Here is a 57,197-nt window from a genome sequence, read left to right as displayed (position 1 = left end):
CCCGGATCGGCATTGCTCTTCAGGCCGCTCAGACCCGCCGCGATGATGATCGCCTGAAGCAGGTAAGGATTGACCGCGCCGTCGGGCAGACGCAGCTCGAAACGACCGGGGCCGGGCACGCGCACCATATGGGTGCGGTTGTTGCCGGTCCAGGTCACCGTGTTCGGAGCCCAGGTCGCACCGGAAACCGTGCGCGGCGCGTTGATGCGCTTGTAGGAGTTGACCGTGGGATTGGTGATCGCGGCAAGCGCGGAGGCATGTTTCATGATGCCACCGAGGAAGGTCTTGCCTTTCGCCGAAAGGCCGAACGGCATGTCCTTGTCGGCAAAAGCGTTGACCCCGCCCTCGAGATCCCAGACCGAGATATGGGCATGGCAGCCATTGCCGGTCAGCCCCTTGAAGGGTTTCGGCATGAAGGTGGCGCGAAGGCCATGCTTCTCTGCAACAGACTTCACCATGAACTTGAAGAAGGAATGCTTGTCGGCGGTCTTCAGCGCGTCGTCATATTCCCAGTTCATCTCGAACTGGCCGTTCGCATCCTCGTGGTCGTTCTGATAGGGCTTCCAGCCGAGTTCCAGCATGTAATCGCAGATCTCGGCGATCACGTCGTAGCGGCGCATCAGTGCCTGCTGGTCGTAGCAGGGTTTCTCAGCCGTATCGAACCCATCCGAGATCTTTTCGCCATCGGCCGAAATCAGGAAGAATTCAGGTTCGACACCTGTCTTGACCCGCAGACCATGCGCGGCAGCCTCAGCAACAAGCGTCTTCAGGACCACGCGCGGCGCCTGAGCGACGGGCTGATCATCCATCATGCAGTCGGCGGCGACCCAGGCGACGTCCTTTTTCCAGGGCAGCTGGATGACCGAGGATGCATCGGGAATGGCAAAAAGGTCAGGATGGGCAGGCGTTAGATCGAGCCAGGTCGCAAAACCGGCGAAACCTGCACCATCCTTCTGCATATCGGCGATCGCTTCAGCCGGGACCAGCTTGGCGCGCTGGGCGCCGAAGAGATCGGTATAGCTGATCATGAAGTATTTCACGCCGCGCGCGGCAGCGAAGCTTGCAAGGTCCTGTGTCACGTCGTTCCCCTGTTTTTATGGATTGAGACACATTGGTTGAAAGGAAATGGCCGCATCCGTGGGAGTCGGATGCGGCCATCAGGTTTTAGAAGCCTCCTTTGCCGGGGTACCAGCTGGTGCCGGCGAGCGGCACTTGCGCCATGGCGGCCGCCTCCATCGTCAGCGCGCAGAGATCCTCCGGTTCAAGATTGGTGAGCTTGTTCTTGCCGCAGGCGCGGGCAATGGTCTGTGCCTCCAGCGTCATGACCTTGAGATAGTTGGCGAGACGGCGACCGGCGGCAACCGGATCGAGGCGGGCGGCAAGTTCCGGATCCTGTGTCGTGATGCCGGCCGGATCCTTGCCCTCATGCCAGTCGTCATAGGCCCCGGCCGTCGTACCAAGCTTCTGGTATTCCGCTTCCCACTTCGGGTCATTGTCGCCGATGGCAACGAGCGCTGCTGTGCCGATCGCCACGGCATCCGCACCGAGTGCCAAAGCCTTTGCAACATCGGCACCGGAGCGGATACCCCCCGAGATCACCAGCTGGACCTTTCGGTGCATGCCGAGGTCCTGCAACGCCTGGACGGCAGGTCTGATGCAGGCGAGTGTCGGCATGCCCACATGCTCGATGAAGACGTCCTGGGTCGCGGCCGTTCCGCCCTGCATGCCGTCGAGAACCACCACATCGGCGCCCGCTTTGACGGCAAGAGCTGTGTCGTAATAGGGGCGAGCACCGCCGACCTTCACATAGATCGGTTTCTCCCAGTCGGTGATCTCCCGCAGTTCGAGGATCTTGATTTCGAGATCATCGGGGCCTGTCCAGTCCGGGTGGCGGCAGGCGGAGCGCTGGTCGATGCCCATCGGCAGATTGCGCATCTGGGCGACACGATCGGAGATCTTCTGGCCGAGCAGCATGCCGCCGCCGCCGGGCTTTGCCCCCTGACCGACCACAACCTCGATCGCATCGGCGCGGCGCAGGTCTTTCGGGTTCATGCCGTAGCGCGAGGGAAGATACTGGTAGACCAGTGTCTGGCTGTGGCCGCGTTCCTCGTCAGTCATGCCACCGTCGCCCGTTGTGGTCGAGGTGCCGGCAAGCGTCGCGCCGCGCCCCAGCGCCTCCTTGGCGTTGCCGGAGAGCGCGCCAAAGCTCATGCCGGCGATGGTGATTGGGATCTTCAGCTCGATCGGCTTCTTGGCAAAGCGGGTGCCCAGAACGACGGATGTGTCGCACTTCTCGCGATAGCCTTCGAGCGGATAGCGGGAGATCGAGGCGCCGAGGAAGAGCAGGTCGTCGAAATGCGGAACCTTGCGTTTCGTGCCGCCACCGCGGATGTCGTAGATGCCGGTTGCCGCCGCGCGGCGGATCTCGGCCAGCGTATGATCATCAAAGGTTGCGGACTTGCGGGGCGGGGTAAACGGGTTGTGGTAGCTCATGGCTGTTCCTCGCCTCAATACGCGTCGGCATTGTCGATGTTGAAGTTGTAGAGCTTGCGAGCCGAACCATAGCGTTTGAACTCTTCCGGCTTGACGTCGCTGATCCCGGCCTTCCCCAACAGTTCCGTAAGCTTTTCGAGATGTTCGGGGCGCATTTCCTTTTCGATGCAATCGGCGCCGAGGCTCTTCACCGTACCGCGGACGAAGAGTTTGGCTTCGTAGATGCTGTCGCCGAGCGCTTCCCCCGCATCGCCGCAGACAACCAGATGGCCGGATTGCCCCATGAAGGCGGACATATGCCCGATCGAACCTTTGACGACGATATCGATGCCCTTCATCGAAATGCCGCAACGGGAGGCGGCATTGCCCTTGATGACAAGCAGCCCGCCTCGGCCCGTGGCCCCGGCATATTGCGAAGCATCGCCCTCGATGATGACTGTCCCGGACATCATGTTTTCTGCCACGCCCGGTCCAGCTGAGCCGTGAACCGTAACCGTGCCACCGTCATTCATGCCGGCGCAGTAGTAACCGACCGAGCCCCTCACCTCGACGGTGACAGGAGCATCGATACCAACGGCAACGGCATGGTGACCGCGCGGATTGACCACTTCGAACGCGGTATCGTTTGCGCCGGCGCCAAGCTTGTGCAGGGCGCTGTTCAGGTCCCGCAAGGGGGTTTGGGAGAGATCGAAGACAGGCATGCTGAGAGCTTTCGTGTCGTGAGGACCAGGCGTCGGGGAGCGGTCAGGCGGCTTTATCGTGGTCCCAGAAGTAGACGGTCGCCGGCTCCGGCTCCCAGACCCGAGCAGTTTCGATACCGGGCAGGTTGACGAGCGCCCGGTATTCCGAACCGAAAGCGACATACTGATCGGTCTCGGCCATGACGGCGGGCTTGCAGGCGATCGGATCGCGCACCACGCCGAAGCCGGACTTTGTCCCGACGACAAAGGTGAAGAAGCCGTCGAGATCATCCAGCGCGCCGGTCAGCGCCTGGCCGAGATCCTTGCCCTTGGCCATCTCGGCGGTGAGATAGGCAGCGGCCACTTCACTGTCGTTCTGGGTCTCGAAGACCATGCCCTCGCGGATCAGTTCTCGCCGCAGATTGTTGTGGTTCGACAGGGACCCGTTATGCACAAGGCACTGGTCCGCTCCCGTCGAGAACGGGTGTGCGCCGAGCGTGGTGACCGCGCTTTCGGTGGCCATGCGTGTGTGGCCGATGCCATGCGTGCCGCCCATCGAGCGCACGTCGAAGCGCAACACGACATCCTTCGGCAGGCCGATTTCCTTGAAGATCTCGACGCTTTCGCCCGACCCCATGATGCGAACATGCGGGCGGATTTGCGCAAGTACCGTCCTGACATCGCCAAGCCTGGAAGCTGCGATCTCCACCACCGCATGGGTGCTCTTGACCGTAACCAAAGCCTCAAGACCGGCTTTCGCGAGATCTGCATCGAGGCCCGCAAAACCGGTCACCGGATCGGACGACTGGATTGTAACCTTGGCCTTACCGGCAGCTGCGCCGCCATAGATCGCGATCCCGGCCGAATCCGGTCCGCGATCGGTCATGGTGATCAACATATCCGACAGCAGATCCCCGAGACGAGGTTCCAGCCTCTTGTCCTTGAGGAATAAGCCAACAATGCCGCACATGGCCGATATCTCCAGTTTTGCTGGAGACAGAGCTAACAGGCGCAGCGGCAAAAATCAATTTCAGGGAATAAATTTTTCTCCGAGAGCAACTATCGTTGTTGTGGGTAGGAGATGATGGAGAGATAGCGTGCCGGCAGCTTGACCAGTTCCTCGGGCCCATGCGGCGCATCCGCGTCGAAGAACAGACTATCGCCGGCTTCCATACGGTAGAGGCTGTCGCCATGGCGATAAACGACCTCGCCTTCCAGCATGTAGAGGAACTCCATGCCCTCGTGCTGGAAGGTCGGGAAGACATCCGAGGAGGCATTCAGCGTGATCAGATAGGGCTCGACGGTCACGCCTGAGGTGTTGTTCTCGATATGGCCGAGCAGACTGTAATGATGCCCGGCACGGGTACCGCGGCGTTCGAGATTGACGCCTTCGCCCGCCTTGACGAAGCTTGCACTGCGCGGCTCCTCGAAGCCCCGGAAGAAGGCGGTGATCGGCACGCCGAGCGCCTTGGAGAGCGCTTGCAGGGTGGTCAGCGACGGCGAGATGTTGCCGTTTTCGATCTTTGAGAGCATGCCGACGGACATGCCGGTGGCCGCTGCCATGTCGGCGACAGTGATGCCGAGCTTTTTGCGATAGGTCCTCACCTCATGGCCGATCGCCATTTCCAGGTTGTTGGCACGCGGCTCACGCACGGCATGGGGATCCTGGACCAGCGCCGGCTTGGCAGGGTTCGCCAGTTCTTTCCCACTTTTTGCCATGGTTTCCCGTCCTCCTCGTCTCATCGCGTCTCTAGCGCGCTCGTTTGCTTGCTCTAGCGGATTTTGGCGTCACGCCAAACTGCTCTTTGAACGCTCGGGAAAAATGCGATGCGCTGGAAAATCCCGTGGCGAAGGCAAGTTCAGAGAGCGAGAGCGGGCTTTGCTCCAGCAGGCGCCGGGCATGATCGAGCCGGATCTTGCGATAACAGGCAAGGAAACTGATGCCGAGATGCTCTGCGAACAGGCGATCGAGATGGCGGGGGCTCACACCTGCAAGACGCGCCATGCTCAGCCGATCAAGCGGCTGTTCGATCGATGTCTCCATCTTCTCGAGCACCGTGATCAGCGCGGGATGATGGGTTCCGTAGCGTTCGCTGGACGATCCTCGTTGCGGTGCGGTTGGCTCGGCAACAGCCGTGTGCAGATACCAGTCGCTGACGCGACGGGCAAAAGCCGAACCCATGCGGCTGGCGATCACGGCATGCATCAGGTCGAGCGGTGCCACCCCGCCACCGCAGGTCACCCGGTCGCCGTCGATAACGTAGCGCGCCTGGCGAGGGGAAAGATGCGGAAAGGCTTCCCTCAGAGCCGGAGCATGCTCCCAGTGAATGGTAAAGTCGCGGCCATCCAGCAAACCGGCAGCGGCCAGAATGAAGGAGCCGCTGGAGATACCGCCGATGCGCACCCCCTGCCGGGCTAGCCGGCGCAGCAGCGGCAAGAGGGCAGAGGTTTCGGACCAGTCCTCCGGATTGCCACCGGCCACCACGAAAACGGTATGGCAGAACACACCCTCACGGGCGAGATCGTCACACGGAACGGCAAATCCGGAAGACGATTGCACAGGCAGACCACCTGCTGACAGCGACCTGACCTCATAAAGCGGCGTCTGCGCAATCAGATTGGCCGCTCTCAGCGGTTCCGTCGCCGAGGCAAAGGACATCAACGCGAAATTCGGCATCAAAACGAAGCCATAGCGCTGGGTCGTAGGGGCGGAGACAATCATGTCTCCAATCTAAACGAAAATGGCCTGATTATGCAATTTGGCTCCGCAGCGGGCCGCGACGCGAAGGACTATACCGAGGCGCCACAACACGGTTCTGGCTTCCTTATGGCCCCTTCGGCGACAGCAGCTGTATCGATCGCGCTTGAACCAGAACCATCGCCAGTCAGGAATTCAAGCGGACTGATCGCGGAGATAGTTGATCAGAGACGAAAAGTCTTCGTTCCCACGCCCCAGCTTTTCGAACAGATCGTAAAGCGCGGTGGCCTGGGCGCCGAGCGCCGTCACCGTGCCGGTCGATTTGGCCGCGTCCTGCGACAGCCGCATGTCTTTGAGCATCAAGGCTGCGGCGAAACCCGGCTTGTAGTCCCGGTTTGCCGGCGATGTCGGAACGGGTCCGGGCACCGGGCAGTTCGTGCTGATCGCCCAGCACTGGCCCGATGATGTCGAGGCCACATCAAACAGGGCCTGATGCGACAGCCCGAGCTTCTCGCCAAGCACGAAGGCCTCGCAGACCCCTGCCATGGTGATCCCGAGGATCATATTGTTGCAGATCTTGGCAGCCTGACCGGCACCGGCCGAACCGCAATGCACGACCCGCCGTCCCATGGCTTCCAGGATGGCGCGGCCCCGGTGCAAAGCACTCGCCTCACCGCCGACCATGAAGGTCAGCGTGCCCGCACTTGCCCCGGCTGTTCCACCGGAGACCGGCGCATCGAGCGACAGGCAGCCGGCCCCATCGGCAAGCGCATGGCATTTTCGGGCGCTGTCCACATCGATCGTCGAGCAATCGATCATCAGTGTCCCCTGATCGACAACCGCGACCAGTTCGCTCCAGACCGACAGGACATGATGACCGGCAGGCAGCATGGTGATGATGATCGTAGCGCCTGTCAGGGTTTCCGCCGCCGTATCGCAGAGCCTTATGCCGCTCTCTCTCGCGGCCAGCTTCGCCGCTTCAGACAGATCAAACCCGCGCACAGGATATCCCGCCTTGACGAGATTGGCAGCCATCGGCCCACCCATATTGCCAAGACCAATGAAGGCTATCGTCTCGAACATGCCGTTTCATCCTTTCGCTGAGATCGGTCCTGACCGGGAGGTCTCCCTTGCCGGTCACTCGTCCTAGAGGTTGCGCGCGATCACCATGCGCTGCACATCACTTGTGCCCTCGTAGATCTGGCAGATACGGGCATCCCGGTAGATCCGCTCGACCGGATAATCCCGCATATAGCCATAGCCACCATGGATCTGGATCGCATCCGAGCAGACGCGCTCCACCATTTCGGACGCGAAGAGCTTCGCCATCGAGGCTTGTGAAATGCATGGGATGCCCGCCTCGCGCAGCGAGGCTGCATGCCAGACGAGCTGTCTTGCAGCCTCGATCTGTGTCGCCATATCGGCGAGACGGAAGGCAACCGCCTGATGCTCTGCAATCGCTTTGCCGAAAGCCTTTCGCTCGCCGGCGTAATCGCGCGCCGCCTCGAAGGTCGCCTGCGCCATCCCGACCGACTGAGCGGCGATACCGATACGCCCTCCCTCCAGATTGGAAAGCGCGATGCGGTAGCCTTCTCCTTCCTCTCCGAGCCTGTTTTCGACGGGAATTTTCATCCCGTTGAAGGCAATCTGGCAGGTGTCTGACGCGTTGAGACCGAGCTTCTCCTCGACGCGCAGGACCTCGTAGCCCGGTGTATCCGTCGGCACGATGAAGGCCGTGATGCCGTTTTTACCCGCGCTGGGATCGGTCACCGCAAACACGATGATGACATGGCCGTTCTTGCCCGAGGTGATGAACTGCTTGGCACCGTCGATAACGTAATGGTCACCCTCCCGCCGTGCACGGGTTTTGAGGTTGGAGGCATCCGATCCGGCCTGCGGCTCCGTCAGGGCGAAACCGCCGATCCATTCACCCGAAGCCAGTTTCGGCAGGAAGCGCTGCTGCTGCTCTTCCGTCCCGAACTTCAGAATCGGCACACAACCCACCGAGCTGTGGACGCTCATGATCGTCGAGCAGGCGCCATCGCCCGCGGCAATTTCCTCGACCGCGATTGCATAGGCGAGCGCACCGGTGTCCGAGCCCCCGTAGGCTTCCGGCACCAGCATGCCAAGCAGCCCGAGCTCCCCCATTTCGGTCAATTCCTGGCGCGGGAAGCGGTGCTGGCGGTCGCGGTCGGCAGCGCCAGGGGCAAGCCGCTCGCGGGCAAAGCTGCGCGTCATCTCGAGGATCTGCTGTTGAAGCTCCGAAAGAACCATCCCGTCTTCCTCCAATCACGCCCGCTCGATGGCAATCGCCGTGGCTTCGCCACCGCCAATGCAGAGAGCCGCCATGCCGCGTTTCAGATCGTAGCGTTCGAGTGCGGCGATCAACGTCACCAGGATCCGCGCTCCGGATGCACCGATCGGGTGACCCAGCGCACAGGCGCCGCCATGAATGTTGACCTTGTCATGCGGCAGATCGAGGTCACGCATCGCGGCCATGGCGACGACGGCAAAGGCTTCGTTGATTTCGAACAGGTCGACCTCAGAGAGCGGCAGGCCGATGCGATCGGAAAGTTTCCGCAGGGCACCGATCGGCGCGGTGGCAAACAGGTTAGGCGCCTGCGAATGCGTGGCGTGCCCAACGATCGTGGCAAGCGGAGCAAGACCACGCCGCGCCGCTTCCGAGCGTCGCATCAGGACGAGTGCAGCCGCACCATCAGAGATCGAGCTGGAATTGGCAGCCGTCACAGTACCGCCGTCGCGGAAGGCGGGCTTCAGCGTCGGGATCTTCTCCGGCTTTGCCTTGCCCGGCTGCTCGTCGCGGCTGATCACCGTTTCCGTCTTGCCGGCTTTGACGACTACCGGCACGACTTCACGCTCGAAACTGCCATCGGCGATAGCCTTTGTTGCGCGCGTGAGCGAGGCGACGGCATAGGCGTCCTGTGCCTCGCGCGTAAACTGATAGGCCTCGGCGCAATCTTCCGCGAAAGTGCCCATCAGCCGGCCCTTGTCATAAGCATCCTCAAGACCATCGAGAAACATGTGATCGAGCACGCGCCCATGCCCGAGCCGGTAGCCGGCGCGGGCGCGGTCAAGCAGGTAGGGCGCATTCGTCATGCTCTCCATGCCGCCTGCCACAGCGACGGAGGCGCTTCCGGCAACCAGCGAGTCATGAGCGAGCATGGCCGCCTTCATGCCCGAGCCGCACATCTTGTTGACGGTCGTAGCCCCCGCCGAGAGAGGCAGACCTGCCGCGATTGCTGCCTGGCGTGCCGGAGCCTGGCCCTGGCCGGCCGGCAGAACACAGCCGAACAAGATCTCTTCGACGGCCTCGGCTGGAAGCCCGCTGCGGTCGAGCGCCGCCCGTATGGCAGCAGCGCCCAGCGCGGCTGCGGTCATCTCCTTCAGCTCGCCCTGAAAGCTCCCGATCGGGGTTCGGGCAGAACCGACAATGACGATTGGATCCTGAAATCCCATTTTTCCTCCTGAAGCAGCGATCAGCGCGCACCCATGCGGATGGCTCCATCGAGGCGGATGACCTCCCCGTTGAGCATCGTGTTTTCAATGATGTGGCGGACAAGGGCTGCGAACTCGGCCGGTCTGCCGAGGCGGGGCGGAAACGGCACGCTCTCCGCCAGACCTTCGCGCACCTGCTCCGGCATCCCGGCCATCATCGGCGTCTCGAACACGCCGGGCGCAATCGCCATGACGCGAATGCCGAACCGTGCGAGTTCACGGGCGATCGGCAGGGTCATGGCGGCAATCCCGCCTTTGGACGCAGCATAGGCCGCCTGACCGATCTGGCCGTCGAAGGCGGCCACGGAAGCGGTATTGATGATGACGCCACGTTCACCCTCGGCATCAGGTTCGTTCGTCTGGATCGCGGCAGCGGCGAGCCGGATCATGTTGAAGGTGCCGACAAGGTTGATCCCGATCGTCCGTTCGAAGCTCTCCAGCCCATGCGGCCCCTCGCGACCGACGACCTTCTCGGCAGGCGCAACACCCGCGCAATTGATCAATCCCCGCACAGGGCCAAAAGCTTTTGTCGCAGCCTCGATTGCCGCGGCGCCATCCTGCGCACGCGTCACGTCTGTTTCAAGAAAAGCAACGTTGTCGCCAAGCTCCCGCGCTAGCGATGGGCCCCGATCGCGATCACGATCGACAATCAAGACACAACCGCCCGCTTCGCTGATCATGCGCACCGTCGCAGCACCGAGCCCGGAGCAACCGCCGGTCACTATGAAACAGCCATTCTCGATGCGCATCGACCCTCCTCCCCTTCAGCCCTCGCCTGAAGCTGCCGATGGCACCAACACTACTGCGTTTCACAGTTGCAACCGATGACGAAATCGATCCATTCTTGAGGCCACTTTTGCCACTGATGCATTTAAGGCCGAACGAGGACCATGGCTGAGACCGAACGACACATGATCTCGACGGGTTTCGTCGAGGAGGCACTCGACAGCCTGAGACGCGCCAGCAGACCGACAGAACCGCTTCTGTCCCGGATCGGCCTTCCGCCTGTCGTCGATCAGCCGGTTTCGACGCAGACCTTCGGCCGCCTCTGGCTCGCAATTGCCGAGGAGCTGAATGACGAGTGCTTCGGCCTTGGCGAACGGCCAATGCCACGCGGCAGCTTCACGCTCCTGTGCCATTGCGTGCTGCATGCGCCAACACTCGAGCGGGCGCTAAAGCGGGCATTGCGTTTCCTCAATGTCGTGCTAGGCGAGCCGACAGGTCGGCTTGAGGTGCGCGACGGCACGGCGGTGATCGAGCTTTGCGAGACCGGGAGGCCCCGCTCCGCCTTCGCCTATCGCAGCTACTGGATCATCCTGCATGGATTGACCTGCTGGCTGGTGGGCAGACGCATTCCGATCCGCCTTGTGGATTTTCGCTGCAGCGAACCGGAGTTGAGCGCAGAGCACCGGCTTTTCTTCGGCGCTCCCATTCGCTTTTCGCAACCGGTAAGCCGCCTCGGCTTCGATGCCTCCATGCTGGCCTTGCCGATTGCGCGCAACGAGCAGGCCTTGCGGCAATTCCTTCGGGGAGCGCCGGCCAACATCTTGATCCGCTATCGCTATGACGCCGGCACGGCTGCCACCGTCAGACGTCGATTGAACCAGAAGGGGCCTGCAGACTGGGGCAGCTTCGCAGATCTGGCCCGCGACATGCGCATGTCGCCGTCGACTCTTCGCCATCGGCTGCACGACGAGGGACAAAGTTATGCCGGCATCAAGGACGACATTCGCCGCGACCTCGCCCGGGACATGCTGATCAACACGACGGACACCGTCAGCGAGATCGCCGCCCGTTTGGGTTATTCGGAGCCGAGCGCCTTTTACCGCGCATTCAAGAAGTGGATGGGTAAAAGTCCCGAAGCTTTCCGCAAGAGCGCCAGATCGTTTCATGCGGCTTAGCGGAACAGATACTGCGACCGAAGCTATGGCAAAAATGGCCAAAGCATTCGAGCCAATTTTGTCATGGCTTGCCACTCGCAAGACGAATACCATCCTCCTTGATTGACACGCTTCTGGGGAGAGAAGCAGTCTTCACGGGAGGAAATCGATGGTGGAACCCGCTCACCTGAGCCTGCACGTCCCCGAACCCGCCGTTCGGCCGGGTGGGGAACCTGACTTTTCCAACGTCAAGATTGCCAAGGCAGGTGCGGTGCCCCGGCCGCCGGTCGATGCGGCCGCCGAAGACATCCGCGACCTTGCCTATTCGATCATACGCGTTCTGAACCGCGACGGCGAGGCCGTGGGCCCCTGGGCCGGCCTGCTGACGGACGACGAATTGCGAACCGGCCTGCGCCATATGATGACGCTCAGAGCCTTCGATACCCGGATGCTGATGGCACAACGGCAGGGCAAGACCTCCTTCTACATGCAGCATCTCGGCGAGGAAGCCGTCAGCTGCGCCTTTCGCAAGGCGCTCAAAAAGGGCGACATGAACTTCCCGACCTATCGGCAGGCCGGACTTCTGATCGCCGACGATTATCCCATGGTCGAGATGATGAACCAGATCTTCTCGAACGAGGCTGACCCGCTGCGCGGGCGGCAATTGCCGATCATGTATTCCTCGAAGGAACATGGCTTCTTCACCATTTCCGGCAATCTCGCCACCCAGTATGTCCAGGCTGTCGGCTGGGCGATGGCATCGGCGATCAAGAACGACAGCCGCATTGGGGCCGCCTGGATCGGTGACGGTTCGACAGCCGAGTCGGATTTTCATTCGGCTCTGGTCTTTGCCTCCACCTACCGCGCCCCCGTGGTCCTTAATGTCGTCAACAATCAGTGGGCGATCTCCACCTTTCAGGGCATTGCCCGCGGCGGTTCGGGCACCTTTGCCGCGCGGGGGCTGGGCTTTGGCATCCCGGCGCTCAGGGTCGACGGAAACGACTATCTCGCGGTCTATGCGGTCGCCTGCTGGGCCGCCGAGCGGGCACGCCGCAATCTCGGGCCGACGCTCGTCGAATATGTGACCTACCGTGTCGGGGCGCATTCCACCTCCGACGACCCCAGCGCCTACAGGCCCAAGACGGAATCGGAAGCCTGGCCGCTCGGCGATCCCGTCCTGCGCCTCAAGAAACATCTGATCATCAAAGGAGCATGGTCGGAGGAAAGGCATGTCCAGGCGGAAGCCGAGATTATGGACGAGGTGATCACCGCCCAGCGCAAGGCCGAGGAAAACGGCACGCTGCATGCTGGCGGCAAACCTTCGGTGCGTGACATCTTCGAAGGCGTCTATGCCGAAATGCCGCCGCATCTGCGCCGACAGCGCCAGCAGGCAGGATACTGACATGGCCAGAATGACGATGATCGAAGCGGTGCGCAGCGCCATGGACGTTTCCATGGAGCGCGACGACGACGTGGTCGTGTTCGGCGAGGACGTCGGCTATTTCGGCGGCGTATTCCGCTGCACACAGGGGCTACAGGCAAAATACGGAAAGACCCGCTGCTTCGACACGCCGATCAACGAATCCGGCATCGTAGGCGCTGCGATCGGCATGGCGGCCTATGGCCTGAAGCCCTGCGTCGAGATCCAGTTTGCCGATTACATGTATCCCGCCTACGACCAGCTGACCCAGGAGGCGGCCCGCATCCGCTATCGGTCGAACGGTGACTTCACCTGCCCGATCGTGGTGCGCATGCCAACCGGCGGCGGCATTTTTGGCGGACAGACCCATAGCCAGAGCCCGGAAGCCCTGTTCACCCATGTCTGCGGTCTCAAAGTGGTCGTCCCGTCCAATCCCTATGACGCCAAGGGCCTGCTGACCGCTGCGATCGCCGATCCGGATCCGGTCATCTTTCTGGAGCCCAAGCGCCTCTATAACGGCCCCTTCGACGGCCATCACGACCGGCCGGTGACCCCCTGGTCGAATCATCAGCTGGGCGAGGTGCCGGAAGGCTATTACACCATCCCGATCGGCAAGGCGGACATCCGCCGCGAGGGTTCCGCGGTTACCGTGATCACCTACGGCACCATGGTGCATGTGGCGCTGGCCGCAGCCGAGGAGACCGGCATCGACGCCGAAGTGATCGACCTTCGCAGCCTGATGCCGCTGGATCTCGATGCCATCGTCAAATCCGTCGCCAAGACCGGTCGCTGCGTCGTGGTGCATGAGGCGACACTGACCTCCGGTTTCGGCGGCGAGATCGTGTCGCTGGTGCAGGAGCACTGCTTCTACCATCTGGAAGCGCCGGTCATGCGCGTCGCCGGTTGGGACACGCCCTATCCGCATGCGCAGGAATGGGACTATTTCCCCGGCCCCAGCAGGGTCGGCCGGGCGCTCATCGACGTCATGGAGGCCTGAGCCATGGGCGAATTCACGATCAAGATGCCCGATGTCGGCGAAGGCGTGGCAGAGGCCGAGCTCGTCGAATGGATGGTCAAGATCGGCGATCATGTGCGCGAGGACATGATGGTGGCCGCTGTCATGACCGACAAGGCGACCGTGGAAATCCCCACGCCCGTCAGTGGCACCGTCCTATGGCTTGGCGGCGAAGTGGGTGACACGATCGCGGTCAAGGCACCCCTCATACGGATTTCAACGGATGCCACGGGCGACGAGCCGGCAACCTCGGATTCTCCGAGCACGTCGCAGCCTCAGCCCAAGCCACCTGCAAACAACGACGCTCCGCGCCCTCAGCCCGTGTCAGCCTCGCCCTCAGCATCCGCCGCTGCAGCTGCTCCTGCCCCCGCCCGGCAACCCCCTCCGGAATTCGACAAGCCGCTCGCCGCCCCCTCGGTGCGCCTGCTGGCGCGCGAGAACGGCATCGACCTGCGCCTCTTGCGCGGCACCGGCCCGGCGGGACGCATATTGCGCGAAGACGTCGAACAGTTTCTCGCTCGCGGTGCCGATCCAGCACCAGCGGTCTCCGGCTTCGCCAAGAAGACCGCGCGCGAGGAGATCAAGCTGACCGGTCTTCGGCGCCGGATCGCCGAGAAGATGGTCGTCTCCACCTCGCGCATTCCCCACATCACCTATGTGGAAGAAGTGGACGTCACGGCGCTTGAAGAACTGCGCGCCAAGATGAATGGCGAACGTCGACCCGACCAGCCCAAGCTCACGATCCTGCCCTTCCTGATGCGCGCCATGGTCAAGGCGGTCGTCGAGCAACCTGATGTCAACGCGACCTTCGACGACGACGCCGGCGTGCTCACCCGTTTCGGCGCGGTACATATCGGCATCGCCACCCAGACCGCCGCCGGTCTTGCCGTGCCGGTGGTCAAACATGCCGAGGCGCGCGGCATATGGGATTGCGCGAGCGAGATGAACCGGCTTGCCGAAGCCACCCGCGCCGGCACGGCGACGCGGGACGAGCTGACCGGCTCGACCATCACCATCACCTCGCTTGGAGCGCTGGGCGGCATCGTCTCGACCCCGGTCATCAACCATCCGGAAGTCGCGATCGTCGGCGTCAACAAGATCGCCATACGACCGATCTGGGACGGCACGCAGTTTGTGCCGCGCAAGATGATGAACCTGTCTTCCAGCTTCGATCACCGCATCGTCGATGGCTGGAATGCGGCGACCTTCGTCCAGCGCCTGCGGGTGCTGATGGAGACCCCGGCGCTGATCTTTATCGAAGGCTGAGCCATGAAAGAGATTTCCTGCAAGCTTCTCATCATCGGTGCCGGCCCCGGGGGCTATGTCTGCGCCATCAAGGCAGGACAGCTTGGGATTGACACCGTCATTGTCGAGGAAGGCCGCCCCGGTGGCACCTGCCTGACGGTCGGCTGCATTCCTTCGAAGGCGCTCATCCATGCGGCGGAGACCTTCGACAAGACCCGCGCCCTCTCCCTCGGCGAGAACGCCCTTGGCATTCGCGTCGAGGCACCTTCGATCGATCTGTCCAAAACCATGGCCTGGAAAGACGCGATTGTCGGCAGACTGACCGGTGGTGTCTCCAGCCTCCTGCAGAAAGCACGGGTTAAGATCGTTCATGGCCGCGCCCGTTTTCGGGACGGCAAGACCGTGGAAGTGTCCACGGAAACCGGCCAGCAGGTCATCCGCGCCGAAACCGTGGTGATTGCGACCGGTTCTGATTCCGTCGAGCTTGCAGCCCTGCCGTTTGGCGGGCGCGTGATTTCCTCCACCGAAGCCTTGTCGCTGACCGAACTGCCCAAACGGCTCGTTGTCGTCGGCGGCGGCTATATCGGGCTCGAACTTGGAACGGCCTTCGCCCGGATGGGGTCCGAGGTCACCGTGGTTGAGGCGACATCGCAGATCCTGCCACTCTACGATGCCGATCTGGTCAAACCGGTTCTGCGCAGGTTGAGCGAACGCGGCATCAAGGTGCTGACGAATGCGCGAGCCGTGGGGCTTTCCGACACGGGCGAGGCGCTGATCGTCGAGACCGCAGGGGGACGGCGCGAGCTGCCGGCCGATCGCATTCTGGTCGCTGTCGGGCGACGGCCGCGCACCACGGGTTCGGGTCTCGAAGAACTCGATCTCGACCGGATCGGCTCGTTCCTGCAGGTCGATGACCGCTGCCACACATCCATGCGCGGCGTTTACGCGATCGGCGACGTGACCGGCGAGCCCATGCTCGCCCATCGCGCCATGGCGCAGGGCGAAATGGTCGCGGAGATCGTCGCCGGCCGCAAGCGCGCCTGGGACAAGCGCTGCATTCCGGCCATCTGCTTCACCGATCCTGAAATCGTCAGCGCCGGCCTCTTGCCGGAAGAAGCCCGCAGACAAGGCTTCGATGTGAAGATCGGCCAGTTCCCCTTTACCGCAAACGGACGGGCGATGACGGTGGAGGATGAAGATGGTTTTGTGCGCGTCGTCGCCCGGTCCGATACCCATGTCGTGCTGGGGCTTCAGGCGGTTGGAGCGGGCGTCTCCGAACTTGCCTCGACCTTTGCCATGGCCATCGAAATGGGGGCGCGGCTGGAGGACATCGCCGCGATAATCCATGCACACCCGACGCGAGGCGAAGCCCTGCAGGAAGCCTCTCTGAGGGCCTTGGGACACGCGCTGCATATCTGACCGACTTAGGCCGGACCGCATGACAGCATATCCTAGAGGAAGCCACATGACTGAGATGGACTTCGGGCTTGGCGAAATGGCGGAGGCGATCCGCGAGACGACAGCGCGTTTCGCGCGCGAACGCATCGCGCCGATCGCCGCCGAAATCGACGCGCAGGATCGCTTTCCGCGTGAACTCTGGCCGGCCATGGGCGCTCTCGGCCTGCATGGCATGACGGTTGCGGAAACGGACGGCGGTCTGGGTCTTGGCTATCTCGACCATGTCGTTGCCTGCGAGGAAATCAGTCGCGCTTCGGCTTCGGTCGGCCTGTCCTACGGCGCCCACTCCAATCTCTGCATCAACCAGATCGCGCGCTGGGGTTCGGATGAGCAGAAGGCGAAATATCTGCCCGGACTGATTTCCGGAGACCATGTCGGCAGCCTTGCCATGTCCGAAGCCGGCGCCGGATCCGACGTCGTCTCCATGCGGCTGCGCGCCGACAGGGTCGAGGGCGGTTTTCGCCTGAACGGCACCAAATTCTGGATCACCAATGCGCCCTATTCCCAGACGCTCGTGGTCTATGCGAAGACGGAGCCGGAAGCCGGATCGAAGGGCATCACGGCCTTTCTCATCGAAAAGGATTTCCCCGGCTTCTTGATCGGCCAGAAGATCGACAAACTCGGCATGCGCGGCTCGCCAACGGCCGAACTTGTCTTCCAGGACTGCTTTGTCCCGCGCGAAAACGTCATGGGTCCGCTGAACGGCGGGGCGAAGGTCCTGATGTCCGGCCTCGACTATGAGCGGGTCGTGCTTTCCGGCATCCAGCTCGGCATCATGCAGGCCTGCCTCGACGTCGTCCTGCCCTATGTCAGGGAGCGTCGGCAGTTCGGCCGACCGATCGGAAGCTTCCAGCTCATGCAGGCCAAGATCGCCGACATGGTCGTGGCGCTGAACTCCGCCCGCGCCTATGTCTATGCCGTGGCGCGAGCCTGCGATGCCGGCAGGACAACGCGTCAGGACGCCGCCGGTGCCATCCTCTATGCCTCCGAGAACGCTGTTAAAGTTGCCGAACAGGCCATCCAGGCTCTCGGCGGCGCAGGCTACACCAAAGACTGGCCCGTCGAACGCTATTGGCGCGATGCAAAGCTCCTCGATATCGGCGCGGGCACCAACGAGGTGCGCCGGATGTTGATCGGCCGGGAGGTCATCGGCGCGGGAGAGACAAGCTGATGCCGATACTCTCGACCCTGCTCGACCGCGACAGCGAAAGCTTTAAGGCCAATACGAAGCGCAACCGCGCCCTGGCCGAGGAACTGCGGTCCAAGGTGGCAACCGCAGCGCTTGGCGGGGCGGAAAGCCATCGCCAACGGCATGTCGCGCGCGGCAAGCTTCTGCCCCGGGATCGCGTCCTGCGCCTTATAGACGCCGGCTCTCCCTTCCTCGAGATCGGGCAACTGGCCGCAGGTGGCATGTACGACGACGAGGCCCCGGGCGCGGGCATGATTGCCGGCATCGGGCGGGTCTCCGGTCGCGAATGCATGATCATCGCCCATGATCCGACGGTGAAGGGCGGCGCTTATTTCCCGATGACGGTCAAGAAGCATCTGAGAGCACAGGAGATTGCTTGGGAAAACCGCCTGCCCTGCATCTATCTGGTGGATTCCGGCGGCGCCAACCTGCCGCATCAGGCCGATGTCTTCCCCGACCGCGATCATTTCGGCCGGATCTTCTTCAATCAGGCGCAGATGTCTGCCGGAGGCATTCCGCAGATCGCCTGCGTCATGGGAAGCTGCACGGCGGGCGGCGCCTATGTGCCTGCTATGTCCGACGAAACGGTAATCGTCCGCAACCAGGGCACCATCTTTCTCGCCGGCCCACCCCTGGTCAAAGCCGCAACAGGCGAGGTGATCTCGGCAGAGGAGTTGGGCGGGGCTGATGTACATGGCCGCAAGTCCGGCCTTGTCGACCATGTCGCCGAGAACGACGAACACGCCCTACTGATCGTGCGCGACATCGTTGCGACGCTGAACCGGCCGAAGACGGTGGACATCGAGCTTACCAAGCCGCGCCCGCCCCTGTTCGGCGCCGACGAGATCTACGGCGTGGTCCCGCAGGACCTGCGCACACCCTATGACGTGCGCGAGGTGATCGCCCGTCTCGTCGATGGTTCCGAACTGCAGGAGTTCAAGCCGCTTTACGGAGCGAGCCTTGTCTGCGGCTTCGCGCATCTCTGGGGCATTCCGATTGCCATCCTCGCCAACAATGGCGTCCTGTTTTCCGAAAGTGCCCTGAAGGGCGCCCATTTCATTGAACTCGCCTGCCAGAGGCAGATCCCTCTGCTTTTCCTGCAAAACATTTCCGGCTTCATGGTCGGCGGGAAATACGAGGCGGAAGGCATCGCCAAACACGGTGCAAAGCTGGTGACCGCAGTCGCGGGCGCACAGGTGCCGAAAATCACCGTGCTGATCGGCGGCAGTTTCGGGGCCGGCAATTACGGCATGTGCGGTCGCGCCTTCCAGCCGCGCTTTCTGTTCACCTGGCCGAATGCGCGCATTTCGGTCATGGGGGGCGAACAGGCCGCTTCGGTGCTAGCGACCGTGCATCGCGACGCCGAAAGCTGGACCGCTGAGGAGGCCGAGGCGTTCAAGGCGCCGATCCGCCAGAAATACGAGGACGAAGGCAATCCCTATTATGCGACGGCCCGGATATGGGATGATGGCATCATCGACCCCGCCCAGACCCGTGACGTACTGGGCCTCGCCTTTTCCGCAACGCTGAACGCGCCGATCCCCGAACGGGCGCAGTTCGGCATTTTCCGGATGTGAGGCAAAGATGATCGAAAGCCTCTTGATCGCCAATCGTGGTGAAATCGCCCGGCGCATCATTCGCACGGCAAGGCGGCTTGGCATCCGAACGATCGCGGTCCATTCGGATGTGGATGCTGAGATGGCCTTCGTGCGCGAGGCCGATGAGGCTATGCCGATCGGTCCGGCGCCGGCACGCGACAGCTACCTGCGTCAGGACCGGATCCTGGAAGCAGCGAAAAGGAGCGAAGCAAGCGCCATCCATCCGGGTTATGGCTTCCTGTCGGAAAATGCCGATTTTGCCGAAGCCGTGATGGCCGAGGGTATCGTCTGGGTCGGGGCGCCGCCCGCTGCCATCAGGGCCATGGGCCTGAAAGATGCCGCCAAACAACGGATGATCGCAGCCGGCGTGCCGGTCACACCCGGTTACATCGGGGAAGACCAGAGCCCGGAACGACTGCAACGCGAGGCCGATGCCATCGGCTATCCGGTGCTGATCAAGGCGGTGGCCGGTGGCGGCGGCAAGGGCATGCGCCGCGTCGAGCGCTCAGAGGATTTCCCCACCGCCCTCGCAAGTTGCCGTCGCGAGGCGGCGTCATCCTTCGGCGATGACCGCGTGCTGATCGAGAAATACATCCTCTCGCCGCGTCATATCGAGGTGCAGGTTTTTGGCGACACCAAAGGCAATGTCGTGCATCTCTTCGAACGCGACTGCTCGCTGCAACGCCGCCACCAGAAGGTGATCGAGGAAGCACCGGCGCCCGGCATGGATGCCGTGACGCGGGATGCGGTCTGCCAGGCGGCCGTCACGGCAGCCCGCGCGGTCGATTATGTCGGCGCAGGTACGATCGAGTTCATCGCCGATGCCTCCGAGGGCCTGCGCGCTGACCGCATCTGGTTCATGGAAATGAACACGCGTCTCCAGGTCGAGCATCCCGTGACCGAGGCGATAACAGGACAGGATCTGGTCGAATGGCAATTGCGCATCGCGTCAGGCGAGCCTCTGCCATTGAATCAGGACCAGCTTTCCATCACCGGCTGGGCCATGGAAGCCCGGCTCTATGCGGAAAATCCTGCAACCGGTTTCCTGCCGTCGATCGGTCGGCTCGACCATCTGCGACTGCCGGAGACACTGCGGATCGACAGTGGCGTCGAACAGGGCGACGAGGTCACCGCGCATTACGACCCGATGCTGGCCAAACTCATCGGCCACGGCACCAGCCGGCAAGAGGCGATCCGCAAGCTTTCCGACGGCTTGAAAAAAGTCGAGATCTGGCCTGTGCATAGCAACACCGGTTTCCTCGTCCGCACGCTCCGCCATCCGGACTTCCTGTCAGGTAGCGTCGATACAGGCTTCATCGAGCGTCATGCCGAAGACCTCGTGCCTCCGGACCAACCGCCTGAAGTGGTATTGCAGGCCGCGGCCACGGCCCTGTTGCCGAAGCAATCGCAGGATGTCTGGACCATGCTGACGGGATTTCGCCTCAATGCCGAAATCGACCGGCAGGTGGCCGTCGATGTTGGAAAGAGGCCCTATCTGGTTCAGATGAATGGCGCTCGAACGACGGTCCGAATGGAAAACGGGGTTCTTTTCCATGAAGGCGAGGCCTGGGCGTTCGGGGCACCGCGTGCCGGGCATAGTGCGCATGGATCCGGCTCAGTCGACGGCGCCATTATCGCGCCGATGCCCGGCATCATCATCGCCGTATCCGTTGCCAAGGGAGACGTGGTCAAGCGCGGCCAGCCGCTGATCGTCATCGAAGCCATGAAAATGGAGCAGGTGCTCCACGCCCCCTTCGATGGCAAGGTGGCGGAGCTGAGGGCGAGCCATGGCAGTCAGGTGGTAGAGGGCAGCCTGCTGGTCAGGATCGAGGGAGAAGGTTGATGGCCGGACGCTATTTCGACGATTGGACGATAGGCGACAGGATCGTCCACCAGCTCCGGCGTACGGTGACCGAGACGGACAATCTGATGTTCACGCTGATGACCCACAATCCGCAGCCCCTGCATCTTGACGTCGAAGCGGCCAAGGCAAGCGAATTCGGCCAGATCCTCGTGAACGGCACCTTCACCTTTTCGCTGATGGTCGGCCTGTCGGTCGGCGATACCACGCTCGGCACGCTGGTCGCCAATCTGGGTTATGACAAGCTCGCCATGCCAAAACCTGTGTTCATTGGCGATACGATGCGGGCCGAAACAGAAATTGAAAACTTGCGGGAAAGCAGATCGCGCCCGACCGCCGGCATCGTCACGTTCAGGCATGAACTCTTCAACCAGCGCAACGAACTGGTCTGCCACTGCCTGCGCTCCGCACTTGTCGCGCGGAGACCGCAATGAGGCTGCGCTCCCTGCTGTTTGTCCCGGGCGACCGGCCCGATCGGATGGAAAAGGCGCTGAGCTACGGCGCCGATGCCCTGATCCTCGACCTTGAGGATTCCGTGACGCTGGACGCCAAGCCCGAAGCCCGGCAGGCGACGGCCAACTTCCTCCGTCAGGCCAGAGGCAGGATCCCGCTTCTCGTCCGCGTCAACCCACTCGACAGCGGCCTTCTGGACGACGATCTCGCAGCGATCCTCGACGCGCCGCCGGAGGGGCTGGTGCTCCCGAAAGCGGAGGGGGCCTCAAGCGTGGAAGCCCTGAGTACGAAAGCGGCCGACATCCCCATCCTGCCGATTGCGACCGAGACCCCGGCCGCGATCTTCCAGCTAGGCTCCTACGCATCCGTGCGACACCATCTTCTTGGTCTGACCTGGGGCGCGGAAGATCTGCCGGCGGCGATTGGAGCGATCGGTGCACGCGACGAGACGGGCCACTATACCGCACCTTACGAACTCGCCCGCTCGCTGACCCTGTTCGGCGCCCACGCCGCCAGCGTAGCGGCGATCGAGACCGTTTTCCCCGCGCTTGCCGATGCCGCCGGGCTCGCAGCCTATGCGCGGCGTGCCCGCTTTGACGGCTTCAACGGCATGATGGCGATCCATCCCGCGCAGGTTCCCATCATCAACGAGGCCTTCACGCCGACCTTGCAGGAAATGGCGCAGGCTCGTGCGATCGTCGACGCTTTCGCCGCCAATCCGGGCAGGGGCACGATCGCGTTCGCCGGCCGGATGCTCGACGCACCGCATCTCAAGCAGGCAAGACGCCTGCTTGAAGCTGCTGGCGAGAACCCCTGAGACCGCCGTCGTCCTGGCAACAATCGGATCTAGGTCACGGAATCCGGCCCGGCCTGTCGCGGGTTTCGCGAGGGCAAGCGGGACGCCTCGACCAGCGCGGAACGGGTGGCGGACTGATGTCGCCTCTGCCGATAGGCATGGAACTGCGTATCGGCGATGACACCGATCAGGATGACGGCCCCCATGACCGCGAAGTTGAGCGACGAGGGAATGCCGAGCAGGTTCACGAGGTTCTGCAGCATCTGCAGAAGGACGACCCCAAGCACCACCCCGACGATCGAACCCTCTCCGCCCCTCAACGAAAACCCGCCCAGGACAGCGGCGGCAATCGCATAAAGCTCGTAGAAATTCCCATGCGAAGACGGCTGGACGGACTTCGTATACATCGCGAAGAACACTGCCGAGACCCCCGTCAGAAAGGTGCACAGCACATAGGCTGTCACGATCACACGTTGAGTGTTGATCCCCGAATAGCGCGCCGCCTCCTCATTCTTGCCAACAGCCAGCAGATGTCGACCGAAGACGGTTCGATGAAGCAGGAACCAGGCAAGGACGGCAAATACGCCGAAGGCGACGACCGAATGGGGAACACCAGCCGTTCGACCGGCAAAGAGGAATTCGAGTGTCGGGAGATCGGTGCCGAAGGTGAAACCGGCAGTTCCGTCCCTGGTGTAGAAGCGCGCTATGCCTCGATAGATCAACAGCCCGCAAAGCGTGACCACAAAAGGCTGAAGCTTCAGACGTGTGATCAGCCAGCCATGCAGCAATCCGATCACCGCCGACAGCACCATGACGATCGCGAGCGCGATCGGCCACGGAACGCCGTGCGAGGCAATCAGATCGATGAAGATCACACCCAGCAGGGCGATCCCGGAACCGATGGAAAGCTCGATTCCCGCCGTTACAATGACGAAAGCCTCGGCAATCGAAAACAGCCCGAACAGGCCGATCAGATTGGCGGTGTTGGCGAGGTTGATCGGGGAAACGAAGCGCGGATTGACGGCGGTCACGATCGCCGCGACGACCAGAACCAGAACAGCAAGTCCTATGTCTTTCTTGTGCATAAGGATCTCCTACCCGACCGCCAGCCTGAGGATCGCTTCTTCCGTTAGGTCTTCGCGCGACAGCACGCCGGCAATGACACCTCGGCGCATGACTGCCACGCGCGTCGAGACGCCCATCACTTCCTCCATGTCCGAAGAGATCATCAGCACGGCCGCCCCGCCTTCCGCGAGATCGCGCATCAGCCGGTAGACCTCTGCCTTCGCGCCCACATCAATCCCTCGCGTCGGCTCGTCGAGGATGATTAGCTTCGGATTGAGCCCGAGCCATTTGGCCAGAACCACCTTTTGCTGGTTCCCGCCCGAAAGCTCGCTGACCGCGCGGTCGAGCCGCTTTGCACGGATCGACAACCGACTGCGAAAGCGATCTGCCTCATCCGTCTCGGCCTGGCGATCGACAAACCCGGCCCGCGAAAGAGCGGAGAGGCTTGGCATGACCACGTTTTCGGTGAGTGAAAAATCAAGAAACAGACCTTCGGATTTTCGATCTTCCGGCACGAGGCAGATACCCGCAGCGATCGCCGCCGGCACCGATCCCGGCGGGATAGGCTTTCCATGGATCTCGACATGCCCATCATGCACGGGATCGATCCCGAAAAGAGCCCTCGCAAGCTCTGTCCGCCCGGCCCCCACCAGTCCGGCTAGCCCGAGGATCTCGCCCCTGCGGATCTCGAGATCAACCACCGCTTCGGGGTGGGCCTGCGTTCGCAAGGCTCGCGTTTGCAAGACGACTTCGCCGGACGTCGTGTCCGGTGGCGTGTAGAACTGCGCGACATCGCGCCCGATCATCAGGCGGACCATGGCGTCCCGATTGATGCTGCCTCCATGAAGGTCTCCGGCATTGCGCCCGTCCCGAAGTCCAACCACGCGATCGGCGACCTCCCCCATCTCGGTCAGCCGGTGCGTGATGTAGAGGACGGCCACGCCATCCGAACGCAGACGCCTGACCACCTCCAGCAACCGCTGTGTTTCGGCGAGGGTGAGGCTCGATGTCGGCTCGTCAAGGATCAGCAGCCGAACATTCGTCGACAAAGCCTTGGCGATTTCCATCAATTGCTGATCGGCTAGCGAGAGTTTGGCGGCCGGTGTCGAAGACTGGAAGCGCGCACCAAGCATATCCAGCAACGGCCTCACACGCCTCGCCATCGCGTCGTGGTCGATGAAGCCGAAGGGGCCGTGGCGCAACTCACGCCCGAGCATCACATTGCCCGCGACATCGAGATTGGCGAACGGGTTGAGTTCCTGATGCACGAATGCAATGCCATGTTTCAACGCCTGGGCCGGCGTCAGACAAGCGACCGTCTGGCCGTCGATGATGATCTCGCCCTCGTCGGGCGCAATCGTGCCTCCCAGCACCTTCATCAATGTCGACTTTCCAGCGCCGTTTTCTCCAATCAGCCCCACGATTTCCCCGCCGCGGATGCTGAGCGACACGCAATCGAGGGCGACGGCACTGGGATAAACCTTCGTGATCCCGACGAGATCGAGCGATATGGGCGCGGCAGCAGACATCGGTGGAATACCCTGAGCTGAAATGAAAGTACCTGCGCGGACCCGGAGTGTCCGCGCAGGTCGCTGACCGGCAGGCCGATCAGCCGCCGATCCGCTCCTTGAGCTGCTTTTCGAAGTCATCGACATTCGATTTGTCGATGACCTGCGTTGGCACGATGATCAGCCCGTCGGCCGGCACCTGGGACTTGTCGCCCTTGAGATAGGCGGCCATCAGCTTCATGCCCTGATAGCCCCACTGATAGGGGTCCTGCACCACTGTGCCAGCGAAACTGCCTTCGCGCACCGCGCCAAGCGTGATCGGATCTTCGTCGAAGGCGATCACAGTGATGGCGCCGAGCTTGCCCGCTGCTTGCAGGGCCTCGTAGATCTTGGGCGGATTGTAGGAATAGAAGCCGACCATGCAGTCGATGTCCGGATTGGCGGCGAGCACGTCGTCGACATTCGAGCGGGCGCGCGCGAAATCGACATCGTCACCGCGCACATCGACGAGTTCGATCGATTTGCCCTCCACCGCCTGCTTGAAGCCGGCGATGCGCTCTTTCGCATTGTCGGCACCGAGGAACCCGACGAAGCCCATGCATTTTCCGCCGTTCGGCAGCGCCTTGACAGCGATCTCGCCGGCCTGGACACCGGCGAGCGTGTTGGACGAGCCGAGATAGGCGATCCGCTTGGACTGCGGAGCATCGCTATCGGTGGTGAAGAGTGGAACCTGGTCGGCAATACGGTTGAAGGCGTCCACAGAGTTCTTCGGATCAACCGACGAGATCATGATTGCATCGGTCCCCGCTGCCACCAGGTCATCCATGAGGGCGTTCTGAAGCGCCGCAGTGCCCTGGGCGGGATACCGGAACTGAAGCTCGAAGTCTGACAGTTCAGCCTGCGCCGCCTTGACGCCCGCTTCGGCCAGTTTCCAGAAATCGGACGCGGCGTTAACGACAAAGGCGAGCGCCTGCTTGTCCTGTGCCACGGCTGGTGTGGCGACGATGCCCATGATCGCAGCGATGGCTGTTATGGTAAGTGGTTTCATGATGTCCTCCCGCAGCCCTCTCCTCTCAGGCTGCATCCTGTTGACGGACAGCAGCCGACATGCAGCGCTTTCGCACCGCAGGCTGCCGCATGCGGAAGGGACGAGCGAGTAGCCTCCCTCGCCCCTCTTGGTCAGTTGTCCTTGCAGAAGCCCGGATCTTCGGCGTTGCAGACGTCGAGACCGGTGAAGAGCGGGTCCTCGACTGTCTCGCCCTTGATGAGCTGGATCATCACGTCGGGCGCCTTGTAGCCCATCTCGAAGGGCCGCTGGCCGACCTGCGCGTGGCTGCGCCCTTCGCGGAAGGCTTGCGTCTGCGGCGGCAGTGTGTCGCCCGCGACGATGATCAGGTCCTTGGACTTGAGCTTGTCCATCACCTGGTCGGTCACCTGGGTATAGGCCTGCGGTGCAAACTGCGCCCAGCCGCCGATCAGAATGAAAGCATCGAGATCAGGATGCGCCGTGAACACATCGGACATCTGCTGGTTGGCAAGGTCGGCCTGATCGTTTGTGAAGACGGGGCAGCCCTCGATCTCCGTCCAGCCATTCTGGCCGGTGAGACGATCAACATCCTTGGCTCCCGCGATCGTATCGCGGAACCCCTGAGCACGGGCATTGATGTTGGCTGCGGCCACGTTTCCGAGCTGAAGACACACCGTGCCTCCCTCGGACTTCAGCTTCTTGGCCTCCTCCGCCATCTTCACGCCCATCAGATAGTTGTCTGTGCCGAGATAGGTCTTGCGCAGTCCGTGGTCGGCTTCGAGCAGGTCGGCATCGACGGTCATGACCGGTACGGTCGGGGCGATTTCCCGAAGGCGGTTGGCCATGGCGGGCGCGTTCGAAGGCGAAATCGCAATGGCTGCGACCCCGCGTGTGAGCAGATCGTCGACGATCTGGACCGCACCGGCTTCATCAGCCGAAGAGGCGGGTCCGGTGTAGAGGCATTCGTATTCGCTGTCGGAATTCTCCGACATCCATTTCTTGCAGCCGAGATTGATCTGCTCGAAGAACGGATTGTCCAGCCCCTTCACGACGATGGCCAGGGTCTTCTTGCCTTCCGCCGCGGCTTCACCGGCGAGCAGCATCAGAACAGGTATTGCAGTGAATGCCAAGAAACGTGATTTCATTGCCTTTCTCCTCCTCCTAATCGCCGGCAAGCCCTCCTGCTCAGCCGGGATACCAAATGATGCGTGGATCATCCGCCGCGCGCCGGTAACTCCAGGCGCGCTCGACGAGCCCTTCCAGATCGATCTCCGGCTGCCAGCCGAGCACCATCCGGGCCTTTGAATTGTCGAGCCAATTGCTGTGAAAGGACGTTGCGATGTCGCGACGTTGCATGTTGCCGGACGTTTCCAGGAGATCCGCCACCGCGCCATAGTCCACGGGTCGATCCATGGCGACGTTGAACAATTCGCCATAGGCAGCCGGATTGTCGAGCGCAGCCAGGATCGCCTTCACCAGATCGTCGACGTGGATGAAGTTGCGCTTCAGATAGCCGCCCTTGCCATCGCGCATGACGGGCAGGACGCGATCTTGCCTCGACACCTGCAATTCATCGACAGCCATGAGGTCAGTCCAGGCCGGCCCGCCAAACTGATCGTCGCCCAGCTCGAAGGCGAACCGAAAGTCGTCCTTCTCCATGATCCATGGGGCGCGAAGCGTGGTCCAGTTCAGGCCTTCCTGAATGCCGAACTGTTCCAGCATCGTCTCTTCCAGCACCTTGGTCAGAGCGTAGACGCCCCGATAGGCTCGCCTCGGCGCCTGTTCGGTGATCGGCGCGTCATAGCCATGGAAGATGTGACCGACGACGCAGTCACCGCTGAGCAGCACGAACTGCCGCCGCGTCTGAAGACGGCTGAAGCGGTCGAGCAAGAGATAGAGCCCCTTCAGCGCAACATCGATAGCCTGATCGGGTGTTTCCTTAACGGCGGCGAGATGCAGGACATGCGTCACGCCGCTGAGCACTCTGGCAATGACCTGGGCATCCGCAACCGAGCCCCTTTCGACCGAGAGACGCGGCGCAGGCTGCAGGAGACGATTGTTGCAAAGGGCGACGACGTCCCATTCCGCAAAGCGCGGATGGGCGAAAAATGCGGGCAGGAAGGCCTGCCCCACCTTTCCGGTGGCGCCCGTCACAAGCAACCGCATCCACGCCTCCCTTTTCTTTCTCAAGTTGCACGATTAATAATTAGTAATAATATTAAGTCAAGCATCATTAATATCAATTTGCGCCATCAAGCCACACGAGCTATGCTGCGCTTGAGCGGCCACAGTGAAACAAGCCGAGGGAGGGCGGAGCGTGTCACGACTGTCATTGCATGAGATTTCAAAGAGTTATGGCGCCATACAGGCCTTGACCCGCGTCAGTCTTGCAATCGAGCCCGGAGAGGTTCTGGGGCTGATGGGGGACAATGGTGCCGGCAAGAGCACCCTTGTGAAAATCATCGCCGGCAACTTCCCGCCCTCCACCGGCGAAATCCGCATCGATGACCAACAGGTTGCGTTTCACAACCCCCGCGATGCACAAAGGCACGGCGTTGAGGTCGTCTATCAGGACCTCGCGCTTTGCGATCATCTCTCGGCCGCGTCCAATGTCTTCCTGGGGCGGGAGACCATGCGCAAGCTCGGGCCATTGCGCTACATCGACTATGCCGACATGAACCGGGTCTCAGCCAGCCTCTTCAAACAGCTGAAATCGGAAACGAGACCCCGCGATCTGGTGCGCCGCATGTCGGGCGGCCAACGCCAGGCGGTGGCAATCGCACGCACGCTCCTGTCACAGCCAAAGATCGTCATGATGGATGAACCGACTGCAGCGATTTCGGTGCGGCAGGTGGCGGAGGTCCTCGATGTCATCAGGCGTCTTCGCGACCAGGGTATCAGCGTCATCCTCATCAGCCACCGCATGCCCGACGTTTTCGGCGTATCGGATCGGATTGCCGTCTTAAGGCGCGGAGAGCTCGTCTGCAGCAAACGCGCCGATCGCTCATCACCCGAAGAGGTGACCGGCTTGATCACCGGCGCCATCGAAGCCGCATGAGAGGGGACTTGCTATGACGACTCTGGAGGAAATCATTGCGCGAAGCGAGCATCGCAGCTGGCTCTCTCGGATATCTGGCCAACAATTGTTCTGGGTTTTCTTGGCGGCAGTCCTCGCGTGTCTGGCACTCAGCCTGCTGACGGACAGTTTCGCCACTGAGCGCAACCTCTTCAATGTTGCTCGCAACTTCGCCTTCGTCGCCATCATCGCAATTGGCATGACGGCCATCATTGCCTCAGGCGGCATCGACCTCTCCGTCGGCTCCACCGTCGTGCTGAGCGCCATGGTGATCAGCGTGACCATGGAAGCGGGCACACCCTTCCTTCTGGCCGCGCCCCTTGCTCTCGCTGCAGCTCTTCTTGTCGGGCTGCTGAACGGCGTGCTCGTGGCCTATGCCCGCATGCCGCCCTTCGTGGTCACGCTCGGAACGCTCTCGGCGGCCCGCTCGCTCGCCATGGTGCTCTCCGACAACAAGATGATTTACAATTTTGGCCCCGACCACGAACTGCTGATATGGATTGGCGGCGGATCCACCCTTGGCATTCCACATCCCCTCTATGTCTTGGCCGTGCTCACGATTCTGATGTCGCTCACTTTCAAGTGGACACGCTGGGGACAACATCTCTTTGCCATCGGCAGCAACGAGAATGCCGCAGTCCTGACCGGTATTCCCGTGCAAAGGATGAAAGTCAGCATCTACATGTTCTCGGCGCTGACGGCAGGGCTCGCCGGCATCCTGATGGCCGGATGGCTCGGAAGCGTCACCACCAATCTGGGCCAGGCGATGGAACTGACAGTGATCGCAGCAGCCGTCATTGGCGGCGCCAATTTGGCCGGCGGCGAAGGCAATGCCTTGGGCGCGGTGGTCGGCGCCCTGTTGATAGAGGTTATTCGCAACTCCCTGATCCTGCTCGGCATCTCGACATTCTGGCAAGGAATGTTCATAGGTACTTTCATTGTGGTCGCCGTGGGATTCGACCGTGTCAGACATTTCCGGTCCTGACACGCAGCTCTGCTTCGGAAACCACGGTGTTCGCCATGGAGAATGCCTTGAAACCGACGATGATGGATGTGGCCGCGCTGGCGCGCGTATCGCAGGCGACCGTTTCCCTCATCCTCAATGGCAGTTCCGGCGCCCGCTTCAGCGAAGCGACGCGCAAGCGTGTCTTCGATGCGGCGGAGGAACTCGGTTACCGCCTTGCCAACAAATCGACCGCCAGCGCGTCAACCGGCACGACGAATACAAACAAGGTGATCGTCTTCGCGGTCGATGAACTGACGACCGACCCCTGGATGTCGATGGCCTTCGAAGGCGCGCGTGAAAAGGCGCTTGAGCTCGGGATCATCGTAACGCTCGGTGTATTCCGCAAGGGCGAGGACCCGGATGGCGGCATCTTCTCGATCTGCGACGGACAGACACTCCTCGGTTATATCTTCGGGACGATCCTGACCCGCAAGATTGATCCGGCCGAGCCCCTGCTGAAGGTGCCCTCAGTTTTGGTCAACTGCTACGACCAGGAGCGTCGCCTTCCTTCCATCCTGCCGGGGGACGTCGCAGGCGGTCGTGCCGCCACCGAGAGGCTCATTGCTTCCGGTCGCAAGCGCATTGCGCTGATCAACGGCCAGGAAGGACTGGACAATCCCCGAGACCGCCTGCGCGGCTATAAGCAAGCCCTCGCCAGCAATGATCTGGCCTATGATCCGGACCTTGTCCATTACGGCAATTGGGAGCCCTCCTCCGGATATGAGAAGACCCATGCCCTGATGAAATTGAAGAACCCTCCTGACGGGATCTTCTGCGCCAACGACCTGATGGCTCTGGGCTGCATAGAGGCCCTGAAGGAACTCGGAAAGTCGATACCGACGGATGTATCCGTGGTCGGGTTTGACAACAGAGACATTGCCCAATTCACCATGCCACCGCTGACCACTTTCCATCTACCGATGTTCGAGATGGGCTCCATGGCTGTCGAACTGCTTGCCGACATGGCCGGCGGGCTCTCCAGTTCCCACGACCAGTTAAAGGTCGAATGCCGGTTGGTCGAACGCCAGTCGGCCTGAGGGATGTTTGGCGGGCGTCGCCGCCTACGCGTTTTCCCGAATAGCCGTTCGGACGAACCGGCATCGAACAGATCGCAGGGAAGCGCAATCGAGGTTCAGGCCGCCTGGGCCACTCGCTCATGCTCCAGCTTGGCCACGGCATAGCGTCGAGCGAGCCAGGCGCAGACCATGAGTTGGATCTGATGGAACAGCATGAGCGGCAGGACTATGGCACCCACTGACTGGCCTGCGAAGATGACGCCCGCCATCGGCACACCACTGGCAAGGCTCTTCTTGGAGCCGCAGAAGATCGCGGCAATCCGATCCTCTCGGCTGAAGCCGAAGAGCTTCGAGCCCAGAAGAGTAATCAACAGGACGACGACGAGCAGCGCGATGTCGAGCCCGATCACCAGAGCTAGATCGGCGGTGGAGAAATCCGACCATATGCCTTCGATCACCGCATTGGAAAAGGCGAGATAGACCACCATCAGGATCGAGCCGCGATCGACGGGCGTAAGCAACGTTTTGCGCGCCCGGATCCAGTTGCCGATGAAGGGTTGCAGCACCTGCCCGAGCACGAAGGGCAGGAATAGCTGCAGCAGGATCTTCCAGATCATGTCGAGCGACACCCCGACATGACCGCCAGCCGTGAAGAGAACCGCCACGAGCGCGGGCGTCAAGAACATGCCGAGGATGTTGGATGCGGATGCGGCACAGATGGCGGCCGGCACATTGCCCCCGGCGATGGAGGTAAAGGCAATCGAAGACTGCACCGTCGACGGGAGCACACAGACATAGAGCAGACCGAGATAAAGCGCCGGTGGAATGAGCCACGGCGAGAGGAGACCGAGCAGCAGACCGAGCAGCGGAAAGACGACGAAGGTCATCGCCAGAATAAAGCTCTGCAGCCGCCAGTGCAGGAAACCGGCCACCACGACATCGGTAGAAAGCCGCGCCCCGTGCAGAAAAAACAGCAAGGCAACGGCGAGATTGGTTGCGAGGCCGAACCATTTGGCAGGCTCGCCGGAGATCGGCAACAGGCTTGCCAGAACCACCATGACAACGAGCAAGAGCGTGAAGGTATCGGGAAGAAAGCGTTTCATCTGCAATTCCGGCGGGATCTGGACAGAAGGTGAAGACTAGTTATCGTTATTGACGATGCAAGAAATAACAGTCATCGGAAAACGTGATATGCTCGATCTCGTTCACTTGCGCAGTTTCGTTGCGGTTGCCCAACTCTCCAGCTTCACGGCCGCCAGTCAGAAGCTGGGCCTGCGCCAGTCCACGGTCAGCCAGCATCTGCAGCGGCTGGAAGCCCTGATCGGCAGGCGGCTTTTGGATCGCGATACCCATGCGGTGCGCTTGACAGCGGAAGGCGAGGCGCTTCTGCCCCATGCCCGGCAATTGCTCTCGCTGGAACGACAGACAGCCTCGCTGTTCGAAGCGGCACAACCCCGCGGTCGCTTGCGGTTTGGCATTTCCGAAGACCTGGTGTCTGGCCAGCTTCCACTCCTCCTGCAAGATTTCATCGCCGACTATCCCGCCGTCGAACTCAATCTGACGGTGGCCCTGTCGAAGGATCTTGCTGATATGCAGGATCAGGGCGAACTAGATCTTGTATTCGCCAAGCGTCGGCTTGGCGACCGTCGCGGCGAGGCTATCCTGCGTGAACCGCTGGTCTGGCTCGCGGCCGACCCGGAAGCGATCATGGCAAGACCGATCCTGCCGCTCATCGTCTTCCCACCGCCGAGCCTGACAAGAACACTGTTGATGGAAGCTCTCGAACGCACGGGACAGCCCTGGCGGATCGTCTGCTCGTGCCAAAGCCTGAGCGGCCTGACGGCTGCCGCTCGAGCGGGCATGGGCGTCCTCGTCCAGCCGCGCAATCTCGCACCGTCGGGACTGCGGGAACTACCGCCCTCGGCACTTCCGATCATCGAAGATGTGGAATTCATCCTCGTGGCCTCTCCCGGTGCTGACCGCAATACCGTCGCCGCCTTCACCCGCCTCGTTCGCGAACGAGTGGCAAACGGCCTCCACCCCGCTCGGTGAACGCGCCGGCCCTGCCCCGTCAAAAAAAGACCTCGCCAGGGCGAGGTCAAGTTGGGGAGGCATGGGTTTCGACTGCAGGGCGCGGCTACCCGCACCACAGGGATTCTCAGGTGACCGTAAAGAGGCCAGGTCTTGGAGCGCACGGACCCGCTCTCAGCGGAATATGGCTTCGCACCTTCCAGGCTTGCTCCAGGTTCGGCGAGCCTGAGGACGGGTGACCAGGAAGCCCCTGCCCTGATGTGCCGCATGACTTCATCACAACACTGCCTGCCATAGCTCGATATAGACGTGGTCCTGATCGTTGGCCTCAGCAAGCGCTGTTCCGAAATACACCGCCTTGCCGAGGGCCGCGTGCGGGCCATCGGGCACCTCGAGTGATGCGCGGGTTCGTCCGTGATAGGTCCCGTCGGGCTGAGGAAACATCTTCCCGATGTTCGTCACCATGACAGGTGTTCCGTCCTCCATCTCCAGCATGTAGCGGGCTTCGATTGCGTAGGAACCGTCAGCCAAGGCCACGGCAAAGTCCGCGCCACCTGGTACGATCCGCCCCTTCCAGCCTTTGCCCAGGACCTCGCCGCCGACGATCGGGAAGTAGGCCCGAACATAACCCTCGCTTGTCTTGAATTCGATCGCCGAGCCTATGTCGGCGCGGATCACACAGGCCTTTGTCAGAGCAGGTGGATCGAGTGTCTGTCCGGCACCCACGCTGATCATGTCGATGGAATTCTGTTCAGGCTTCAAGGGATCCTCCCAGCATGCATTCAGTTGATGGGTTACTTCGAGCTAGCGACGACCTTCTACCGCGCCATCACCATCAAGCATAGGATCGTATGCAAGACTTGCGCTGCGATCTGAGCGGTGTTGGTTGATGGATCGTATTGAGGAGCGACCTCCACGACATCGCCGCCAATGATGTTCAGTCCAGCCAGACCCCGCAGGATTTGCAGGACTTCACGCGGGGCAAGGCCGCCAACTTCGGGCGTTCCGGTCCCAGGAGCGAAGCCAGGGTCGACGCTGTCGATATCGAAGGAAATGTATGTTGGGCGATCACCGACGAGAGCGCGGGCCTGGGCAATGATATTCTCAATGTTGCCCTCTCGAACCTGCTCGGCATGAACCACCGTCATGCCGCTCTCATAGGAGAACTCCCAGAGATACTCGGCAGGCCCGCGTATCCCGATCTGGATCGTCCGCTTTGGATCGACCACACCATCTAGCACCGCAAGGCGAAACGGTCCGCCATGCTGGAACTTGGTTCCTTCATAGGGGCCGGCAGTGTCACAATGCGCATCGATGTGGATCAGGCACACCGGTTCCTTGGCGCCGACGGCTTTCAGGATGGATGAGGAGATCGAGTGATCTCCGCCCACGCTCAGCGGCCGCACACCGGCTGCCACGAGGCGCCGGTAAAACGCTTCGATGTCTTCATGGCAACGGCTGAGATCATAGCGACTCTGCATCGGCACGTCACCGATATCGGCAACCTTCGCCTTCGACATGGGCGAGACGCGGAGGACATGGTCGTACGGCCCGACCCGTTCGATCGTGCGAAGCGCACGGGGCCCGAAACGCGTGCCGTTGCGGTTCGTCACTCCGAGATCCATGGGGACGCCGACCAGTGCGATATCGAGCCCGCCAAAATCGTCCAAGGCAGCAGCCTCAGGCATTGCCGGGGCGTCAAGGAGTGTCGGAATACCCGCGAACGGCCACTTTCTCTTGTCTCCTCCGGTAAACTGCGCTTCCGCTACGCTCTTGAAATGGGGATCGAATATATCGCCGCCAGATGCGTTGCCGTATTTCTCCCGCAGTGCCTTCAGATGTGCTTCGTCCGCCATGTCGTCCATCTCCTAATCGTGAAGGCAGATACTAAAGCCCATCCAATTCCGCATACTTCCGTTTTCTTCGAAGTGAATGACGACCGAATCCTGATGTATCTCCGGTCAGGCGGGAACGATGATCGTCGGGGGAGCAGAGAAGACAGGCGAACATCTCTGGAAGTGCGTGGCGCTGACAGCGCCAAGCGAGCATTTTGGACCTGAAGTTCGCAAACCTCCCGGAGCCCTGCGCATCGATTGGCCTTTCCAATCTAGGCTGTTTCGCCCGATCCTCCCAACGCCTGCCGCCAGTGGATCCAACTTTTCGCCGGCGGCGCAGCGTGTGAGGTTTGTTTGCTGCTTGCGAACTGTTCATGTGCCCCCTAGTTTCGCCCGTGAGGATTAATGGTGCGGGCACCGTTACCGGCGGCAAAAGGGAGTGAGGGGATGCCGAAGAAGGGGAACACGGGTCGCAACCTGATCTCCGTCGACAACATGGACGTCCGTCTCATCCGGATCTTCATCAAGGTTGTCGAGTCGGGCGGACTTTCCGCCGCTCAGGCCGAGCTCAACCTCTCGCTGTCGACGATTTCGGAAAAAATCTCGTCGCTGGAACACAGACTGGGACTGACCCTGTGCAAACGTGGCAGAGGCGGGTTCGAGCTGACCGAAAGCGGCAGGCTTGTCTTTGAAGAATGCCAGCGCTTGTTTGGTTCGCTCGATCATTTCAGTCGTAAGGTCGCTGGCCTGAAATCCAATCTCAGCGGCAACCTGTCTGTCGGCCTGGTCGACAACATGATCACGGATCCCAACTCGCCGATTGCCTCGACTTTTGCGACCCTTTCCGAAATTGCGCCGTCGCTGCACCTCTTGATCGACACGCGATCACCCGGCGAACTGCTGAGGGACGTGGTCGCGCGAAAGCTTGACCTGGCAATCGGAAGTTTCCCGCGCATGGCCCTGGGGCTTTCCTATATCGATCTTTACGATGAACAGCAGAATTTTTACTGCGGCTCGGGCCATCCGCTTTTTGCTGTCCCCGACGATGAAATCGGCATCGACCTCGTCAGGACGTATCGGATCATTGGTCGTAGCTATTGGGCGGCACGAGACATCAAGATCTTCGCTATCGCCACCCCGCATGCGACCGTCTCGAACATGGAAGCCGAAGCTTTCCTGATCCTTTCAGGTGGCTATCTCGGCTATCTGCCGGATCATTATGCAGATCCCTTCGTTCAGGCAGGTCAGATGAGACTGATCCGCCCCAGCCTGTTCTCCTATAAAGCGAAGTTCCAGATCGCGACACTGGAGGACTGGAAGAGCAGGCCGATCATCAAGGCCTTCATCGAGGTCATCAGCAAGGCCAGGAACGAAGGGGCGACGAGCGCAAAGCCTGCCAGCCTTCATTCCAGAGAGAGCCGCTGACCGACCCTCGCCGAGCGGCATCCGATACGCGCGAAAACTGCCGGCCACAGCAAGGCAAGATCGTTCCGGTGCGGCAACTGCGTCGCCAGGTCCCCACGTCCCACATGTTGAGCTTGCCGGACGGATCGCAGCACTTACCGTCGTGGACCTGCCGTCGCCGCAAGCGGCAGGACCGCCGTCACAGGGGTAGCTGCGAAAGATGCTCATGCACGGCGAGCCATCGACCATCCCGCTGCCTGGCGAACACGATGGTTTCGCGCTCGTGGTTCGTCATGTCTTCTCCGCCAATGGTAAGGTCCGTCTCGACGACATGGGTGAAGATGGCGGTGTCACCGACGACTTGGACATCGCGGCTCATTGAGCGGCACGCCCTGACGCGGAAGCCGTCACGGCTCTCCCAGAGCGCCCATTCGGCCTCATAGGCGGCGCGGCTGGGAAGGGTACGATCGAGATTGTAGAAAATGAAGGTCGCGGAAGGTGAGAAGGCATCGAAATAGGCCTTGGCGTCGTGACGGCCGAATGCCGCCACCACGGCATCGGCCGCGGAGAGCACTGCGCTCGTATGATCTGTCATTTCTGTCATTTCTTTGGAGTTTGAGGGTGATCAGACACGTTTCACGCTGCTGATCAGTTCGGCGACGGGGCGGTTCTGGGCGGCAACACGAGATTTGAGCTCTTCAAGCGTCATGCTCTCGTTCTTGCAGAACTCGATGAACATCATGTTGAGGTTATTGAACAAGACCTCGCCGAGCACCTTTGCATCGAGGCCAGCTATAACCACACCCCGCCGCTGCAGCGTCTCGATGAGCTGTACGACCTGCGCACAAAGGCGCGCATCGAGCTCTGTGTAACGCTTCGATAGCGGCGTCCCCGGCTGATGAATGGACGAAGCCATGGCCGTCCGCCACATCTCCTTGCTGAGATAGACGAGCGAGTGGTCATAATATTGGTTGATCAGAGCGCCGAGCGCCTCGTTGACGTTCAGCGGTGGATTGGCGACGATCAATTCGCCAGCCTCCAGAACCTCGGTCACTTCCATGGAAACGGTCGCAACGAGGATATCACCCTTGTTCTGGTAATAGTTGTAGAGCGTACCCACCGAGACCTCCGCCATTTCGGCGATATCTTCGATGCGCGCACTGTCATAGCCCTGTTCCCGAAAGAGGTTTGTGGCCGACTCCAAGATGCGACGGTTCCTGTCGGCCTTCTGTCGGGCGCGCAATCCGGTCATGACTAACTCCGAATGAATGTCCTCAAATTTGAGATTGACTTAAAAAATGAATTCATTCAATCTTTTTCTCAAGGCGCCGATACGAGCGCCATTCTGGTCAACGCGAGGGTCTGCTCCGGGCCCTTCTCAGAAGAGGGTGAATTCATGAAAAAGACTGTATTTGGCGGACTTACCCGTCGTTTGCTTCTGGCAACTGTTGCAATCTCGGCCCTGTCTGGCGGAGCTCATGCCCAGGAGGAGCTGAACGCGCTCGTCTGGTGCGATCACACTGACCCGGCGCTGATCGAGCCCTTTGAGAAGGCAAACAACGTCAAGGTCAATCTCAAGGAATACTCCGGCACCGGTGCAGCAATTTCGCTGATCGAACAGTCACGCCCCGGCGATTGGGACGTTCTCGTCATCGATGCGGTCGACGTTCCCCGCGCCATCGATATGGATCTGCTCGCTGAACTTCCAGCAGGCGCATTACCCCTTGGCGATCTGTTCCCCGAAATGCGCATGGAGGACACGACAACCAAGGACGGCAAGATCTACGCGATCACCGAAAAATTCGGTTACAACACCCTCGCCTACGACAAGTCGAAGGTCGATCCCGCTGATATGGAAGATCTGTCGATCATCTGGTCGGACAAATACAAGGGCCGCATCGCGCTTTACGACTACTACCTGCCCATGGTTGGCCTGACAGGCATCGGCATCGGCAAGAAGACTGCCGACCTGACCGAAGCCGACCTTCCGGAGATCAAGGAAAAACTCTTCGAGATGAAGAAGGTCGCACGCCAGGTAAGCGATGTCGTTGCCGCCCAGACGGCGCTCGCGACCGGCGAAGTGGATATCGTGGTCGGCGGTGGCGAATTTCTGACGGCAGGTTTGACGGCCGAAAAGCCGAATCTCGACTGGACAATCCCGAAGCAGGGCGCCCTGCGCTGGGCCCAATCGATCGGCGTTTTCAAGGATTCCGAGAAGCAGGATCTCGCCCTCAAATTCGTGCAGTACATCCTCAGCCCCGAAGGCCAGGCGCGACTGGCCACCTCGTCCTGCTACTGGGCCATGCCTGCCAACGCAAAGGCCGGCGAGCACCTGAACGATCAGCAGAAGACGGCGTTGCGCTGGGATCAGCAGCCGGCCTACCTGAAAAACAGCCAGCTCTATCCGGTCGCCGACGCGGACCTGGACGCTGCAATCCAGGATGTCTGGACGGAAATGCTGCAGCAGTAAGCCGGAACCATCCGGACCGAATCCCCTGTCAGGCGGGATTGAAAAACGTCCCGCCTGAAATGATCAGAGAGTAGCTTCTTCGCAAAACCGCGCTCAGTCCGGCAGACATCGTCCGCCACAAAGCCGGGAGGTTGACGCATGGCCTTGACAGACATGGAGCGCGCTGAGCGGCGAAAAGGCTGGGCATTCGCTCTGCCGGCGCTGCTCTGGACGATTTCTTTCTTTGTGGTTCCCTTTGCCTACATGGCCGCGATCAGCTTCTGGACGCGTGAAGGACGGACGATCGTCGCCACGTGGACGCTCGACAACTATATCGCCTTCTTTGAAAAGGCACATTTCTTCAAGGGGCTCGTCGTGTCACTCGAGGTTACCCTCGTCGTGACCGTGATTTCGATTGTGCTCGCCTATCCCCTGGCCTGGATCATCGCGGAGCGCGTGCCGCGCCGCTGGCAACGCTTCGCGTTGGTCATGGCAATTCTGCCCTTCTGGACCTCCTATGTGGTCCGCTCCTATTCGTGGCTGCTGGTGCTCTCGAAAGGAGGTGTGGTCAATCAGGCACTGATGTGGACCGGCTTGATTGCCGAGCCACTCGAGCTCTCTGCCAACCGCACGGGCACCGTCATCGGCTTCGTGCACTTCTTCGTCATGCTCCTCACGCTGACGATCTATGCCAATCTCGTCCAGCTCTCGCCGAACTATCGGCGGGCAGCAGCCGATCTGGGCGCAAACAGCTTTCAGACCTTCTGGCACGTGATCCTGCCGCTGACGCTGCCTGGCATCATGGTCGGCGCCTTCCTGACCTTCGTTCTATGCATCGGTGACTATGTCACTCCGCAGATCCTCGGCGGAAACAACGAACTCGTCCTGCCGCAGGTGATCATGCTGCAGCTCGGTCGCCGCGCAGACTTCCCGATGGCAGCGGCCCTTTCCCTGGTGCTGATGGTGGTGGTGACGATCGCCTATCTTGCCTGCGCACGCTGGCTGAAGATGGAGAGGACATGATCATGCGCCAACTGAATACGGCCCTAGCGGTCCTCTATGCTGGCGGGCTTTACCTCTTCATCTTCCTGCCGGTCGCCGTTCTCGTGCTCTTCTCGTTTCAGGACGGCACCCTGCCGGTGCCCCCCCTCCATGGCTTGACGCTGCGGTGGTACGGTGAGGTCTTCGCGGACAAGAAGCTGATGTCGGCGCTGTTCAACTCGCTGATTGTGGCCGTCGTCTCGTCTGCAATCTCTTGCCTTCTCGGGTTCCTGGCCGCCTATGCTTTCGCTCGTTACAGGCTTCCCGCATCCGGCCTGCAACGCACATTGATCGTGGCTCCCATGACGGTCAGCACGTTGATCATCGGGCTTGGCCTGCTCTCGGTTCTGTCCAGGCTGGACGTGACAATGTCACTCTGGACGGTCGGCATAGGACATGTGGTCATCAACCTGCCGCTCTGCTTTGCCATCATCTATGCCTCGATGGGCGGGCACCAGGTCAACATCGAACGCGCAGCCCGTGATCTGGGCGCCCGCGATTGGCAGGTCATGACGCTGGTTACCGCCCCGATGCTGATGCCCTCCATCCTTGCCGCCTTTTTCCTCTCGGTGACCTTCAGCTGGGACGAATTCATCATCGCCTTCCTCCTGTCCCGCTTCGACGTGACCCTGCCGGTCGAGATCTGGAGCATGCTGCGCTCCGGCCTCGATCCAAAGACCAACGCGATCGGCAGCGTTGTGTTTCTCATCTCCGTTGCGCTCCTCATCCTCCTCGAACTGACCGTCTTCAGAAAATCCGGAAAGCCCCAATGACCGCAGACGTCTCGATCCGAAACGCCACGAAAGTCTTCGGCGCCTTCCGCGCGCTCAACGATGTCTCGCTCGAGATTGCCGCTGGCGAGTTCATCGTTCTGCTCGGCCCCTCCGGCTGCGGCAAGACAACCTTGCTCTCGATCCTCGGCGGCTTCATCGAGCCGAGCGGCGGCACGATCGCCATCGGGGGCAAGGACATGACGCATGTCGAGCCCGCGCGTCGGCCGACGACCACCATGTTCCAGGACTATGCGCTCTTCCCGCACATGAAGCTCATCGACAATGTCGGCTTTGGGCTGCGTATGCGTGGCCTGCCGAAGGCAGAACGCAACGAGAAGGCGCTCGCCATGCTCGATTTGGTTGGCCTCAGGGCATCGGCAGCGAAAAAGCCGCACGAACTCTCGGGCGGCCAGCGTCAGCGCGTGGCACTCGCCCGCGCGTTGGCCGTTGATCCGGACGTGCTCCTTCTCGACGAGCCGCTCGGAGCCCTGGACCTGAAGTTGCGCCGCCAGATGCAGGACGAGCTGAAGGCCATCCAGAAGCGCGTCGGCACCACCTTCATCCACGTCACCCATGACCAGGAAGAGGCCATGGCGATCGCGGATCGGATCGTGGTGATGAACCAGGGCCGGATCGAAGACGTCGGCGCGCCATCCGACATTTACATGCGCCCCCGCTCGCTGTTTGCAGCAGGCTTCATGGGCGAAGCCAATTTCCTGCCGGGTCGCGTTACCGCTCTGGCGGGCGAGGATGCCCAGGTGGAAACTGTCCTGGGCAGCGCAGTCATCCCCAAGAGCGCCTTTACCGCCGGCATGCCCCAGGCGAACGGCAAGGTAACGCTTTGCATCCGCCCGGAGCATTTCCGCTCGACCGGTGAACAAGGCGCGGCCGTTGCCCTTGGCCGCGCGCGGATCACCGACAGCGCCTTCTTTGGTGCCCATCACCGGTGCCACCTGCAGCCTGACAATGGCGCAGATGTTGTCATCACCGCCCATCTGCCGCAGACGGCGCATCCAAGACCGGGCGACATTCTCGATCTGTCCGTGAGGGCAGACACAATCGTCGCCCTGATGGAAGCCTAGGAGACAGATGATGAAGCCGCGCATGCGTGCCGAAGACTGGTATAGCGTTCGCCGTCTCGATGACGACGTCACCTACATCTGCGAGCCGCATATCCAGGAATTCTACCGCTGCAACATCTGGCACGTGCGCGGCCGCGATCGTGACTTGCTTGTCGACAGCGGCATGGGTGTCGTCTCCCTGCGTGAATGGGTGCCGCTTGTCACCGAGCGCGATTTGATCGCTGTCGCAAGCCACACCCATTTCGATCATATCGGCTGCCACCACGAATTCGAATGCCGCGCGGTCCACTCGGCGGAAGCCGATTTGCTCGCCGAACCCACCCGCGCAAACACGCTCGCAGACCCCTATGTGACAGACGACATTTTCGACGCACTGCCACCGGAGCCCTATTGCTCCAAATGTTATGCCGTGAAGCGGGCACCGGCGACGCGACTGCTGGAGGATGGCGACATGATCGATCTCGGCGATCGCCGGTTCGAGGTGATACACACGCCTGGCCATTCGCCGGGCGGCATCGCCTTTTATGAGAAGGCAACCGAAATCCTATTCTCCGGAGACATTCTCTATGACGGTCCGCTGATCGAGGACACCTACCACTCGAACGCCGTCGACTATCTCGCCAGCATGGAGCGCCTTCTGTCGCTCAAGGTGCGAGTGGTCCATGGCGGCCATTTTCCAAGCTTCAGCGGCGAACGCTACCGGGACCTGATTACCGGCTGGCTCGACGCCAAACGCAAGACACACTGAGAGGAGACCAGCATGCTCGACAAGCGCAAGTTCTACATCAACGGTGAATGGGTTGACCCGATCACGCCACGCGACCTGGAGGTCATCAACCCGGCAACCGAGAAGCCCATCGCCGTGATCTCGATGGGAACGGCCGCCGACATCGATCGCGCCGTCGCCGCCGCCAAGGCCGCATTCCGGAGCTACAGCCGCACAAGCCTCGACGAACGCATTGCATTGCTCGAAAAGCTGCTGGAGGTCTACACCCGCCGCTATGACGAGATGGCCCGGACCATCACACTCGAACTTGGCGCGCCGATCACCATGAGCACGGATCAACAGGCGCATGTCGGCATTGGCCATCTCGAGGGCTTCATCGAGGCGCTGAAGCGGATCAAGCTGCGCGAGGAACTGCCGAACGGCGACATCGTGCTGCGCGAGCCGATCGGCGTCTGCGGCCTGATTACCCCGTGGAATTGGCCGATCAACCAGATCGCGCTGAAGGTTGTTCCGGCGCTCGCGACAGGCTCTACCTGCGTTCTGAAACCGTCGGAATTCACCCCTCTCAACGCCCTGCTCTATGCCGAGATTGTGCATGAGGCGGGCTTCCCGGAAGGCACGTTCAACCTTGTGAATGGCGATGGCGTCAGTGTTGGGGCCGCCCTCTCGAAGCACAGGGACATCGACATGATGTCCTTTACCGGTTCGACCCGTGCCGGCACAGCCGTCAGCAAGGACGCCGCCGACACCGTGAAGCGCGTGACCCTCGAACTTGGCGGCAAGTCGCCGAACATCGTCTTCGAGGATGCCGATCTCGAAGAGCGCATCACCGGCAGCGTGCTCGAATGCTTCAACAATTCCGGCCAGTCCTGTGATGCGCCGACGCGTCTCTTGGTCCAGCGCTCGGTCTACGACAAGGCCGTCGAGATCGCCCGCCGTGTCGGCAGCGAGGTTAGCGTCGGCAATCCGGAAGAAGCCGGCGAACACATTGGCCCGCTGGTCAGCGACATCCAGTATGGCCGCGTGCAGACCATGATCGAGGCCGGCATCGCTGAGGGCGCCGAGCTTCTCGTTGGTGGTCCCGGCAAGCCCGAGGGCTTCGAGACTGGCTACTTCGTCAAGCCGACCATCTTTGCCGGTGTCAGCAACCAGATGCGCATCGCCCGCGAGGAAGTCTTCGGTCCGGTGCTGGCGATCATGCCCTTCGACACCGAGGAAGAAGCGATCGAGGTCGCCAACGACACCAATTACGGCCTGGCCGCCTATGTCCAGTCCGGTGATCTCGACCGCGCCGAACGGGTTGCAGCGCGCCTGCGCGCCGGCATGGTGCACATCAACGGCGCACCCCATCGCTATGGCAGCCCGTTCGGTGGCTACAAGCAGTCGGGCAATGGTCGTGAAGGCGGCATGTTCGGGCTTGAGGATTTCCTCGAGATCAAGACCGTGCACCGGCCGCTCAGCGCCTAGGCTCGCGTCATCGGGCTGAAGCTCGGCCTTGCGCGGCAAGGCCGAGGCTTTCCCTGCCCTCGCGATGGCTGACACGGCCACCCCCAGGATCTCATGAGGCCATGCCGATTGCTGTCGGTGAACTTCGATGACCTCAATGCCCCGCCAGCTGAGCTTGGTGGCCGGTCCAGAATACTGATGGACGGCGTACTGCCGGGCCGAGGCTCGAGCGGCCACGCCGTCTGCCTGTCTCCAAAGGAACGGCCCTCCATCCAGCCTCCACACAACGTCAGCGAAGCACCCATGCTAGAGGATTAGAATTCTTCTAACGCCTGAACATGCACGCGAACCTTGGGGTTGGAAATGAACGTAACGCTTCGACATGTCCGCAACAGATATCCCGCTTCAATCCGCGCCGTGCATTGGGTCCGGGCCGCGCTGATACTGGGGCTGCTGGCCACTGGGATATACATGACGGGCCGCGCCGAAGACGATGCGATTTCGGGGCTACTGTATCCAAACCACAAGCAATTCGGCGTCTTGGTCTGGATTCTGGCAGTCGTTCATCTCGGGCTTCGCTGGCAGTACCGCTCTCAACTCCCTGCAATGGCAGAGACGCTGACGCCATGGGAGAAGCGGCTCTCTCTGGGAGTGCACCGCTTGCTCGTCGCGCTGACATTGATTACCCCGTTGCTTGGTTTCGGGATGTCCAGCAGTCTTCCGGACGGTGATGGCGTGCCGTTCTTCCTGATTGCGAAACTGCCGGAAATTCTTCCGAAGAGCGATACGGCTTTCCTCGTGTTTCAGGCGCTTCACAAATACAGCGCATACCTCATGCTCGCCTGCATCGTTCTTCATGTTGCTGGGGCACTCAAGCATCGGCTGCAGGACCGCGGTGGCGAGACCGACGTCCTTCAGCGGATGTTTTGACGAGGTTGATAAGGCGGTATCCCGAGCCGAACTCTCCCATCCTCAGCGCGGTCCGACGCCGCCTGCGCGACCGTATCAGGAAATCGCGACGAAGATCTTCTTGGACGGCAATATCGTCAACCACTTGCCCTGGAAACCCTTGGGCACGATGAAGGCCTGCCCGGCGTTGAAGAGCTTGCGCGCACCATACTGATCTTCGACGCCCACCTGGCCTTCGAGGATAGAGCAGACTTCCGTGTAAGGCCAGCTGTCGAAGGAAACCTCGCCGGGCTCGCCGGTCCAGTAGCCAACGGCAGTGCGCGTGCTTGCCTCGTCGAAATGACGATACTCGGCTTCAGTCCATCCCGCCGATGGGTTCTTGTAGTCGGCCAGGTCCGGAACGAACGGATTGACGTTCGGCAGAAGCTCTTTCACGACATCGATGGTTTCTTTGCTCAGTTCGGTCATGTTTTCTCCTTCGGTGTCTTTGCGGGGGACATCCGCGCGGCAAGGTCTTGGCCACGCTCCCCCGCTCACTTTCCTTCGAGTGTGAGCACCTGCCCGTCAAAGGCACCGATACACATCTATGATGACGCGATCGCTGGTAAAGGCGCAGGATGCAACGAAAATGTGATCGCTGAGCCAGACATGCGGACCCTCGGGTGCGTCAAAGACCGGCGTGCAGCGGAAGTAGTAGCCCTCGGGAGCTACCGGCTCATTCGCATTGATCTTAACCCAGGCCTCGGGCGAAGCCGTCATGATGCCCTTGTTCAGGATATAGATGACGGTTCCGTCATCGGCCTGCAACGCATAATGGGCTTCCACGATCGAGTTGCCGTCTGCGCGGACAGTTTCATAGTCGGCTCCGCCGGAGATGACCGTTCCGTTGAGCGCCGGGCCGGATACGGTTCCGCCGGTGATCGGCGTGATGCGCCGGACGCCATTTCGGCCAGCCTCGCCCACAAGCGCCGGCGCAATCAGCGCCTCGATGCGGAATGCAAATTCGAGCGCGGGCTCGACCGGGACCGGCAGGTCTTGAGCAGAAAGGTTCATGAATCCTCTCCAAGGCGGCCGAGGCGACGCAGGACGTTATGGGTGATCTGCTCGGTGAAGGGATCCCGGTGAATGAGCCCGTTCACCCATTCGGTCGAGCCGCCGTTAAACACCTCTCCCTCACCCTGCTGGAAGGTCGCCACCATCCCCGAACCGTAGCACTCGCCCTTGAAGCGTTCGGGCAACTGGTCGCCGAAGGCCGCATGGAGAAAGCCGATGGTTTCGTAAACGGGCGCACCCAATGGGACCGCGCCGTTCCATTTGTCGATCTCGCCCGCAACCGCCGGAGCCATGGCCAGGATTTCCAGCGTTTCCGGCGCACCGTCTTCATGCGTCGGATAAGGCAGGCCGTGACGGAACGTGTAGTCCACGCCGTCCATCTCGAAAGCCGCCACGCAAATCGGAGCGGCGCCGAAGACGTCGCCGTAGTTCAGGTCCGTGTTCTCGAAGATCCAGTGGTTGGGTCGATAGACCGTGAAGCCGCCGCTGGAGCGCGGAGCAGCCGTCCCATACCTGTTGTAGCAGCCCGCAGTGCCGGTGAGGCCCATCGTCAATGCGCCGGGCCGCCCCACGCAGGGCGCGTCCCACGCGGTGGTCGTCCGTGTCGGCATTTCTTCGCCACGCGGATCGGCTTCCTGAAGACGATAGCAGACCTGGCGCTTGCCATCATCTTCGAGCCTGACCTGCCATATGAAGTTTCCGCCAAAGCGCGCAACATTGCCGCCGGCCTTTGCAAAGGCGTCGACCGTGTCGCGCATTTCCCAGGTCCAGTATTCGTCGTGACCGACAAAGACTGCGCAGGCATAGGGCGCGAGACAGTCAGGATCCTCGTGCAGATCATGCTGCGTCAGATAGTCGAGCGCATAACCGTGCTTTTCTGCCCAGACAGCAAAATTCCGCTCGTAGGTCGCCCAGAAGGCATCGGCCGCATGACGGGAATAGCCATAGGTATGCGCCCATTCGTAGGACTCGTGCCGTGGCACTTCGCCGAGCTTCGGCGTATGGGGGCTTGAGGCACGCGGTGCGCCGACCGGCAGGCGCAGCATGCCTCTGGCAACCGGCCTTTGCGTCGAAAGGACAGGCGAGGGAATTTCCGTGTAGGGATCGTCGCCCAGGCCCCGGTAATGATTGGCCCCGCCCCAGTCGTTATAGGCCATCATGGTCGAAGTCGACAGGACCAGGACATGGCGCGGACGGTCGGCACGGTCCGTGCCGCGAACGACGAAGAAGCCTTCGCGCTCGTAGCGACGACCGCCCATCTCCATGCTGACGATCACGAGATAGAAACCGGAGGCGCAATCCTCCGGGATCGCATAGGAGACGGCCACGGGCCACCCGCAGCCGACCTCGTAGGCGTTGACGGGCGTTGGATGCGCCTTGCCCTTCAGGCCTTCACGGCTCCACACCTTGATGGGTGTCGCGCCATCGCGGACAATCGTGATGTCATACACATCCGCCGTCGTATGGACGTGAATGTCGACCGTTTCACCCGGAAGATAGCTGAAACGACCGGCATAACACCAGATTTCCGGGTCAGCGGGATTTCCACTGGGCCCTTCGATTCGGAAATGCGGAACCGACCAGGCATAACGCGGACCGTTCTTTGGGCTGGCAGATTCCGGCAATGGGGTAAAAGTCATCGAATTCTCAGAGCTCATCATTCAGGAGGGCTTCTGGCGACCCGGTCGGAGCGCGCAAAACTCCGACAATAAAGGCCAGGATAAGGGGCGCATTGATCAGGAAGTTCCCCAGCGGTCCCAGATACGTCAGGATACCCAATTGGGTGCAGACGAAGAAGAGAACGGCAGCGAGCAGAACGACCGAGATCGCCGGCGCGACCAGGCGATTCCAAGTTCTTTCTCCGCGATTGTCGCGTCTGAAATAGGCGATGACGGCAACCGAAGTCAGCAATTGCAGGAACAAGACTCCGACCAGCGTCGGGGTATTCGTCCAGATGACGACCTGCGTATAGGGGTCGAGCGGCGACAGTCCAAAGCCGGTGATGGACACGAGCACGATGACCGCCTGCGTTACAACGGCATTGCCGGGCGATCCCGTAGACGGGTTGGTTGCAGAGAGCAAGCTGGGCAGGATGCGACTGCGGCCAAGGGCGTAAAGGTAGCGCGAGGCGGCGTTATGCAGCGCCAGCACTCCGGCGATGAAACTCGTGACGATCAACACCAGCATGAAGTCCGTCATGGTGGCACCGACATAGGCGGTGTTGATATTGAAAACGAATGACTGTGGATCGACGGCAAGTTTCTGGGCCAGCGTCGACGGACCCGCGGCCATCAGGATAAGCCACGAAAATGCTGTGTAGATGACCGCCAGAAGAAGGACGGCGGCATAGGTGGCCTTCGGCACGGTGCGCGCCGGGTCGGCTACCTCTTCACTGTAGACGGCGGTCTGCTCGAACCCGATGAACACGACGAATGTCACAACCAGCAACGGCCCGATGGCGGCCATGGGCCAGGAAGCAGGGTCGAACGAGGACAATGAGTATCCTTCGGGCACACCCTGGATCAAAATCGCGCCCATCAGAACAACGAGAATTCCGAGTTCCGCCAGCAGCATGATTGCCAGCAGCCGGGCGCCTGCCTCCACACGAAGGTATGAAACGGCAGCGACCAGAAGACCGATCACGAAGGCCGACACCGCCCAATAAACCTCGAAGCCGAAGAACGTCTTTATCGCAACCGAGGCGAACAATCCGGCAACCGAGCAAAACCCGATGTGCCCCAGTGTATAGGCGGCATAAGCAACCATGGCGGAGCCGGCACCAATGCGATTTCCAAGCCCATGCGCGATGTACGCGAAGAAAGCGCCGGTGTTGCGGACATGTCGACTCATGGAGGTGAAGCCGACCGCAAAAATCAGGTAGACGGCACCGGCGATCAGAAAACCAGCAGGGACCGCTTCACCGCCGATGGCAAATTGCAGCGGCGTGAGGCCTGTCAGCACAGTCAACGGCGCGGCAGCAGCAACAACGAAGAATACCAGATGGGACGCGCTGACGGCACCCCGACGAAGGCCCTCGGGGGCCTCCGCGGACGAAGGAATTTCTGTCATTTATGTTCCCCTTTTTTGGATCGCCAAGCGGGCAAGATCGCCTACCTACCGATCGGTAGGCAAATCGCTAACAAAGAGCGTCTGACTTGTAAAGTGTCAATTCAATGGATAGGACGTGGCGCCGGAAAGGACACTTGCATGCGCACAGATGTTGAGGTCAGCCCGCTGGGGATTTTTCCGGAAGTGGCGGAAGGATCGACTGCAGATACAATTCTGAAAGTGGCTGGACGGCTTTTCGCACAAAAAGGCTTCCACGCTATCTCGACGAGGGAAATTGCAAGTGAAGTCGGAATCCGGAAGGCGTCTCTCTTCCATCATTTCGCATCCAAGGTCGCAATCGCCCAGCATCTGCTTGAGTACGGGCGGCTGCGATCTCCTTTGCTCCAGGGAGAGGAGTTATTGCCGCAGTCGAGGCCGGCCGTGCGGATCTACGCTACGTTTCGCAGAGAGCTCGAACTGGAATTCACGAGCCGCTACGAAATGCGGGGGCTCTACCTTTCCGACCTCATGGAAGAGCCGGATTTCGTCTTTTGGAACGAGAGGCACAAGCGGGCGAAGCAAGCGGGAGAACGCACGCTTGCAGAGGGTATGAAGAGCGGCGAGTTCATAGAAGGCTCCACCGCTTTGTTTGCCCATTTTCTGGATTCTGTATTGCTCGGTGCAATCCGGCTTCAACGACACGCCGATGTGCTGGAAGAGGCCAATGTCATCGCAAGTCTGATGATGCGGGCACTCCTGAGCAATCCGGCAGATCTGGAGAGCATCAAGCAAGAAGTGAGCAAGACACGATAGGCGCCGCATTCATGGCCCGATCAATGATCGCAGCCTTGTGGAACCTCAAATGATCTTATCTCCCCCTGCAGACGAGACTGATCAGGACGGAACCGGCCATGGTTCGCATTGGCTTGCCAGACAAGCGTCTGAGCGGCGAGTGCTGGCACCGGTCAGCTTAGAACCAGTGCCAGCACATAGTTGCAGTTCGGCAAGCGAGAGACCCCCCTCGCCGCGTTTGCTTGCTGTCGCGGACTAGCCGTTGTTTGAGACAGGCACCGAAGTCTCGCGCCGCCGCGTCAGCCGCGTGACGACGACGTAGAACACAGGCACGAAAAGCACCGCCAGCACCGTGCCGGAAATCATTCCGCCGAACAGACCGGTTCCGATGGCGTTCTGCGTTTCCGAGCTTGCTCCTCTCGCAATGACCAGCGGCACGACACCGAGGGTAAAGGCGAGAGACGTCATGACGATGGGACGAAGGCGCAGACGTGCTGCCTCGACGACAGCCTCTACAAGTCCCAGTCCCTCGCTCTGGCGTTTGCGAGCAAACTCAACGATCAGAACTGCGTTCTTGGCGGAGAGGCCGATCAGGGTAATCAGGCCAACCTTGAAGAACACATCGTTTTCCAGCCCCCGCAGATGAACTGCGATCACTGCCCCGATCACGCCGAGGGGCACGACGAGCATGACGGAGATTGGCACGGACCAGCTTTCATAGAGGGCAGCCAGCACCAGGAACACGATCAGGAATGAGAAGGCCATCAGCATGGGCGCCTGCGCACCGGACTGCCGCTCCTGGAGGGATTGACCCGTCCATTCCACCGCAAACCCCTTGGGGAGTTTGAGTGCCAGCTGTTCCATCTCATCCATCGCCTTGCCACTCGAAATGCCCTTGGCCGCCGATCCGGAAATGCTGGTCGAAGGGTATCCGTTGTAGCGGGTCACCTGCAGCGGAATCGTAGACCATTCGGGCGTCACGATCTCGGAAAGACGAACCATCTTGCCGGTATCGCTGCGCAGATGAAGTGCAAGGATATCGTCCACCTGCATGCGGCTCGAAGGCTGGGCCTGAACAATGACCTGCTGCAGTCGACCGTCCCGCGGGAAATCGTTCACATAGGTCGAGCCGACAGCGCCGCTCAATGTGTCGCTGATGGTGCTGTAGGCTACGCCCAACGCTGCGGCCTTCTGCCGGTCGATGTGGAGCGTGACGCTCGGACCTCTCGGCAGACCGTCAATACGAACGTCAGTCAACAGCGTGCTCTTGGAGGCAAGTTCGATGAGTTGAGCAGCGGCAGCAGCCAGCGCATCCGCACCGTGATTGGCGCGATCCTGCAGTCGCAGCGAGAAGCCTGATGTGGTGCCCAGTTCATCAATTGCCGGTGGCTTCAGACTGAAGACCTGGCCTTCCTTTGCTGCGGACATCGCGTCCGCTGCAGCATTCAGTTCGGCATCCACGGTGTTGGTGCGCTTGCTCCAATCCGTCATTGTGGTGAACGACATGGCCGTGTTCGGCCCTGACCCCGAAAAGCCGAAACCCATGATCGTCAGGTTGTTGGCGATGTCGGAGCGGCCCTTGACGTGCTCTTCGAAGAGGTTGACCACTTCGCGCGTGCGTTCGGCTGTCGCCTCCGCCGGCAAAGTGAAGGAGGTCATGAAGGAACCTTGATCTTCTTCCGGCACGAAAGTGGTCGCGATTGTGCTGTAGCCAAACCCAACAGCAGCGACGATGGCAAGATAGACAAACATGGTCCGACCGGCCCGGCGGACAAGACCGCCTACCCATCCCGCATAACCCTCAGTCAGTCGGTCAAAGCCGCGATTGAACCAACCAAAGAAACCCTTCTTATGGTGATGGTCAGAGCTGATCGGTTTCAGCAAGGTAGCGCACAGCGCAGGGGTGAGGCTGAGTGCGAGAAATGCCGAGAAGAGGATCGAAACCGCCATGGAGACCGTGAACTGGCGGTAGATGGCACCGACGGAACCGGATGCAAGCCCCATCGGCAGGAACACCGCCGTTAGCACCAGGGTGATCCCGATCACCGCACCGGTGATTTCGCCCATGGCCTTGCGGGTTGCCTCGCGCGGAGACAGCCCTTCCTTGGCCATCAACCGCTCGACATTTTCAACGACCACAATCGCATCATCCACGATGATGCCGATGGCAAGCACCATGCCGAACATCGTTAGAACGTTGATCGAGTACCCGATTACCATCATGACGGCAAAGGTGCCCAACAGCGCAATCGGGGCGACGATCGTCGGAATGAGCGTGTAGCGGACATTCTGCAGGAAGAGCAGCATGATCAGGAACACAAGCACCATCGCTTCGACAAGCGTCTGCAAAACCTTCTGGATCGAGATCTTGACGAAGGGCGCCGTGTCGTAGGAGATCGCGTACTCCAGTCCCGCAGGCATGGTGAGCGCAAGCTCGGCCATTCGGGTACGCACACCGTTCGAGGTGCTGACGGCATTCGCACCCGGCGTCATCTGGATGGCGGCTGCGGTTGCGGGCTTGCCACCGTCGAGAATGGAAAAGCTGGAGGATTGCGATCCCACTTCGATGGTGGCGATATCGCCCAGAGTCAGCCGGGAGCCATCGGGATTCGATCGCAGAATGACCCGCGCAAATTCCTCAGGCGACTGCAGCTGGCCGCGAACGCTCAGAGGGACACTGACCTTCTGTCCAGGAACCGTTGGCGTGTCGCCCAAGCGTCCCGGTGCAACCTGGATATTCTGGGTCTGGATAGCCTGGGTCACCTCCGCCATGGAGATGGAGTGCGCCAGCAGGCGCATGGGATCGACCCATACGCGCATGGCGGCTTCGGAGCCGAAGGATTGGACACGGCCGACGCCGGCGACCCGCTTGAGCTCGGGCGAGATGTTGCGCACGAGGTAGTCGTCAAGCGCCAATGCGTCGATCGACCCGTCCTTCGACTTCAGGGAAACGATCATCAGAAATCCGGATGAGGCGGATTCAACGGTGAGGCCCGCCCGCCGAACCGGCTCAGGCAACTTCGCTTCGACCGCCTTGAGCCTGTTCTGGATATCAACCTGCGCCAGTTCCGGGTTCGTGCCCGGCTTGAATGTCACGGTGATCGTTGTCGATCCGGAAGAATCTGCCGAGGAATCGAAATAGAGCACGTTCTTCGCGCCCGAGATTTCCCTTTCGATCACACTGGTCACGCTGTCATTGATCACCTGCGGCGTGGCCCCGGTATAGGTGGCATAGATCGACACGCTGGGCGGAGCAATGACCGGAAATCGCGAAACGGGCAGTTGCGGGATGGCGATCACCCCGACAATGACGATCATGATGGCGATGACCCAGGCAAAGACGGGCCTGTCAATAAAGAACTGCGGCATCATCCGCTCCTTAGTTCGACTTCTGGGAGACGATGTTTGCGGGCGATGTTTCCAGGGGTTGACCGCTTTGCACCCGATCCTGTCCCAGCACGACGATCGTTTCGCCGGCGCGAAGACCATTCTTCACCAGGTACTTTCCGCCCACCAGGGGACCCAGTTCGACAGCCCTCTTCTCGCCAGTCTTGTCTGCAGCAATGACGACAAGCTCCGGTCTTCCAGAGGCATCGCGGGTCACCGCCTCCTGGGGGACCATCAGAGCGGCATTGTAGACCTCCCGCGGCACCATGGCGCGAATGAACATGCCAGGCAGAAGCTGCCCTTCCGGATTGGGAACCAGAATGCGTATGCCGAGGCTGCCGGTGGCGTTATCGACGGAGATATCGGAGAACAGGATCTTTCCAGCGTGACCATAGGGCTTGCCGGTGATCGTCTTGATCGAGACCGGCAGTTCCTGCGGATCGCCCGTCCCAGCCGCCGGGGCTGTTTCCTGCAATTGCTCCAGGCTGATCGACGATTGGCGCACGTCGACGTAAACCTGATCGATCTGCTGGACCACGGCAAGCGGTGAGGTCGCGGACGAGGACGCCAATGAGCCTTCGCTCATGAAGGACTGACCGATGATGCCGCTGATCGGGCTGCGGACCGTGGCATTTGCCAGCTCCAGCTTGCGCCGGGCCAGATTTGCCTTGGCTTCGGCGACGCTTGCCTTGGCCTGCGCCAGCGCGGCCGTTGCGTTGTTGAAGGCTTCTGCACTGGTGACCTTCTGCGCGGACAGCAATTCCGACCGCTGGTACTTCACCTTGGCATTCGCGAGTTCCGCTTCGACGCGCGCCAGAACGGCGGCGGCGGCATCCGCCTCCGCGGAAAACGGCGCCGGATCGATCTGGAACAGGGCCGCGCCGGCCTCTACCGTGCTGCCCTCTACAAACAGCTTCTTCTGGATGATGCCGTTGACCTGCGGCCTGATCTCCGCTGTTCGCACGGCAGAGACACGTCCAGGCAATTCGTCGTAGACGGTAACGGCTTCCGGCTGCACCGTCATCACGCTGACACGAACGGCCTGCGGCTCGGCTGTAGCATTCGCTTCGGTCTTCTGCTGGTCACTGCAAGATACCAATAGCAGTAACGGCACGCACAACATGCAGAACATCCAAAACCGCGCGAAGTTTCGCATCTGGGTCACCATCGTCTTTAGGGATTAGTCGATGGGGATGCTCTAAAAGGATTGTGTTGCTACTTCGTGTAGGATTTGTTGCGATCGGATGGAGGCACATCATGACGACTCGACCAGCGGTCGGTTCGATGGCATGAAATCCGCAAGGAGCGCAACCATCATGACAGAACTTGTTTTGATCGCTGAAGACGATGCGGAGATCGCGGGCATTCTCGAAGCCTATTTTTCCCGGGAAGGCTTTCGAACAGTCCATGCCCGCGATGGACAGGTAGCACTTGATCTGCACCGAACACTAAAACCCGATATCGTTCTCGCTGATATCACCATGCCGCGCCTGGATGGTTGGGAGCTTCTCGCGGAGATCCAGAGACGAGGCCGCACACCAGTCATCATGATCACGGCGCTTGATGAAGATGTCGATCGCCTTCAGGGCCTGCGTATCGGTGCGGACGACTATATCGTCAAGCCGTTCAACCCTATCGAGGTCGTCGCTCGGGCCAAGGCGGTTTTGCGTCGCGCGGGGCTAAGCCAGGCCGGCGCAGTCATCCGGGTTGGCAACCTCACCATCGATCTCGACAGTTATCAGGTCAAGATCGACAATAAAGGCGAAGCCGTTACTGTTCCTCTGACGCTGACCGAGTTCAGGCTTCTTGCTCATCTCGCAAGGACGCCCAGCAAGGTTTTCTCGCGGGCAGAACTCGTGGATGCCTGCCTGCCCGGTTCCGATGCGCTGGATCGAACGATCGATAGCCATCTGAGCAAACTCCGCAAGAAGCTCGAGCAGGCGGGAGGCGAAGGTTTGTTGGCCAGCATCCGGGGTGTCGGCTATCGTCTGGCGGTCGATCCATGATCGTGAAAGGGCTGAGCAGGCAGATACTCGTCGCCATGGCGACGGTCACCGTCGCGGCAGGACTGCTGGTCTTTTTTGGAACCTATCTCGCCTTCACCATCCTCTTCTATTTTTCCCCCTGGTCCGAAGACAACGACAGCTGGCTGACAGGCTTCGATTTTGTCATCCTGACGGTCCTTATCCTGATCGCGTTGATCGTTGCAGCGCTCGCGTCGATCCGCCTCGCACGCCGCATCCTCGAACCGCTGGAATCTCTCGCCGAGAGCGCCCGGCGTATCAAGGATGGAGACCTATCGACCCGTGCCATCCCCGGTGACTATTCGCTCGGAGAAACGGCTTCCCTTGTTGAAGACTTCAACGCCATGGCCCAGCGCCTACAAGACATGGCCTCCGACATGACGCTCTGGAACGCTACGATCGCCCATGAATTGCGCACACCACTGACCATTCTGAAGGGTCGCCTGCAAGGAATGATCGATGGTGTCTTCGAGCCGAACGAAAAGTCGCTCCACGCCTTGGTGCTTCAGGTCGATTCACTGGCAAGGCTCGTGGAAGACCTGCGCACCGTCACCCTTGCGGACAGCGGCCACCTTGATCTGCGTCTGCAGCCTGTTCGACTGAAGGACGAGATCCTGAGGCTTGCGGCGGTACTGGATGATGAGTTGAGACAGGAAGGCTTCCACCTCAAACTGGACCTTTGCGATGCCATGGTCCGTGTGGATCCCATGCGCATCCGCCAGGCCCTGCTTGCCCTAGTCACGAATGCGCGCCGTTACGCAAATCGAGGTCTCGTTGAGATCAGCCTTTCCATCGAGAAGGACCAGGTGGTGCTGCGCGTCTCAGACGAAGGCCCGGGTCTTGCCCCCGACATCGCTTCATCCGCATTTGAGCCCTTCAAAAGAGGCGGAGACTCGGGGTCGTTGGAGAAGGGCGGAAATGGTCTTGGCCTTTCTGTGGTCCGTGCGATCGTCGAGGCGCACGGAGGTAAGGTTCGCTACGCCCGATCCGCCAAAGGCGGCGCCATGTTCGAGATCCTCCTCGGCAAGGCAGTCTCCTGAAGAACAGTCGATGACCGTTTACGCATTGACGCATGCGGATCGCTCGACCCGGCCGCCACTCCACGCAATCCCCACACTCTGTCCACAAAGCCGCAAGGCCGCCCTGCTACCTTAGACGGCGGAAAGTCAATTCAGCGCGATCAATCCGTGGCTCTCGGATGACAATGAGCCACGAGATCTGGCCGCGTGCCCGAAAGCCGTTGGAGCCATACCATGAGCGATCAAACTGTGAGCCTGATCATTGCAGATCCGGATGATCTCCCCGACTTCAAGAGGGAACTCCAGGAGGCATTCGCCATCGCCGTGATCGATGAGTATGGGGCCCTGCCGGATGGTCCAATCCCTTCAGACGGTGAGCTCGACGAAGCGATCAATGCACCGGGAGCGGTCGCGCTGCGCATTCTCTCAGACGGCAGGAAGATCGGAGGCGCAGTCGTGACCATCGACGAAGAGACGCATCACAACACGCTGGATCTCTTCTTCCTGACGGTGGGCAGGCATGGGCAGGGTTTGGGTCACAAGGCCTGGCTCGCGATCGAAGCGCGCTATCCGCAGACGATCACCTGGCATACGCATACGCCATACTTTGAAAAGAGGAACATCCACTTCTACGTCAACAAATGCGGCTTCAAGATCATTGGCTTCCACCATGCCAAATACCCGGACCCGCACCAGCCCGGCCCCAGCGATCTGCCGGACGACGAGGGATTTCTTTTCGAGAAGGTGATGCGCGCTTGAACGTGAGGAATGGCGCTGGCGAAGCCTTCCGCTTCTAGGAAGCTGAGGAGCGGCGATCGGGCATCACCGCTCCTGAGGCTGTATGCTCAGGTCGAGGCCGACACGCGGCAAGGCCTGCTCGATCACCTGCGCTTCCCTCTCCGGTCTTCTTTAGGGAAGGAGCGGATCGATGCCATACGTCGTATCACGCCGCCCTTTTTGCGACGGCGCGGGCGACGACGAAGCGGGAGATCATCTGGCTCAGCGTATTGGCTTCGCCGTTCAACACGGCAGACGCGGCAGTCGTCTCCTCGACCATGGCGGCGTTTTGTTGTGTGGCCTGGTCCATGTGGTTGACGGCGGTATTGATCTCCCGCAGTCCGGACGCCTGTTCGCCGGTTGCGCGCGAGATCTGCTGCATCAGGGAGTCGATCGCCTT

At 61.0% G+C, this 57,197-nt stretch carries 52 protein-coding genes and 1 pseudogene (1 of these 53 running past the window's edge); 26 read left to right on the top strand and 27 right to left on the bottom strand.

Annotation, left to right across the window (positions count from 1 at the left end; genetic code table 11):
- From glnT to H6M51_RS03340, 10 genes are all read right to left on the bottom strand, one after another.
- Window positions 1-1,079 carry the 5' portion of a type III glutamate--ammonia ligase gene (gene glnT, locus H6M51_RS03385; protein WP_185808492.1) on the bottom strand. 229 nt of this gene lie to the left of the window's left edge, so the window shows 1,079 of its 1,308 coding nt (coding positions 1-1,079); its start codon is at window positions 1,077-1,079; its stop codon lies off the left edge, out of view.
- An 85-nt stretch (window positions 1,080-1,164) separates the two neighbouring features.
- Window positions 1,165-2,493 carry an FMN-binding glutamate synthase family protein gene (locus H6M51_RS03380; protein WP_185808491.1) on the bottom strand — a complete coding sequence of 443 codons (1,329 nt, stop codon included), beginning with the start codon at window positions 2,491-2,493 and terminating at the stop codon, window positions 1,165-1,167.
- Between the two features lie 14 nt (window positions 2,494-2,507).
- Entirely contained in the window at window positions 2,508-3,194 is a 687-nt protein-coding gene (locus H6M51_RS03375; RefSeq protein WP_185808490.1) for a GXGXG domain-containing protein, read from the bottom strand.
- 43 nt (window positions 3,195-3,237) lie between these two features.
- Window positions 3,238-4,143: a glutamine amidotransferase family protein gene (locus H6M51_RS03370; protein ID WP_185808489.1), complete on the bottom strand. Its 906-nt coding sequence runs from the start codon at window positions 4,141-4,143 to the stop codon at window positions 3,238-3,240.
- 89 nt (window positions 4,144-4,232) lie between these two features.
- On the bottom strand, window positions 4,233-4,892 hold the full coding sequence (locus H6M51_RS03365) for an XRE family transcriptional regulator (protein WP_185808488.1): 660 nt from the start codon (window positions 4,890-4,892) through the stop codon (window positions 4,233-4,235).
- A gap of 31 nt (window positions 4,893-4,923) precedes the next feature.
- Complete coding sequence (locus H6M51_RS03360; RefSeq protein WP_185808487.1) at window positions 4,924-5,895, bottom strand: GlxA family transcriptional regulator; 972 nt, start codon at window positions 5,893-5,895, stop codon at window positions 4,924-4,926.
- A gap of 171 nt (window positions 5,896-6,066) precedes the next feature.
- Entirely contained in the window at window positions 6,067-6,954 is an 888-nt protein-coding gene (mmsB, locus tag H6M51_RS03355) for a 3-hydroxyisobutyrate dehydrogenase (protein WP_185808486.1), read from the bottom strand.
- A gap of 63 nt (window positions 6,955-7,017) precedes the next feature.
- A complete protein-coding gene (locus H6M51_RS03350; protein ID WP_185808485.1) occupies window positions 7,018-8,145 on the bottom strand; it encodes an acyl-CoA dehydrogenase family protein in 1,128 nt (375 codons plus the stop codon).
- A gap of 15 nt (window positions 8,146-8,160) precedes the next feature.
- Window positions 8,161-9,348 carry an acetyl-CoA C-acyltransferase gene (locus H6M51_RS03345; protein ID WP_185808484.1) on the bottom strand — a complete coding sequence of 396 codons (1,188 nt, stop codon included), beginning with the start codon at window positions 9,346-9,348 and terminating at the stop codon, window positions 8,161-8,163.
- 20 nt (window positions 9,349-9,368) lie between these two features.
- The gene (locus H6M51_RS03340; RefSeq protein WP_185808483.1) at window positions 9,369-10,136 is read right to left on the bottom strand and encodes a 3-hydroxyacyl-CoA dehydrogenase; all 768 of its coding nucleotides are present in this window, start codon (window positions 10,134-10,136) and stop codon (window positions 9,369-9,371) included.
- A 141-nt stretch (window positions 10,137-10,277) separates the two neighbouring features.
- Here H6M51_RS03340 and H6M51_RS03335 point away from each other — a divergent pair, with 141 nt between their 5' ends.
- The 10 genes from H6M51_RS03335 to H6M51_RS03290 all read left to right on the top strand — a co-directional run bounded on the left by H6M51_RS03335 (window position 10,278) and on the right by H6M51_RS03290 (window position 22,323).
- Window positions 10,278-11,288, top strand: a complete 1,011-nt coding sequence (locus H6M51_RS03335) for an AraC family transcriptional regulator (protein WP_185808482.1) — start codon at window positions 10,278-10,280, stop codon at window positions 11,286-11,288.
- Window positions 11,289-11,436: 148 nt separating this feature from the next.
- Entirely contained in the window at window positions 11,437-12,669 is a 1,233-nt protein-coding gene (locus H6M51_RS03330; protein ID WP_185808481.1) for a 3-methyl-2-oxobutanoate dehydrogenase (2-methylpropanoyl-transferring) subunit alpha, read from the top strand.
- A 1-nt stretch (window position 12,670) separates the two neighbouring features.
- On the top strand, window positions 12,671-13,684 hold the full coding sequence (locus H6M51_RS03325) for an alpha-ketoacid dehydrogenase subunit beta (protein WP_185808480.1): 1,014 nt from the start codon (window positions 12,671-12,673) through the stop codon (window positions 13,682-13,684).
- Window positions 13,685-13,687: 3 nt separating this feature from the next.
- The gene (locus H6M51_RS03320) at window positions 13,688-14,968 is read left to right on the top strand and encodes a dihydrolipoamide acetyltransferase family protein (protein WP_185808479.1); all 1,281 of its coding nucleotides are present in this window, start codon (window positions 13,688-13,690) and stop codon (window positions 14,966-14,968) included.
- Between the two features lie 3 nt (window positions 14,969-14,971).
- On the top strand, window positions 14,972-16,366 hold the full coding sequence (gene lpdA, locus H6M51_RS03315; protein WP_185808478.1) for a dihydrolipoyl dehydrogenase: 1,395 nt from the start codon (window positions 14,972-14,974) through the stop codon (window positions 16,364-16,366).
- Between the two features lie 46 nt (window positions 16,367-16,412).
- Window positions 16,413-17,576 carry an isovaleryl-CoA dehydrogenase gene (locus tag H6M51_RS03310; RefSeq protein ID WP_185808477.1) on the top strand — a complete coding sequence of 388 codons (1,164 nt, stop codon included), beginning with the start codon at window positions 16,413-16,415 and terminating at the stop codon, window positions 17,574-17,576.
- Entirely contained in the window at window positions 17,576-19,171 is a 1,596-nt protein-coding gene (locus tag H6M51_RS03305; protein ID WP_185808476.1) for a carboxyl transferase domain-containing protein, read from the top strand. Before H6M51_RS03310 ends, H6M51_RS03305 begins: the two co-directional genes overlap by 1 nt.
- A gap of 7 nt (window positions 19,172-19,178) precedes the next feature.
- Window positions 19,179-21,035: a biotin carboxylase N-terminal domain-containing protein gene (locus H6M51_RS03300; protein WP_185808475.1), complete on the top strand. Its 1,857-nt coding sequence runs from the start codon at window positions 19,179-19,181 to the stop codon at window positions 21,033-21,035.
- Window positions 21,035-21,487: a MaoC family dehydratase gene (locus H6M51_RS03295; RefSeq protein ID WP_185808474.1), complete on the top strand. Its 453-nt coding sequence runs from the start codon at window positions 21,035-21,037 to the stop codon at window positions 21,485-21,487. The genes H6M51_RS03300 and H6M51_RS03295 overlap by 1 nt, the downstream gene beginning before the upstream one ends.
- Window positions 21,484-22,323 (top strand): CoA ester lyase, encoded by an 840-nt coding sequence (locus tag H6M51_RS03290; protein ID WP_185808473.1) that lies wholly within the window; start codon window positions 21,484-21,486, stop codon window positions 22,321-22,323. The genes H6M51_RS03295 and H6M51_RS03290 overlap by 4 nt, the downstream gene beginning before the upstream one ends.
- Before the next feature lie 29 nt (window positions 22,324-22,352).
- Here H6M51_RS03290 and H6M51_RS03285 read toward each other — a convergent pair whose 3' ends face one another.
- The 5 genes from H6M51_RS03285 to H6M51_RS03265 all read right to left on the bottom strand — a co-directional run bounded on the left by H6M51_RS03285 (window position 22,353) and on the right by H6M51_RS03265 (window position 28,068).
- A complete protein-coding gene (locus H6M51_RS03285; protein WP_246780384.1) occupies window positions 22,353-23,387 on the bottom strand; it encodes an ABC transporter permease in 1,035 nt (344 codons plus the stop codon).
- 9 nt (window positions 23,388-23,396) lie between these two features.
- Window positions 23,397-24,896, bottom strand: coding sequence for a sugar ABC transporter ATP-binding protein (locus H6M51_RS03280; RefSeq protein WP_185808472.1), 1,500 nt, complete (start codon window positions 24,894-24,896; stop codon window positions 23,397-23,399).
- Between the two features lie 79 nt (window positions 24,897-24,975).
- Complete coding sequence (locus H6M51_RS03275; RefSeq protein WP_185808471.1) at window positions 24,976-25,923, bottom strand: sugar-binding protein; 948 nt, start codon at window positions 25,921-25,923, stop codon at window positions 24,976-24,978.
- Between the two features lie 131 nt (window positions 25,924-26,054).
- Window positions 26,055-27,047, bottom strand: coding sequence for a sugar-binding protein (locus H6M51_RS03270; RefSeq protein ID WP_407073546.1), 993 nt, complete (start codon window positions 27,045-27,047; stop codon window positions 26,055-26,057).
- Window positions 27,048-27,087: 40 nt separating this feature from the next.
- Window positions 27,088-28,068, bottom strand: a complete 981-nt coding sequence (locus H6M51_RS03265) for an NAD(P)-dependent oxidoreductase (RefSeq protein ID WP_185808470.1) — start codon at window positions 28,066-28,068, stop codon at window positions 27,088-27,090.
- Window positions 28,069-28,219: 151 nt separating this feature from the next.
- Between H6M51_RS03265 and H6M51_RS03260 the strand changes: the two genes are divergently transcribed.
- The 3 genes from H6M51_RS03260 to H6M51_RS03250 are packed head-to-tail and all read left to right on the top strand — an operon-like array spanning window position 28,220 to window position 31,021.
- Window positions 28,220-28,960, top strand: a complete 741-nt coding sequence (locus H6M51_RS03260; RefSeq protein WP_185808469.1) for an ATP-binding cassette domain-containing protein — start codon at window positions 28,220-28,222, stop codon at window positions 28,958-28,960.
- 13 nt (window positions 28,961-28,973) lie between these two features.
- Window positions 28,974-29,963: an ABC transporter permease gene (locus tag H6M51_RS03255; RefSeq protein WP_185808468.1), complete on the top strand. Its 990-nt coding sequence runs from the start codon at window positions 28,974-28,976 to the stop codon at window positions 29,961-29,963.
- A gap of 47 nt (window positions 29,964-30,010) precedes the next feature.
- Window positions 30,011-31,021, top strand: coding sequence for a LacI family DNA-binding transcriptional regulator (locus H6M51_RS03250; RefSeq protein ID WP_246780383.1), 1,011 nt, complete (start codon window positions 30,011-30,013; stop codon window positions 31,019-31,021).
- 95 nt (window positions 31,022-31,116) lie between these two features.
- Here the strand turns inward: H6M51_RS03250 and H6M51_RS03245 are convergent, their stop codons facing one another.
- Entirely contained in the window at window positions 31,117-32,103 is a 987-nt protein-coding gene (locus H6M51_RS03245) for a bile acid:sodium symporter family protein (RefSeq protein ID WP_185808467.1), read from the bottom strand.
- Between the two features lie 88 nt (window positions 32,104-32,191).
- Between H6M51_RS03245 and H6M51_RS03240 the strand changes: the two genes are divergently transcribed.
- The gene (locus H6M51_RS03240; RefSeq protein ID WP_185808466.1) at window positions 32,192-33,052 is read left to right on the top strand and encodes a LysR substrate-binding domain-containing protein; all 861 of its coding nucleotides are present in this window, start codon (window positions 32,192-32,194) and stop codon (window positions 33,050-33,052) included.
- A gap of 255 nt (window positions 33,053-33,307) precedes the next feature.
- On the opposite strand, the gene H6M51_RS03235 is transcribed toward H6M51_RS03240, so the two are convergent.
- Both H6M51_RS03235 and speB read right to left on the bottom strand, forming a co-directional pair.
- Window positions 33,308-33,793, bottom strand: coding sequence for a DUF3237 domain-containing protein (locus H6M51_RS03235; protein ID WP_185808465.1), 486 nt, complete (start codon window positions 33,791-33,793; stop codon window positions 33,308-33,310).
- A gap of 56 nt (window positions 33,794-33,849) precedes the next feature.
- Window positions 33,850-34,887, bottom strand: a complete 1,038-nt coding sequence (speB, locus tag H6M51_RS03230; RefSeq protein WP_185808464.1) for an agmatinase — start codon at window positions 34,885-34,887, stop codon at window positions 33,850-33,852.
- 426 nt (window positions 34,888-35,313) lie between these two features.
- Between speB and H6M51_RS03225 the strand changes: the two genes are divergently transcribed.
- Window positions 35,314-36,291, top strand: coding sequence for a LysR family transcriptional regulator (locus H6M51_RS03225; protein ID WP_210314694.1), 978 nt, complete (start codon window positions 35,314-35,316; stop codon window positions 36,289-36,291).
- Between the two features lie 178 nt (window positions 36,292-36,469).
- Here H6M51_RS03225 and H6M51_RS03220 read toward each other — a convergent pair whose 3' ends face one another.
- Together H6M51_RS03220 and H6M51_RS03215 are read right to left on the bottom strand one after the other, a co-directional pair.
- Complete coding sequence (locus H6M51_RS03220) at window positions 36,470-36,865, bottom strand: nuclear transport factor 2 family protein (RefSeq protein WP_185808463.1); 396 nt, start codon at window positions 36,863-36,865, stop codon at window positions 36,470-36,472.
- A gap of 30 nt (window positions 36,866-36,895) precedes the next feature.
- On the bottom strand, window positions 36,896-37,522 hold the full coding sequence (locus tag H6M51_RS03215) for a TetR/AcrR family transcriptional regulator (protein WP_185808462.1): 627 nt from the start codon (window positions 37,520-37,522) through the stop codon (window positions 36,896-36,898).
- A 144-nt stretch (window positions 37,523-37,666) separates the two neighbouring features.
- Here H6M51_RS03215 and H6M51_RS03210 point away from each other — a divergent pair, with 144 nt between their 5' ends.
- The 7 genes from H6M51_RS03210 to H6M51_RS03180 all read left to right on the top strand — a co-directional run bounded on the left by H6M51_RS03210 (window position 37,667) and on the right by H6M51_RS03180 (window position 44,718).
- Entirely contained in the window at window positions 37,667-38,740 is a 1,074-nt protein-coding gene (locus H6M51_RS03210; RefSeq protein ID WP_185808461.1) for a PotD/PotF family extracellular solute-binding protein, read from the top strand.
- Between the two features lie 138 nt (window positions 38,741-38,878).
- On the top strand, window positions 38,879-39,742 hold the full coding sequence (locus H6M51_RS03205) for an ABC transporter permease (RefSeq protein ID WP_185808460.1): 864 nt from the start codon (window positions 38,879-38,881) through the stop codon (window positions 39,740-39,742).
- A gap of 2 nt (window positions 39,743-39,744) precedes the next feature.
- Window positions 39,745-40,533 carry an ABC transporter permease gene (locus H6M51_RS03200; RefSeq protein ID WP_210314693.1) on the top strand — a complete coding sequence of 263 codons (789 nt, stop codon included), beginning with the start codon at window positions 39,745-39,747 and terminating at the stop codon, window positions 40,531-40,533.
- A complete protein-coding gene (locus tag H6M51_RS24935; RefSeq protein WP_185808458.1) occupies window positions 40,530-41,615 on the top strand; it encodes an ABC transporter ATP-binding protein in 1,086 nt (361 codons plus the stop codon). The genes H6M51_RS03200 and H6M51_RS24935 overlap by 4 nt, the downstream gene beginning before the upstream one ends.
- A gap of 10 nt (window positions 41,616-41,625) precedes the next feature.
- On the top strand, window positions 41,626-42,363 hold the full coding sequence (locus tag H6M51_RS03190; protein ID WP_246780382.1) for an MBL fold metallo-hydrolase: 738 nt from the start codon (window positions 41,626-41,628) through the stop codon (window positions 42,361-42,363).
- A gap of 12 nt (window positions 42,364-42,375) precedes the next feature.
- Window positions 42,376-43,809 (top strand): aldehyde dehydrogenase family protein, encoded by a 1,434-nt coding sequence (locus tag H6M51_RS03185; protein ID WP_185808456.1) that lies wholly within the window; start codon window positions 42,376-42,378, stop codon window positions 43,807-43,809.
- 342 nt (window positions 43,810-44,151) lie between these two features.
- Window positions 44,152-44,718 carry a cytochrome b gene (locus H6M51_RS03180; protein WP_185808455.1) on the top strand — a complete coding sequence of 189 codons (567 nt, stop codon included), beginning with the start codon at window positions 44,152-44,154 and terminating at the stop codon, window positions 44,716-44,718.
- Between the two features lie 75 nt (window positions 44,719-44,793).
- On the opposite strand, the gene H6M51_RS03175 is transcribed toward H6M51_RS03180, so the two are convergent.
- The 4 genes from H6M51_RS03175 to H6M51_RS03160 all read right to left on the bottom strand — a co-directional run bounded on the left by H6M51_RS03175 (window position 44,794) and on the right by H6M51_RS03160 (window position 48,819).
- Window positions 44,794-45,165, bottom strand: coding sequence for a cupin domain-containing protein (locus H6M51_RS03175; RefSeq protein ID WP_185808454.1), 372 nt, complete (start codon window positions 45,163-45,165; stop codon window positions 44,794-44,796).
- Between the two features lie 96 nt (window positions 45,166-45,261).
- Window positions 45,262-45,750 (bottom strand): DUF3237 domain-containing protein, encoded by a 489-nt coding sequence (locus tag H6M51_RS03170; protein ID WP_185808453.1) that lies wholly within the window; start codon window positions 45,748-45,750, stop codon window positions 45,262-45,264.
- Window positions 45,747-47,390 carry a N,N-dimethylformamidase beta subunit family domain-containing protein gene (locus H6M51_RS03165; protein ID WP_185808452.1) on the bottom strand — a complete coding sequence of 548 codons (1,644 nt, stop codon included), beginning with the start codon at window positions 47,388-47,390 and terminating at the stop codon, window positions 45,747-45,749. Before H6M51_RS03165 ends, H6M51_RS03170 begins: the two co-directional genes overlap by 4 nt.
- A gap of 7 nt (window positions 47,391-47,397) precedes the next feature.
- Window positions 47,398-48,819, bottom strand: a complete 1,422-nt coding sequence (locus H6M51_RS03160) for an APC family permease (protein ID WP_185808451.1) — start codon at window positions 48,817-48,819, stop codon at window positions 47,398-47,400.
- Between the two features lie 138 nt (window positions 48,820-48,957).
- Between H6M51_RS03160 and H6M51_RS03155 the strand changes: the two genes are divergently transcribed.
- Window positions 48,958-49,611: a TetR/AcrR family transcriptional regulator gene (locus tag H6M51_RS03155; protein WP_185808450.1), complete on the top strand. Its 654-nt coding sequence runs from the start codon at window positions 48,958-48,960 to the stop codon at window positions 49,609-49,611.
- A gap of 234 nt (window positions 49,612-49,845) precedes the next feature.
- On the opposite strand, the gene H6M51_RS03150 is transcribed toward H6M51_RS03155, so the two are convergent.
- Window positions 49,846-52,959 (bottom strand): multidrug efflux RND transporter permease subunit, encoded by a 3,114-nt coding sequence (locus H6M51_RS03150; RefSeq protein WP_185808449.1) that lies wholly within the window; start codon window positions 52,957-52,959, stop codon window positions 49,846-49,848.
- A gap of 10 nt (window positions 52,960-52,969) precedes the next feature.
- Window positions 52,970-54,076 carry an efflux RND transporter periplasmic adaptor subunit gene (locus tag H6M51_RS03145; RefSeq protein WP_246780381.1) on the bottom strand — a complete coding sequence of 369 codons (1,107 nt, stop codon included), beginning with the start codon at window positions 54,074-54,076 and terminating at the stop codon, window positions 52,970-52,972.
- Window positions 54,077-54,293: 217 nt separating this feature from the next.
- Here H6M51_RS03145 and H6M51_RS03140 point away from each other — a divergent pair, with 217 nt between their 5' ends.
- The 3 genes from H6M51_RS03140 (at window position 54,294) to H6M51_RS03130 (ending at window position 56,779) form a co-directional block, all read left to right on the top strand.
- On the top strand, window positions 54,294-54,983 hold the full coding sequence (locus H6M51_RS03140; protein ID WP_185808447.1) for a response regulator: 690 nt from the start codon (window positions 54,294-54,296) through the stop codon (window positions 54,981-54,983).
- On the top strand, window positions 54,980-56,041 hold the full coding sequence (locus tag H6M51_RS03135; RefSeq protein WP_185808446.1) for an ATP-binding protein: 1,062 nt from the start codon (window positions 54,980-54,982) through the stop codon (window positions 56,039-56,041). The genes H6M51_RS03140 and H6M51_RS03135 overlap by 4 nt, the downstream gene beginning before the upstream one ends.
- A 213-nt stretch (window positions 56,042-56,254) precedes the next feature.
- Complete coding sequence (locus tag H6M51_RS03130; RefSeq protein ID WP_185808445.1) at window positions 56,255-56,779, top strand: GNAT family N-acetyltransferase; 525 nt, start codon at window positions 56,255-56,257, stop codon at window positions 56,777-56,779.
- Between the two features lie 184 nt (window positions 56,780-56,963).
- On the opposite strand, the pseudogene H6M51_RS03125 reads toward H6M51_RS03130, so the two are convergent.
- Window positions 56,964-57,197 (bottom strand): annotated as a pseudogene (locus H6M51_RS03125) (chemotaxis protein); the annotation flags it as partial.

The sequence above is a fragment of the Rhizobium sp. AQ_MP genome (genome assembly GCF_014237835.1).
Classification (GTDB): Bacteria; Pseudomonadota; Alphaproteobacteria; order Rhizobiales; family Rhizobiaceae; genus Allorhizobium.
Note: the sequence above shows the minus strand (reverse complement) of the source record. Positions and strands in the feature narration are given on the sequence as shown.

Coding starts and splice junctions, on each gene's coding strand:
- H6M51_RS03335 (WP_185808482.1), top strand. CDS start 10,278: ATGGCTGAGACCGAACGACACATGATCTCGACGGGTTTCGTCGAGGAG.
- H6M51_RS03155 (WP_185808450.1), top strand. CDS start 48,958: ATGCGCACAGATGTTGAGGTCAGCCCGCTGGGGATTTTTCCGGAAGTG.
- H6M51_RS03375 (WP_185808490.1), bottom strand. CDS start 3,194: ATGCCTGTCTTCGATCTCTCCCAAACCCCCTTGCGGGACCTGAACAGC.
- H6M51_RS03190 (WP_246780382.1), top strand. CDS start 41,626: ATGAAGCCGCGCATGCGTGCCGAAGACTGGTATAGCGTTCGCCGTCTC.
- H6M51_RS03140 (WP_185808447.1), top strand. CDS start 54,294: ATGACAGAACTTGTTTTGATCGCTGAAGACGATGCGGAGATCGCGGGC.
- H6M51_RS03150 (WP_185808449.1), bottom strand. CDS start 52,959: ATGCCGCAGTTCTTTATTGACAGGCCCGTCTTTGCCTGGGTCATCGCC.
- H6M51_RS03295 (WP_185808474.1), top strand. CDS start 21,035: ATGGCCGGACGCTATTTCGACGATTGGACGATAGGCGACAGGATCGTC.
- H6M51_RS03240 (WP_185808466.1), top strand. CDS start 32,192: ATGCTCGATCTCGTTCACTTGCGCAGTTTCGTTGCGGTTGCCCAACTC.
- H6M51_RS03280 (WP_185808472.1), bottom strand. CDS start 24,896: ATGTCTGCTGCCGCGCCCATATCGCTCGATCTCGTCGGGATCACGAAG.
- H6M51_RS03270 (WP_407073546.1), bottom strand. CDS start 27,047: ATGAAATCACGTTTCTTGGCATTCACTGCAATACCTGTTCTGATGCTG.
- H6M51_RS03170 (WP_185808453.1), bottom strand. CDS start 45,750: ATGAACCTTTCTGCTCAAGACCTGCCGGTCCCGGTCGAGCCCGCGCTC.
- H6M51_RS03310 (WP_185808477.1), top strand. CDS start 16,413: ATGACTGAGATGGACTTCGGGCTTGGCGAAATGGCGGAGGCGATCCGC.
- mmsB (WP_185808486.1), bottom strand. CDS start 6,954: ATGTTCGAGACGATAGCCTTCATTGGTCTTGGCAATATGGGTGGGCCG.
- H6M51_RS03245 (WP_185808467.1), bottom strand. CDS start 32,103: ATGAAACGCTTTCTTCCCGATACCTTCACGCTCTTGCTCGTTGTCATG.
- H6M51_RS03215 (WP_185808462.1), bottom strand. CDS start 37,522: ATGACCGGATTGCGCGCCCGACAGAAGGCCGACAGGAACCGTCGCATC.
- H6M51_RS03300 (WP_185808475.1), top strand. CDS start 19,179: ATGATCGAAAGCCTCTTGATCGCCAATCGTGGTGAAATCGCCCGGCGC.
- H6M51_RS03275 (WP_185808471.1), bottom strand. CDS start 25,923: ATGAAACCACTTACCATAACAGCCATCGCTGCGATCATGGGCATCGTC.
- H6M51_RS03130 (WP_185808445.1), top strand. CDS start 56,255: ATGAGCGATCAAACTGTGAGCCTGATCATTGCAGATCCGGATGATCTC.
- H6M51_RS03225 (WP_210314694.1), top strand. CDS start 35,314: ATGCCGAAGAAGGGGAACACGGGTCGCAACCTGATCTCCGTCGACAAC.
- H6M51_RS03210 (WP_185808461.1), top strand. CDS start 37,667: ATGAAAAAGACTGTATTTGGCGGACTTACCCGTCGTTTGCTTCTGGCA.
- H6M51_RS03345 (WP_185808484.1), bottom strand. CDS start 9,348: ATGGGATTTCAGGATCCAATCGTCATTGTCGGTTCTGCCCGAACCCCG.
- H6M51_RS03160 (WP_185808451.1), bottom strand. CDS start 48,819: ATGACAGAAATTCCTTCGTCCGCGGAGGCCCCCGAGGGCCTTCGTCGG.
- H6M51_RS03350 (WP_185808485.1), bottom strand. CDS start 8,145: ATGGTTCTTTCGGAGCTTCAACAGCAGATCCTCGAGATGACGCGCAGC.
- H6M51_RS03340 (WP_185808483.1), bottom strand. CDS start 10,136: ATGCGCATCGAGAATGGCTGTTTCATAGTGACCGGCGGTTGCTCCGGG.
- H6M51_RS03380 (WP_185808491.1), bottom strand. CDS start 2,493: ATGAGCTACCACAACCCGTTTACCCCGCCCCGCAAGTCCGCAACCTTT.
- H6M51_RS03185 (WP_185808456.1), top strand. CDS start 42,376: ATGCTCGACAAGCGCAAGTTCTACATCAACGGTGAATGGGTTGACCCG.
- speB (WP_185808464.1), bottom strand. CDS start 34,887: ATGGCGGACGAAGCACATCTGAAGGCACTGCGGGAGAAATACGGCAAC.
- H6M51_RS03365 (WP_185808488.1), bottom strand. CDS start 4,892: ATGGCAAAAAGTGGGAAAGAACTGGCGAACCCTGCCAAGCCGGCGCTG.
- H6M51_RS03175 (WP_185808454.1), bottom strand. CDS start 45,165: ATGACCGAACTGAGCAAAGAAACCATCGATGTCGTGAAAGAGCTTCTG.
- H6M51_RS03290 (WP_185808473.1), top strand. CDS start 21,484: ATGAGGCTGCGCTCCCTGCTGTTTGTCCCGGGCGACCGGCCCGATCGG.
- H6M51_RS03360 (WP_185808487.1), bottom strand. CDS start 5,895: ATGATTGTCTCCGCCCCTACGACCCAGCGCTATGGCTTCGTTTTGATG.
- H6M51_RS03205 (WP_185808460.1), top strand. CDS start 38,879: ATGGCCTTGACAGACATGGAGCGCGCTGAGCGGCGAAAAGGCTGGGCA.
- lpdA (WP_185808478.1), top strand. CDS start 14,972: ATGAAAGAGATTTCCTGCAAGCTTCTCATCATCGGTGCCGGCCCCGGG.
- H6M51_RS03325 (WP_185808480.1), top strand. CDS start 12,671: ATGGCCAGAATGACGATGATCGAAGCGGTGCGCAGCGCCATGGACGTT.
- H6M51_RS03220 (WP_185808463.1), bottom strand. CDS start 36,865: ATGACAGATCATACGAGCGCAGTGCTCTCCGCGGCCGATGCCGTGGTG.
- H6M51_RS03370 (WP_185808489.1), bottom strand. CDS start 4,143: ATGTGCGGCATTGTTGGCTTATTCCTCAAGGACAAGAGGCTGGAACCT.
- H6M51_RS03320 (WP_185808479.1), top strand. CDS start 13,688: ATGGGCGAATTCACGATCAAGATGCCCGATGTCGGCGAAGGCGTGGCA.
- H6M51_RS03180 (WP_185808455.1), top strand. CDS start 44,152: ATGAACGTAACGCTTCGACATGTCCGCAACAGATATCCCGCTTCAATC.
- H6M51_RS03200 (WP_210314693.1), top strand. CDS start 39,745: ATGCGCCAACTGAATACGGCCCTAGCGGTCCTCTATGCTGGCGGGCTT.
- H6M51_RS03265 (WP_185808470.1), bottom strand. CDS start 28,068: ATGCGGTTGCTTGTGACGGGCGCCACCGGAAAGGTGGGGCAGGCCTTC.
- H6M51_RS03165 (WP_185808452.1), bottom strand. CDS start 47,390: ATGACTTTTACCCCATTGCCGGAATCTGCCAGCCCAAAGAACGGTCCG.
- H6M51_RS03285 (WP_246780384.1), bottom strand. CDS start 23,387: ATGCACAAGAAAGACATAGGACTTGCTGTTCTGGTTCTGGTCGTCGCG.
- H6M51_RS24935 (WP_185808458.1), top strand. CDS start 40,530: ATGACCGCAGACGTCTCGATCCGAAACGCCACGAAAGTCTTCGGCGCC.
- H6M51_RS03135 (WP_185808446.1), top strand. CDS start 54,980: ATGATCGTGAAAGGGCTGAGCAGGCAGATACTCGTCGCCATGGCGACG.
- H6M51_RS03305 (WP_185808476.1), top strand. CDS start 17,576: ATGCCGATACTCTCGACCCTGCTCGACCGCGACAGCGAAAGCTTTAAG.
- H6M51_RS03255 (WP_185808468.1), top strand. CDS start 28,974: ATGACGACTCTGGAGGAAATCATTGCGCGAAGCGAGCATCGCAGCTGG.
- H6M51_RS03330 (WP_185808481.1), top strand. CDS start 11,437: ATGGTGGAACCCGCTCACCTGAGCCTGCACGTCCCCGAACCCGCCGTT.